Source organism: Enterovibrio sp. FF113, assembly GCF_041439165.1.
Classification (GTDB): domain Bacteria; phylum Pseudomonadota; class Gammaproteobacteria; order Enterobacterales; family Vibrionaceae; genus Enterovibrio; species Enterovibrio norvegicus_A.
On record NZ_JBGONO010000012.1, the window covers coordinates 57,672 to 114,823 of the forward strand.

Here is a 57,152-nt window from a genome sequence, read left to right on the forward strand (position 1 = left end):
TTGACAGCACCGTCAGGCAATATCTCACTGACTAACACAGAGACTTTTGATGTCCCAATGTCTAATCCAACAATCAGCGGTCTGTCAGTTGCTTGCTTCATTCCATTTACTCTTAGGCTTACTCTTCACTGGGTGCTTCATCAGGGGCTTTCCAACCCACGGCAGCACCCGTGTCATAGCGCAAATCTACGTATTGAATATTTCGCCCTGTTGCGTTCATGTCATCAAACAAGTCCACAAAGCGATGTAATCTCTCATTTCTCGACTCTCGCCCTAACTCGATACGGACGCCGCCTCGAGTGACGATTCGCCATGAACGACGTTCATTTAGCGCCAGTGCCGTGATGTGAAGCTTTGTTGGTAGCAGAATGTCACGCATTTCACGCCATGCTGCCAACACTTCCTTTTCGCTGCCCTCGGGCCCATGCAAAGAGACTAAGCCTCTCTCTTTAACATCATCGGGGCTTGCGCTGAACGCAATACCACCAACATCCAGTAGCTGCGACCCATTCCAGACTGCTTCAGGCTGGTATTCAGTCACATCCACTTTAATGGTATCTGGCCATTGCTTTCGAACCGCCACATTGGCGACCCAAGGCAAAACTGAAATCGCACCGTGGATATCATCCACATCTTGCAGCATAAAGCTGTTTAATGGACCAATCTGAAGCACCGCATTTCGCACTTCAAGGGTCGACAAGTGTGCCAATTCACCTTGTACAACTATCTGGGACAACGGCAACTGCTTTTCGTCACCCATCCACGTCAGAACACGGAGCAATAACCAAAGAATCGCAAGAATGACAAATACCAAAAACACCAGCCCCCCCCAATGCGCTTTTAACATTGAAGGTTGAGCCGGTATGTCATTCGCGGTCACATTAGTCATATCAGGCTATTGCCTCGCCTCTCTTGGGCAACCTGTCGCTTTGTTGCGTACAAAGTCGACCGGATTATAACGGTCAGTTTGACAGGTCACCAAGCCTTGTTGACGCATAAGTGATAAAGCTGAGATCAAATACATGCAAAACACGCAAAATCAGGTTAAAAGTTAGACACAACTCTTTTCTCGGCTCTGCAACGCCTCACATTACACTTATTTCTCTTTGCTCAACGCTTTTTTATCAAGTTTCAATTCAGCCAGTTTTTTAGCTACTTTGCCAACATCGCCCGCACCTTGGGTCAAAACCAAATCTCCCGCTTGCAGCACAGCTGCTAACGCGGCAGGTAATGAGTCCACGTCAGGAACAAAGATTGGATCGATTTTCCCACGACCACGAAGAGTACGACAAAGGCTACGCCCGTCTGCGCCTGCGATAGGTGCTTCACCCGCTGAATATACATCCAACATCAGCAGCACATCGACATTCTCTAGTACATTGGCAAAGTCATCATACAAATCGCGTGTACGGCTATATCGATGCGGTTGGAATACCATTACCAGACGGTTATCTGGCCAGCCTGCTCGTGCAGCCTGAATGGTCACATCAACTTCACTCGGGTGATGACCGTAATCATCCACCAGCAATACTTCGCCATCGTCCACAGGGAACAAGCCCAATTGGTCGAAGCGGCGACCTGTGCCTTCAAAATTCACTAACGCACGCCAAATCGCATCGTCTTCCACGCCATCTTCAGTCGCGACAGCAACCGCTGCTGCGGCATTGAGTGCATTGTGGCGTCCAGGAATATTCAGCTCAATATTCAGCGCAGGTTTGTCTTTACGCAAAATCGTGAAAATGCCCTTTTGGCCTTCTTGACGATAGTTCTCCAACTTCACATCAGCATCATCAGAAAAGCCGTACGTGATCACTTGGCGTCCAATGGACGGTATCACGTCTCGCACCACAGGATCGTCAATGCACATCACCGCCTGTCCGTAAAACGGCAACTGGTGCAGAAAATCAATGAAGGTCTGCTTTAAGACTTCAAAATCACCACCATAGGTGTCCATGTGATCCGCTTCGATGTTTGTCACAATCGCGACCATCGGCTGCAAATGCAGGAAGGAGGCATCACTTTCGTCAGCTTCAGCAATCAAGTAGCGGCTACAACCTAAACGCGCATTGGTGCCAGCACTTTTGACTAACCCACCATTCACAAATGTTGGGTCAAGGCCTGCCTCTTGATAAATCAGCGTGGTTAGTGCTGTGGTGGTGGTCTTTCCGTGCGTACCAGCCACTGCAATGCCATGGCGATAACGCATGAGTTCAGCCAGCATTTCTGCACGGCGAACCACGGGAATACGTGCCGCTTTTGCCGCAACCAGTTCCGGGTTATCTTGCTGAATGGCGGTAGACACTACCACCACGCTAGCGCCGTCCACATTGCTTTCAGCGTGACCGAAAAAGACCGTCGCACCTTTACTCACAAGGCGCTGAGTCACCGGGTTTTCTGACAAATCAGAACCCGATACTTCATAGCCTTCATTTAATAACACTTCGGCGATACCACACATTCCAGCGCCGCCAATACCGACAAAGTGAATGCGTTTTACACGGCGCATTTCTGGCACCATGGTTCGGATTTTTTCTAACTGATGACTATCAAACTTGCCCATCACTGTGTTCTCTTATTTCGCTACGTCTTTGATGACTGATGCAACTCGCGTGGCAGCATCGGTAATCGCTGCTTGTTTTGCCGAACGCGCCATCGTCATCAACGACTGTGAATCTAGGTTTTCCAATACCGTCGCCAGCTTTTCAGCGGTCAATTCCGGCTGCTCAATCATGATGGCTGCGCCACCTTGGACTAAATGCTCTGCGTTCAATGCTTGTTGGCGATCTTGGTGCTGAAACGGAACAAAAATCGCAGGGACACCGGCGGCGGCCACTTCTGAAACAGTTAACGCTCCAGAGCGGCAAATCAGGATGTCCGCCCAATGATAAGCTTCTGCAACGTCGTCAATAAACTCAGTAACGTCTGTGTTAGCGACGCTTGCGTGACTAAACCGCTCTGCGGTGTCCGCTTGATTACCTTTACCCGCTTGATGGCGAACAACCACATCGCGTTTGAGCAATGCTAATGCCGCTGGCGCAGTGTGGTTAAGAATACGCGCGCCTTGGCTACCGCCCATCACCAACACGTTAAGCGGCGTGCCATCCTGATAAGCCTCAGGGGCAGTCAACTCGCAAACATCTTTTCTTACTGGGTTTCCGACCACATCAGCATGAGGAAATGCGCCCGGAAAAGCCTGCAATACGCGCGTGGCAATCTTTGCCAGCCATTGGTTGGTTAATCCCGCCACGGCATTTTGCTCATGCAACACAACAGGAACACCGCTTAACCAAGCAGCCAAACCACCAGGTCCACTCACATATCCGCCCATGCCAAGAACAGCATCTGGTTGCCACTTCTTGATATGTTTTCGCGCTTGAATAACGGCATTCAGCACCATCCAGGGGGCAAGAAGTTTACGCGTAAAGCCTGAGCCACGCAGCCCTTTTACTTCAATAAAGTCGATCTCGATGCCATGTTTCGGCACCAGATCCGCTTCCATTCTATCCGCTGTACCTAACCAGCGGATTTCCCAACCTTGTTGCTGCAATTCACTGGCAACCGCAAGCCCTGGGAATACATGACCACCAGTCCCGCCGGCCATCACTAATAATCGTTTATGCTTTTGTTCGTTTTCGTTTTTCATGAGTCACAATTCGTTGGTGCGCTTGAGAGGTCTCTAACCGGTATTCATGATCAATGCGAAGAAGAATGGCTACCGCTGTCGACATAATAAATAAACTGGAACCGCCATAACTGACCAGCGGCAAGGTCAAACCTTTGGTGGGCATAATGCCAGCCGCTGCACCGACATTGACGAGAGCTTGAAACGCAAACCAGATCCCAATACCAAAGGCAAGGAACCCACCGAAAAGCTGGTTACTTTCAAGGCAGCGTTTACCAATAAACAAGGCGCGAAATACCAGCCCAAAAACCATCAAAAGTACAGCAACCACGCCGACCAAACCTAACTCTTCAGCCAAAACGGCAATAACAAAGTCGGTGTGCGCTTCAGGTAAATATTCGAGTTTTTGAATCGAATTACCCAACCCCTGGCCCCACCAATCTCCACGACCAAAGGCCATTAAAGATTGCGTCAACTGATAGCCGCTCCCAAAAGGGTCTTGCCATGGGTCTAGAAATGAAGTGACACGCGCAACACGGTATGGCTCTGCGATAATCAGTAGACCGACTAGCCCCAAACCGCTAAATAGCAGGACACCAAACTGCCATAGCTTGGCACCAGCGATAAACAACATGCCAACAGTAGTGACAAACATTACCACCACGGAGCCCAAATCAGGCTGAATCAGTAAGAGGCCGGCAATGATCACCAGCACTGCCAGTGGCTTCAAAAAGCCCATCACGCTCTCTCTCACCTCGCCATGGCGACGTACCAAGTAACCTGCCATAAACAGGAACAGTGACAGTTTCGCCACTTCTGCGGGTTGTAAGTTGATCACACCCAATGGCAACCAACGCACTGCGCCGTTAACAGAGCGGCCAACCACTAATACCGCGACCAGCAATACCAGTGAGATAAATAGCATTGGCACGCTGAATTGTTGCCAGCGAGTAAGCGGAATTTGCAAGGCGATCGCGGCAATGGCCAACGCACCGACTAAATAAATCCCTTGTCGCATAGCAAAGTAGAACGGCTGATCAACCAAACGTGTTGAAACTGGGATAGAGGCAGATGAGACCATGATCAGGCCCACCATCATTAAACCAAACGAGAGCCAAACGATATATCTGTCGTACAAAGCAGTGGGCGATGGTCGCGATAACCAGCGCAAGACATGCATGTCTTCCCACTTCATGCTCGTCATTCGGAAACCGTCTCCAAGGCGCTATGTGCAGTAATAGCTTGTGCATAGGCCGCGAACGTCTCTCCACGTACCATAAAATTAGTAAATTGATCGAAGCTAGCACACGCTGGCGATAGCAATACCATGTCTCCTGACTTCGCGGTTTGTACGGCAATATCCATGGCTTGCTGCATGGTGTCGACGACAACAGGTGTCTCGACTAACCCTGCAAATGCTTGTCCATCGCGGCCATAGCAATACAAGGTGACATCAAGCGCTGCTAGTACAGGTTGTAGTGATGAAAACTCTGCCCCTTTTCCATCGCCGCCAACAAGAAGATGCAGCTTACCTGGCAATTGCAGCCCATCTAATGCCGCTAGCGTGCTGGCTGGATTGGTAGCCTTTGAATCGTTGACCCACCAAATGCCGTTATGTTCCAACACTTGCTGACAACGGTGAGGCAAGCCACAGTATTCGCGCATCGCCTGACATTGTGCGTCTCGCGCAATACCAACAGAATCTGCCAACGCCATCGCAGCAAGGCAATTGGCAACGTTATGGCGCCCCACTAAGGCAATGTCAGACACGGCCATTACAGGTTCACCTTTTGCGGTTAACCACTCGTTACCCTCTTTCAAGGTGAGTGTGTAATCCCCTTGCGAGAAACCAAAGCTTTCAGAGTATTTATCTTCAGGTGCTTTGGTTTGCAGATCGTCTTGATTCCACAGTGCCAGTTGGGTTTGATCAAAAATGCGCAGCTTGGCCTGTCGGTAATCTTCCATGCCGTCATAGCGATCCATATGATCTTCTGACAGGTTCAAAAACACGGCAGAAGCCATATCTAACGACGACGTGGTTTCTAACTGGAAGCTTGATAATTCGAGTACGTAAAGCGCGTGGTCATATGCCAGCATATCGAGCGCAGCAAAACCGATGTTGCCACCCACACCGACGTTAACACCCGCGGCCTTGGCCATTTCACCCAAAAGACTCGTGACCGTGCTTTTTCCGTTTGAACCGGTAATACCGATCACTGGTGCGGCAACATCACGAGCAAACAGCTCGATATCACCGACAATCTCGATGCCTTTTTCTGCCGCTGCTTTGAGCTCAGGCGTTGCTAACGCAATGCCTGGGCTCGCAACGATAAGATCGGCATCAAGAAGCCATGCCATATTCCAACCACCAGCATGAAGATCCACGTTAGGTGGTAGCTTGTCAGCGCCCGGCGGATTATCTCGGGTATCTATGACACGAATGCTTGCGTTATCCGATTTCGCGACCAGATGGTTCACAACAGAGAGCCCGGTCATGCCAAGCCCTATCACCACAATGTGCTTGTTCGCGGCGTCTGTCTTCATTTAACGCACCTTCAAAGTTGCAAGGCCGATGAGTACCAGCATCAAGGTAATGATCCAAAAACGGACAATCACACGCGGTTCAGGCCAGCCTTTCAGCTCGTAGTGATGGTGGATAGGTGCCATGCGGAAAATACGCTGTCCGCGCAGTTTGTAAGAGCCGACCTGCAAAATCACAGACAAGGTCTCCATAACAAACACACCGCCCATGATCACCAGCAAGAACTCTTGACGCACCAATACAGCAATCGTGCCTAATGCACCACCCAACGCCAATGAGCCGACATCGCCCATGAAGACTTGTGCTGGGTAAGTGTTGAACCATAAAAAGCCAAGACCCGCCCCGACAATGGCGGCACACACCACCACCAACTCGCCCGCGTCTTTGATATAAGGAATATGCAGATATTCAGCGAAGTTGACGTTGCCCGTTGCCCAAGCGATGAATGCGAAACCACTTGCTACCATGACGGTCGGCATGATGGCCAAACCATCAAGACCATCCGTGAGGTTAACGGCGTTACTGGTACCAACAATCACGAAGTAAGTGAACACGACATAGAACAAGCCAAGCTGAGGCATGATGTCTTTGAAGAAAGGCACCACCAACTGCGTAGCGGCAGTATCTTTACCATGGGCATACAGCGCGAAAGCGACAATTAGCGCAATGGCGGATTGCCAAAAGTACTTCCAACGCGCAATAAGTCCGTCAGTGTTCTTGCGCACCACTTTACGGTAATCATCCACAAAGCCGATAGCACCGTAACCCAAGGTCACAAACAGCACGGCCCACACATACGGATTGGATAAATCGGCCCAAAGCAGCACAGTCACGGTAATGGCAGTTAAGATCATTAACCCGCCCATCGTCGGTGTGCCACGTTTACTGAAGTGAGATTCAGGGCCTTCGTTACGAACAACCTGACCGATTTGCAGCATCTGCAAACGGGCAATCAAGCGCGGCCCCATCCAAAGTGACATCACTAAGGCGGTTAACACGCTTAAGATGGCGCGAAACGTCAGGTAATCAAACAGTCGGAAAAACGGTATGTGCTGGGCAAGAATGTCCGATAGCCAATCTAGCATGACGCTGTCTCCTCGATAGCTGCGACGACTTCTGACATTTTCATTCCGTTGGCCCCTTTGACCAAAACAGATACTTCACGTTTTGTTTTCATGAGTTCTACTACATGCGCTATCAGTGCGCTTTTATTATCAAAATGCTGTCCACCACAACGCTCGCTAATCGCGGCGCTGGCGGGTCCATATGTGAGTAAGGTTTGAATCGACGCCTGACTGAGATGCTCTGCCACTTCCTGATGCACCGCATCAGAGTGCTCACCCATCTCACCCATATCTGCCAATACGATCACCTTGTCGCCGTCAAAACCATCCAGTAAATCAACGGCGGCTTTCATCGCAGCAAGGCTTGCGTTGTAGCTATCGTCAATGAGACGAAGTCCAGGGCGCGGGAAGCTTATCGCGCCACGTCCCTTGACAGGCGACACAGATGCGAGACCACGCGCCACATCATCCATGGTAATGCCATCAACATTCAGCGCTGTCATTGCCGCCAAGACTGCATTTGCGACATTATGCGCACCAGGCAAGTTAACAAATAGTGGAGAAACAACGCCTTGTGCGACTAAATCAAACTGATAACAACCGTTTTCAGCTTGTTGAATATTCTCTGCGCGATAGTCAGCATCTTTACCCGCCACTGTCATGGTAAGTACTTGCTTACTTTTCAGCACGGCGTCCCAAGAATGCCCACCACAACTATCAAGGTTCACGATAGCAAGAGCGCCATCGGCCAATCCTTCAAAAATTTCGCCTTTGGCTTGTGCCACGCCTTCCAACGAGCCAAACCCTTCAAGGTGAGCTGCAGCAAGGTTAGTCACCATGGCAATATCTGGTTGTGCCAGTTGCGTGGTGTAGGCAATTTCACCGATATGATTTGCCCCTAATTCCATGACAGCAAAATCGTCGGAAGGTGTTAAACGAAGCAAGGTTAATGGCACGCCGATATCATTGTTAAAATTGCCAGCGGTATACAGGGTTTGCCCCTTTTTCGACAAAATAGCCGCCAGCATTTCTTTGACCGTGGTTTTGCCACAGCTGCCTGTCAGTGCAATGGTTTTCACATCACATTGAGCTTTTACCCATGCACCGAGCTGACCTAAAGCCAACTTGGTGTCATTCACCACCAGCTGTGGCAACTCTGACGCAACAGGCGTGGAAACCAGCAGTGCTGAGGCACCATTGGCTTCTGCAGTATCAACAAAATCGTGTGCATCGAAACGCTCACCGACCAGCGCCACAAAAAGTGCGCCTTGACCCAATGTGCGCGTATCGGTTGATACGGCATTGATGACGACGTCTTCACCTTTTAGGTCAGCCTGTAAAACAGACTGCAATGTCTGAAGTGAAACCGGGATCATCCCTTTACCTCCAAAAGATCGCGAACCGTTTCACGATCAGAATAATGAACCGTTCCTGATGCCAAGACTTGATAGTCTTCATGGCCTTTTCCTGCCACTAATATCACATCATCTTTTGATGCATTTTCAAAGGCATAACGGCAAGCTTCTGCGCGATCATGGAGGATAACAGCTTTCTCTGGCGAGACCATGCCCCTGAGCATGTCTGCCACGATGATTTCTGGAGATTCTGATCGCGGGTTGTCGTCAGTTAAAATAGCGACATCGGCGAGACGTTCTGCAATTTCGGCCATCATTGGGCGCTTGCCCGTGTCTCTGTCTCCACCGCAACCGAATAAGCACCACAGCTTTCCTTCACAATGGCGGCGTAATGCATAAAGCGCTTTTTCAAGCGCATCGGGCGTGTGAGCATAATCAACCACTAACATAGGTTTGTCAGCGTGGTGAAAAACTTCCATACGGCCGATAACGGCTTGAAGTTGTGGGGCTTCGTCCAGAAGCGCGGCTTTGTCATACCCCAAACCGAGCAATGTTGCTAAGCTAAGCAACAGGTTCATCACGTTGAATTCACCAACCAGTGGTGCTGTGAATTCCCCTTCTCCCCACGATGAAGAGAATGCAATAGAGACACCGCTGGTCGCATAGCTCACGGAGGTCAACCAAAGCTTGCGTCCTTTGTGAGTGTTCACTGCGGCTTCGGACATGGACACCGCAATCGCTTCTGACATATTTGCCACCCAGCTCGCCCCCACAACATCATCGGCATTGATAACGGATACTGGCGTCCCATAGTGGGTAAACAGACGTAACTTGGCTTCGGCGTACGCTTCCATGGTGCCGTGGTAATCAAGGTGATCACGACTTAAATTAGTAAAAATCGCCGCGTCAAAGGAAACCGCTTTCACCCGATCTTGTACTAAACCATGAGAAGACACTTCCATGGCGACATGCGTCGCGCCTTGTTGCTTGAATTGCGCCAGTTGGTGCTGAATATCTAGCGCACTGCCCGTGGTGTTTAACGCGGGCTCAAGTGATGCCAGAAAGCCATTACCCGTGGTTCCCATGACGGCAGCTTTACCGCCAAGTAAGTCAATCCACTGCGCGATAAGCTGACTAATTGTCGTTTTACCGTTCGTTCCCGTGATGCCAATATTCGTCAGACCCTGACTAGGCGCTTGATAAAAACGCGCGGCGATATCGGAAAGCGTCGATTTCATGTGCGGAAATGCCACGACAGGCACATGACCGTTTAGCGTAATGCCAAACTGACCGCTGGTATCGCCATCATCTGCAATCACTGCAACGGCACCCGCTGCAATCGCGTTAGGAATATACTGACGTGCATCTAGGCTGTGGCCTTGAACAGCCACAAACACATCACCAGGTTGGATCTGGCGGTTATCCAGTTTCAAGCCGGTTATCTCAATGTCTGGCACAACATCAAACCACGGTGCCAAAAGTTCTTTAAAGCTGGTAATAGACATCAGTTTTGCTTGTCCGTTTTAGCAATATGTAACGAGGGTTGCTGAGCGTCCGGCGCAATGTTCAATATCTGCAGCGCGCTCTTCATTACGTCTGAAAACACAGGGGCCGCAACCTGACCACCGTAGTATTTATCGCCTTGTGGTTCGTTGATGACCACGACTAAGGCAATGCGGGGATCGCTGATTGGAGCAATCCCTGCGGTATATCCGATATATTCGTCGCCGTAGCCACCAGCAATCGCAACTTTTGCCGTACCCGTTTTGGCACCAACACGATACCCATTAACCGCCGCGCGTCGCGCACTGCCACCCTCTTGAGTCACCGACTCAAGCATATCAATGACCTTTCGTGTGTTTTCCCGAGACGCGACTTGTTTGCCAGGTACCACCGCTTCGGTTTTTAGAATCGATAATGGGCGATTAATACCTAAGCTACCAAGGACTGCATAAGCGCGCGCCAATTGAGCGGGCGTGATTGATAAGCCATAGCCAAATGACAAGGTGGCTCGCTCGAAATCAGACCAGCGACGGCGATTTGGAAATAGGCCATAGGATTCACCCACAAGGTTGACCCCAGTGGCATCACCCATGCCAAAGCTGCTGTAAATGCCCAATAAGGCTTCAACCGGCATAGAAAGGGATAATTTACTGACGCCGATATTACTGGATTTTTTCAGTATCTTACGAAGGTCGGCTTTGCCCGCTTTTGACACGTCACGCACTCGGGCTCCGCCAATGGACATGACACCATTGCCGGTATCGATAATGGTGCTCTCATCAGCCACACCATTTTCAAGGGCTGCTAATACCACCAGCGGTTTAATGGTTGAACCGGGTTCAAAAACATCCGTAATCGCACGGTTACGCATTTTGAAGCTTTTTAGGTCAGCGCGATTGTTGGGGTTGTATGATGGCGCATTGACCATCGCCAACACTTCTCCCGTTCGCACATCAACCATGACCAATGACCCTGATGTGGCTCGATAGTCAGCAACCGCTTGTTTTATTGCGCGATAAGAAATGGCTTGGAGACGTTGGTCGATACTCAACTGTAACGGCTTGCCTTCTTCTTTGGCTTCCAGTGAAATATTTTCAACCACGCGACCGTATCTGTCTTTGCGCACAGTTCGGCGCCCAGGCTCACCACTTAGCCAACCGTCATAACCTCGCTCAATACCTTCAAGACCGCGCCCATCGATACCCGTTACACCGACCAAATGGGCACTCACCTCTCCCGCAGGATAAAAGCGACGGGATTCATCATTCATACCGATGCCCGGCAATTTGAGTGCGGCAATGTAATTTGCCATGGCTGGGCCAACCTGACGCTGGAGATAGATAAATCGTTTTTTGCGGTTTTTCTCGATGCGGTCCAGCATCTTTTGACGATCAAGCCCCAGTACATCAGCAAGCGCAAACCAACGGTCTTTTTCAACTAGCCCACCATTTTTAAACACAGTAACAGGGTCAACATACACCGCTTCGACAGGCACACTCACCGCAAGTGACTCGTCGTTTCTGTCAGTGATCATACCGCGAGCAGAAGGGAGGGCTTTGACGCGAACTGAACGCAAATCGCCTTCATAACGAAGGCGATCGGGTTCAATAACTTGAATGTAAGCAGCGCGGGCAATGAGCGCGAATAAGGCAAGAGAAATACAGACGCAAACCGTAACGAAACGCCACTTAATCAGCGTAGGCGCTTGCTTCTTAGCTCGTTGGTTGCCTGGTTTGCTCTTTCCCTTAAACACTATTGGCTCACTATGATTTCACGTCGACTATCAGGACGGATCATGTCCTGATCATTGCGTGCCATCGACTCGACACGGCTGTGTTCAGATAATGCATGTTCTTCGAGGATTTGGTTTCGCCATTCAACCTCTAGCCTTTCTCGCTCCATCAACAACTGATCTTGATGTGCAATGGCAGTCCGAGTTTGTTGAGTGACAAACACCACGGATAACGCAGAAATCAGCACCAGCAATAGCAACACCAAAGGCACCTTACCGACAGAGGTAAGATCCTGAAAAATTTGTCTGCTAAGTCCTGGTGCTCGTTCCATTAGTCACCCAATTTTTCTGCAATTCGCAATACAGAACTGCGAGAGCGTGTATTGTCTGACACTTCTCCGTCTGTTGGCTTTAAGGCCTTACCGACAGGTTTCATGCTCGCACTGCCCAAGGCTCGAATTTGCTCTTCCGTCAGAGGCAAGCCATGAGGTACTGATGGCCCTTTGCTTTGTTTTCGGATGAATTGCTTCACCAAGCGATCTTCCAACGAATGGAAGCTGATAACGGATAAGCGCCCTTCTGGTGCAAGAACATTTAATGCACCTTGCAGAGCGGTTTCAATTTCATCCAACTCACTGTTGATATAGATGCGGATAGCTTGGAAGCTTCGCGTGGCTGGATGTTTTTTGCGGTCACGAGACGGCGCGACGTTAGCGATCAGTTTCGCCAGTTGCAATGTACGTGTCAGCGGCTCTTTTTCTTCGTCTTCGCGATGCTCAACAATGGCGCGAGCGATACGCTTTGCAAAACGCTCCTCACCAAACACTTTCAACACCCAAGCAATATCGTCTGCATCCGCTTCTTGAAGCCACTGTGCGGCTGAAACACCTGACGTTGGATCCATGCGCATGTCCAACGGGCCGTCACGCATAAAGCTGAAACCACGTTCAGCGTCATCGAGCTGCGGCGAGGACACACCAAGATCAAGCAGTACGCCATTGATCTGACCACTCAAACCAAGATCTTCAATATATTGTTGAATACCTGAAAAAGGACCTTGGATAATGTTAAAGCGAGGATCATCAATCTTGGCCGCTTCGGCGATAGCTTGTGGATCTCGATCAATACTGTAAAGGCGCGCATTCTCGCCCAAACGAGATAAAATCTCGCGAGTGTGTCCACCACGTCCAAATGTGCCGTCGACATAAATGCCGTCAGGCTTAAGGGCCAAACCCTCAATGGATTCGTGGAGAAGAACGGAAATGTGTGAAAATTGCTCTGACATAATCTTGGGTACCTAAAGCGAGAAATTGCTGAGCCTGTCACTCAACGCTTCCGCTGATTCGGCTTGAATTTGAATATCTTGGTCAATCTGTTGTTGCCATTTATCGCTGTTCCACAACTCAAACTTATTGAGCTGCCCAACCAGCATGGCTTTTCCATCTAACCCCGCATAGTCACGAAGTGTAGGGGCAATCAGTATTCGACCCTGTCCGTCCATCTCGCACTCAAACGCATGCCCGAGCAACAAACGTTGCAATCGACGCTCTGCGGGATTGAGGCTGGATAGACGGGAAAGTTTGGCTTCAATCCGCTCCCATTCCGGTAACGGGTAAAGCAGCAGGCATGGTAACTGATGATCAATGGTGCACACAAACACGCCATCACAAAGCGCATCAAGATCTTCTCGATATCGCTTCGGCAATGCTACTCGACCTTTTACGTCGAGAGATATGGCGCTCACCCCTCTCAACATGTCACTTAATTCCCTTTCTCACCAGAATAACCCACTTTACTCCACAATTTCCCACTTAGAAGTGTAAGTATCAGGCAAAAAGAAAGTCAAGCAACCCTGTAGGGCGACACGGATCACGGTTTCGTGAACTACATTCTATTTCAACAGCTTGCCATCCATTTCGATGGTGCTGTTTTTTTAACCGCATATCATGCCGACGACAATATGGCTACTTTAGCAGTCGCTAAATCAAATTCTCCGGCATTTAAAGCTATTATTCCGATCAAGAAAATGGTTTTCCGATCTTTAAAACTAAAGAAGGCGAGCTAATGCTCGCCTTCTGGGGTATTAAGTGAGTCGGCCTGTAAGCCGGGTTCTGTACCGTAAAAAACGGTGGTAACCATTCGTCTAGGCCTGCAATCGCTCACAGGCTCAAGCAACCTACCCGTCCCCAACGCGGGCCGCGCCAATAGGGACCTATTTGGTCTTGCTCCGGGTGGAGTTTACCGTGCCACGAACTGTTGCCAGCCGCGCGGTGCGCTCTTACCGCACCCTTTCACCCTTACCTGTGCACTTTATCTCCTTGCGGAATATAAAGGCCATCGGCGGTTTGCTCTCTGTTGCACTGGTCGTAGGCTTGCGCCCCCCAGGCGTTACCTGGCACCCTGCCCTGTGGAGCCCGGACTTTCCTCCCCCCCGTCAGTCTCCCAAAGGACATCAACGAAGCAGCGGTTACCCAGCCAACTCAGGCCGCGGATTATATAGAAGTCTCTATAGCCGAGCAACCTCAAGACGCGCTTATCCGCAAATTTAAAAGCCTCAGTAAGTACATTCACCTATAAACGGCGTTTTAAACACCATTTACAGGTACAGGACTCGGTATAGCGCCTCTTACTAATCGAGGTTTTCTAAGCCCCATTTGTACAAGGCATTCTTTTTCACGCTATAAAGTTCTGCTGCAATCGCAGCCGCTTTTTTCAACGGCAATTCCTTCGCGATCAATGCAACAGCATTGGTTGCTTCAACAGGCAGATCATCTTTCTCTGCACGGTGACCTGCAATCAAAAGAACCATTTCGCCACGGAGGCGATTTCTATCTTCATTCAACCACGCAATCAACTCGCCCAGTGGCGCGCCATGAATGGTTTCATACGTTTTTGTCAGTTCACGTGCCAAGACCACTTGGCGATCCGCACCCAGCACGGCAAGCATGTCATCCAAGGTATCGGTAATACGATGAGGTGACTCGTAGAATATTAAGGTACGCGGATCCTGCGCAATCTCAGTAAACTTATCACGTCGCCCTTTACTCTTTGGCGGCAAGAAGCCTTCAAAGCTAAAACGATCAGAAGGTAAACCCGACGCACTTAACGCCGTGATCACCGCACAAGGACCCGGTAAGGGCACAACTTTGACACCGGCCTGACGACAACGCGTGACCAAGTGGTAACCTGGATCAGAGATCAACGGCGTACCCGCATCAGAAACCAACGCAATGGTTTGTCCACTGACCAATTTTTCTATCAGAAAATCCGCTTTTTGTTGTTCATTATGGTCATGAAGAGCAAAAGTTCGGGTCGTGATACCAAAATGGGACAGTAGTCTGCCAGTATGGCGGGTATCCTCGGCAGCGATGATGTCAACCTGCTGCAAAATTTCGAGTGCACGCTGGGTGATATCTCCCAGGTTTCCGATCGGTGTCGGCACGATATACAAAGTTGAGACGTCAACCACGGTTGAAGTTTCATCAGTCATTTGTTTCACAACCCTTCGGCGATTAATATAGAGGGCAACAAGTTACGGACAGAAGATGTTCATGCGTAAAATAACCCATAAGTGCAAAAGTGTATCACGACTTCTCTCTCCAATCGCGCTGGCATTGGTGCTTTCGGCCTGTCAGACCACGCCTTCTGTTGAGCAAGGACCTCAATATGACATCACTGCGCCTGCGCGTGAGTCATCAACATTCTACTTGCTGAAAGCTGAAACCAGTGACGCAGGAGAAAAAGCGGATTGGTACCTGTTGGCATTAAAGGCACTGATTGAAGAAAAACAAGTCGCGCAAGCGGATGTTTTAGTCGGTAGATTGGCAAAAATGCCGCTTACCCCATTGCAGCTTTCTGAATGGCAACTTGGCCGAGCACACCTTCTTCAGCAAAAAGGAAACGCGCAAGCGGCGGTGGATAGCCTCAACTTTTTACCTGCATGGCAACTTCCTGCCATTCAGTATCAGCGCTATTACACGCTGAAAGGCGAACTGTATCAGCAATTGGGTAATCAACCTGGTGCTGCGTTGTCTTTTGCCGAAGCCTCTCCCTACCTGACTGATAGTTTCGATAAGCAACAAAATTGGAACCGCGTTTGGGATGCTTTGGTGAAAATGCCCCAATCAGAGCTAAACACGCTGTCCGCAAGCGGCAATCAAGTATTGGCTGGCTGGGTAGAACTCGTCAACGTTTTACGCCGCTATGCAGGCCGTCCAGCAGAGCAACAAGAGGCACTTAATCAGTGGCTTTCTGCCAATCCAGCACATCCTGCTAATCGATACCTGCCAGAGAATTTGGCAACACTGAAATCGATGGAAATCGTACGTCCTGAGCGTATTGGCGTCATGCTGCCGCTTAGCGACAAATTTGCAGTGCAAGGTGAAGCCATCAGAAATGGGTTAGTTCAGGCATTACTTGATGATGACTCAGAAAGTATCGCCCCTTCTGTTATGTTTTATGATACCAACGCCATGCCAATGACAGAGATTGTCAACGCCATGCGTAACGATGGTATTCAATTCGTTGTTGGGCCACTGCAAAAAGACAAGGTGGACGCCTTCCTGACAACAAGCCAAAACAGCTTCCCTACGCTGGCACTCAATATCCCTAAGAATGAAGATGGAGAAGCCAACACCTGCTTCTTTACTTTGTCGCCAGAACAGGAAGCAGAACAAGCTGCGCTGCACATTGCTCAAAACAAGCATAAGTTTCCGTTGGTGATTGCACCTAACAACGGTTTTGGTCGTCGTGTTAGCGAGGCTTTTTCTAAGCAGTGGGAAGCCGAGACTGGCGAACCAGCCGAAGTGGAATTCTTTAAAAACCGCGCTGCAATGCAGAAAACCGTTCAGCGCGTCTTTGGTTTGACCGAGAGTCAGGGCCGTATCCAGCAAATGAACCAATTGCTAGGTTTGGACATGGAATCTGAACAACGCAGTCGTCGCGACGTGGATGCTGTCTATCTGGTTGCCAACGCGGGTGAATTAACGCTGTTGAAACCTTTTATTGAAGTGGCTATCAACCCAGACGTGAAACCGCCGAAACTATATGCAAGTTCTCGCAGTAACAATCGCGTCAATGGTGTGGGTGAAATTGGCGAGTTGCGCGGCATTGAATTCAGTGATGTCCCTTTACTTGTTGATGCAAACAATCCAACAGCTGCAAGATTTAACCAGCTTTGGCCAGACCTCGATAATGGCATGACGCGCCTGTATGCACTGGGGATGGATGCCTACGCTCTGATTGAAGCACTGCCTCAGATGCAAGCATTGCCACAATATCGCTATGAGGGTCACTCAGGTGAGCTATCACTGGGTGATTACTGCACGGTAAACCGCTCCGTGTCTTGGGCGATGTTTGGGGACCAAGGGATTGTTTCAGTTAAATAAGAAGCAAACTGGCGACCATTATGAACAACAGGCTTGCCGCTTCTTGGAGCAGCAAGGCCTGATAGCTCTCGACAAAAATGCTCGCTTCAAAGTGGGTGAACTAGACCTTGTCATGCGACAAGGTAGCTGCATCGTGTTTGTTGAAGTCAAATTTCGAAAACAATCTGGTTTTGGTGGTGCAGCCGCCACAATCTCACGCCAAAAACAGCGCCGCTTACTGAAATCTGCCTACCTTTGGCTAGCCAAACAAGGGCTTTCCGCGACACATACTGAATTTCGCTTTGACGCTGTGGCTTTTGAAGGTGGTATAAACGCTGTAAACTGGATAAAGAATATATTTATTGAAGGGTAATCAATGCTAGACAGCATCAAAGATAGCTTCACTGAGAGCATCCAAACACAGATCGCAGCCGCTGAAGCATTGCCAGAGCCAATATCGAAAGCTGCTATGGTCATGGTTCAGTGCCTGCTAAACGGCAATAAGATTCTTTGTTGCGGTAACGGTGGGTCGGCAGCAAATGCCCAACACTTTGCATCGTGCTTGCTTAATCGCTTTGAAACTGAGCGCCCTAGCTTGCCTGCTTTAGCACTGACCGCTGATACCGTTACCCTCACAGCCGTCGCCAATGATTATCACCATGACGAGGTGTTCTCAAAACAAGTGCGCGCCTTTGGCCAAGCCGGCGATGTTTTATTAGCGCTATCGACCAGCGGTAACAGTAAAGACATTATCAAAGCCATGGAAGCGGCAGTAACACGTGATATGACTATCATTGCGTTTACAGGTAAAGATGGGGGCGAAATGGCTGGCTTACTGGGTGAACTGGATGTTGAAATCCGTGTTCCTTCACAACGCACAGCACGTATACAAGAAGTCCACCTTGTCACGCTTCATACACTTTGCGATTTAATCGACCAGTTTCTTTTCCCGACTCACGGAGAATAAGTCATGAAAAAGGCGCTTTTACTTGCAGCAGTCTTCGCGTTAAGTGCCTGTTCCGCCATTTATGAGCAGGACACACGAAACGCAAAAACAGAATGGACGGATACACAAATTTCAATGCAAGTGGCAGGGATCGCTAATAAAGCGCCTTATTTGGGCGAAACTCGAATCAATGCCGTGTCCTACGATGGGAAATTGTTGTTGATTGGTCAGGCCAAAACCGCTGCATTAAAGAAAACACTGGTGGCAAAAGCGCGTGAGCTGGATGGCGTTGAGACCGTTTACGATCAAATACGTGTAAAAGAGCCTCTATCTCTTACTGACGTGAGCAAAGACACCTGGCTAACCACCAAGGTGAAGTCGGCGTTGATTGGCAGCAAGAAGCTTAGAAGCGTCAATATCAAGGTGTTATCTGAAGATGGTGAAGTCTTTTTGCTCGGCTATGTCACTCGACAACAAGCAGAAGAAGCAACAGAGATTGCACGTAATCTTAGTGGCGTTAAACAGGTAGTAAAAGGCTTTCAATACTACGAGCCTCAAGCATCCACGGAAGAGTGAACTAAGGTTGGTGCTCTAGATAAGAAAAAAGCAGCCATTGGCTGCTTTTTTTATTTCACGACCGTGAGTGTAGGGCGGCCTTTGAATTTATTGTCTGATTCTGCATCAACAGAGGTATCGTCATCAGATGCGACGTTACCAGAGATGACGGAGATATCAGTATCTTTAGGCTCAACTTCTGGCTCAAGTTCAATTCTCTCCAATTCTGCTTCATAAGCAGGCTCTGGATCGAACATAGTACCAGCGCCATTCTCTCGCGCATAAATGGCGAGTACGGCGTAAAGCGGTACAGACACCAACATTGGACGACCACCAAATCGAGCATTAAAGCAAACTTCATCATTTCCAAGATCAAGATTACCTATAGCCCGTGGTGCAACGTTCAACACTATTTGGCCATCCTGAACATACTCAGTCGGTACATTCACGTATGGCAGTGTTGCGTCTACAACCAAATGGGGAGTCAGATCGTTGTCTATCAACCAGTCGTAAAACGCCCGCAATAAATACGGGCGACGAGGTTTTAGCGTAGCATCATCCATTACTGAGCCAGACGCATCTCACGCTCAGCTTCGGTCAATGAAGCCAAGAATGAATCACGTTCAAAAACGCGAGCCATGTAAGTCTTAACTTCTTTCGAACCTGGGCCGCTTAGCTCGATACCCATGACAGGCAAGCGCCATAGCAAAGGTGCTAGGTAGCAATCAACCAAGCTAAATTCTTCACTCATGAAGAACGGATATTCAGCAAACACTGGCGCCAGAGCCAGCAATTCTTCACGTAACTGACGACGAGCTTTATCAGCTTCTTCCGCATTGCCTTTTTCGACTTTCACAGCCAATGTGTACCAGTTACGTTCAATACGGTACATCATTAGGCGACTGTTACCACGGGCAACAGGATAAACCGGCATTAGCGGTGGGTGCGGGAAACGCTCATCCAGGTATTCCATGATGATGTTCGCGTTATACAAAGCCAATTCACGGTCAACCAAAGTCGGTACCGAGTTGTACGGATTTAGATCGAGTAAATCCTCTGGCAGGTTATTAGGATCAACAAGCTCAATCTCATAGGTCACACCTTTCTCAGCGAGAACGATGCGCACCTGATGGCTATACATGTCTGATGCGTCTGAATACAACGTCATCACCGAGCGTTTATTGGCAGCAACAGCCATTAACCCCTCCAGAATATTTCATCTATAGAAAAAACAATGGGAGCACCTGCCCCCATTGTGGATCAGCAACTCACTAGATTAACCGATCAGTGAACGTCACGCCAATACTCTTTCTTGAGCAGAATGGTCAAGATGAGCAAAATAACAAGGAAGCCAATCACCCAATAACCCATTTCTTGGCGTTCCAGTTTATTTGGCTCCCCCGAATACTCGAGAAAGTTAACCAAATCGCGGACGGCATCATCGTATTCTTCTGGGCTCAGTTCACCATTACCCAAAGATTCAATACCAACAAAGTCTTCCACTTGCTGACCATCAATCATCACAGATTTATACTGCTTGACTGGTGTGCCCTGAAGTTCTTCCAACACATGTGGCATCCCCACACTTGGGAATACGGTGTTGTTCACACCAAATGGACGTGATGGATCTGCATAGAAAGAACGCAGGTAGGTATAAATCCAATCTGTACCGCGAACACGTGCAACCAAGGTCAAGTCAGGAGCTGGGCCACCGAAGAAAGTGGCTGCATCATCAACAGTAATCGCATTGGTGACCAAGTCGCCAATCTTTGCATTCTCGTCAAAGACCAAATTTTCCATCATCAGTTCTTTGGGGATATCGAGATCTTCTGCGATACGCTCATAGCGCTGATACTGGGTAGCGTGACAGCCAAAGCAATAGTTCATGAAAAGCTTAGCGCCATTCTGTAATGAAGCTTTGTCTGACAAATCGTTATTCGCCGCTTCCAGCGGAACCTTCGCACCAGCTGCCATCGCGAGAGAAGGCAACAATGCGAACAAGATTACAATCCACTTCTTCATTAGTAGTTCACCCTCTCCGGTAATGGTTTCGTTGCCTCGTTTTTGCTGTAAACAAACAACAGAACAAAGAACATAAAGTAACCAAAGCTAAAGATCTGAGCCAACAGTGTGTAAAGGCTAGTCGCAGGTAAAGTACCTAAAACACCTAAAGCAATGAAGGAGATAACGAACTGAACAATGTTCGCCAGATGCAACTTGCTACGATAGCGATAAGAGCGCACTTTACAGCGATCTAGCCAAGGTAGTAGGAACAGCACAGCGATTGACAAGCCCATAAGTACAACGCCCGTCAATTTATCAGGGACCGCGCGCAAAATGGCGTAAAACGGCGTGAAGTACCATACCGGTGCAATGTGATCCGGTGTTTTTATCGGGTTCGCCGCTTCGAAGTTAGGTGGCTCAAGGAAATAGCCGCCCATTTCTGGATTGAAGAAAATAACGTAGGCAAACAAAATACCAAAACCTGCAACACCGATCAGATCCTTCACCGTTCCGTATGGGTGGAAAGGAACAGCATCAATGATGTCGTATTTCTTGGTGTAGTACTTGTGGAAAGCAAATTGGGTTTCGTACCCTTCGCCCTTCGCACCTTTTGGCAATTTGGTTTCAATGCCATCCGGATTATTCGAGCCAACTTCGTGCAGTGCAAGAATATGCAACACCACTAGCAATAGAATAACGATTGGCAACGCAACGACATGCAGCGCAAAGAAGCGATTTAGCGTTGCTCCCGAGAGGACAAAGTCACCACGGATCCACAACGTAAGATCATCACCAATAACAGGGATTGCGCCAAACAGCGAGATAATGACCTGAGCGCCCCAGTAAGACATTTGTCCCCAAGGTAGCAAGTAGCCCATGAACGCTTCTGCCATCAGCGCTAGGAAGATCAACATGCCGAACAGCCAAAGCAGTTCACGAGGCTTTTGATACGAACCATAAATCAGGCCGCGGAACATGTGCAGGTAGATAACGACAAAAAACGCTGACGCACCCGTAGAGTGCATGTAACGCAATAGCCAGCCGTACTCCACATCACGCATGATGTATTCAACCGAAGCAAACGCGCCTTCCGCAGAAGGGTTGTAACTCATAGTTAACCAAATACCGGTAAGCAGTTGGTTGACTAATACCAGCATGGCTAGCGAACCAAACAAGTACCAGAAGTTAAAGTTTTTCGGCATTGGGTATTCAGACAAATGCTTTTTGTAAGCATTCATCACAGGAAGGCGTTTCTCTATCCAGTTAAGAAAGTTTTCCATTACGCTGCTCCCTCATCGGCACCGACCAGAATACGTTTATCATTAAGATACGTATAAGGAGGTACCACTAGATTAAGTGGCGCCGGTACACTCTGGAATACACGACCCGCCATATCAAACTTCGAACCATGACACGGGCAGAAGAAACCGGACGTAACACCTTCAACTTGCTCACCAAAACTGTCTGGTAGATAGGTGGGCGAACAACCTAGATGCGTACACAATCCTACTGCGACAAAAAGCTCAGGCTTAATGGAACGGTAAGTATTGGTAATATATTCGGGCTGCTGTGGTTCAAGAGAGTCAGGATCGCGAAGCTTATCGCCAATCTCATTCAACGTCTCTAAGGTCTGTTCGCTACGACGAACAATCCATACAGGCTTGCCCTGCCAAATCACCCTGATTAACTGGCCTTCTTCAACTTTACTCACATCGACTTCAACCGGGGCACCGGCAGCCTTTGCTTTGGCGCTAGGGTTCCAAGACTTAATAAAAGGTACAGCGACTGCTGCTGCACCCACACCACCAACCACAGCGGTTGATAGAGTCAGGAAACGGCGTCGGCCGGAATTCACTGGCGCATTGCTCATCCAACATTCTCCCATGTGCTCCCGCATGGATTTTTAAAAACTGTCCTTATGCGTCCCTGGAGCGTACGGCTAACTCAAAAAAGTATATTTCTTACGTAAACAGCCTATTGATTATCTTAAGATAGCACAGGCATACGTGGGTTAAATGATAAGGAAAACCCCACTTTTTGACAAGATAAAGCTACTTTTTTGTAACAAATGTGAGGTATGCACCGTTTTTTTAACTAACTGCCAAAAAAGAAAAAAATCGGAAAAATATCAAAATGGAGAAGTGTAGAAAGAGAGAGGGATAGTGTGTCTTAAAAAAGCTATTGCGTTGAATTGGGACAATAAAAAGCCTGGCAATAAGCCAGGCTTTTTTTGACCATAATTCCCGAATAAATTCGGAAGCGAATTAACGCTTAGAGAATTGTGGACGACGACGTGCTTTACGTAGACCAACTTTCTTACGTTCAACTTTACGCGCGTCACGAGTAACGAAGCCAGCTGCACGAAGAGCAGGACGCAAAGTTTCATCGTATTCCATCAGTGCACGGGTAATACCGTGACGGATAGCGCCAGCTTGACCAGAGATACCACCACCAGAAACGGTGACGTATAGGTCTAGCTTGTCTAGCATTTCAACTAGTTCAAGCGGCTGACGAACAATCATACAAGCTGTTGGGCGACCGAAGTACTGCTCCAATTCACGCTTGTTGATTACGATGTTTCCGCTGCCCGGCTTGATGAATACACGAGCTGTGGAACTTTTGCGACGACCAGTGCCGTAGTATTGTTCTGCCATTGTTATATCCCCTTAGATGTCCAGTACTTGCGGCTGTTGTGCCGCGTGCTTGTGCTCAGCGCCCGCGTAAACTTTCAGTTTACGGAACATTGCACGACCTAGAGGACCACGTGGCAACATACCTTTAACGGCAAGTTCGATGATCATTTCTGGTTTCTTCACTTGCAGCTTATCAAAGCTGATTGACTTGATACCACCAATGTAGCCTGAGTGGCTGTAGTAGATCTTGTCAGTGAATTTCGCACCAGTTACGGTAACTTTGTCCGCGTTGATAACTACGATGTAGTCACCAGTGTCAACGTGCGGAGTGTATTCTGGCTTATGCTTACCACGCAGACGAGATGCGATCTCAGTTGCGATACGGCCCAGAGTTTTACCTTCTGCGTCTACAATATACCAGTCGCGTTTTACGCTTTCTGGTTTAGCAACGAAAGTTTTCATGCTAATAAATACCCGATAATTAAAAATTTCACTTAAGGAGCTTTCGCTCCCACTGTATAAGAGCCCATTCAACACCCCTTCGAGTGGTGTTCCCTCGGCCTTAGCCTTTCAACAGTAACGGTGGGTCGCAGGATTATAAGGAAGGGTGGAGAAAAAATCACCTTTTTTCCAAAAATAATCGCGACTTTTTCTTCTTCTCGACCCGAAAGATAATGCCAATAAATGGGATATCGCTAAGGAAGGTGTTCCAACGCCAGGTAATCATGGCTCTGCATCTCTTTTAAACGCGAACAACAGCGTTTAAATTCGAAAGACAACCTGTCGCCGACATACAGTGATGACAGGGCGACTTCCGCAGAAATGATCAGTTTCACGTGCCTTTCGTAAAATTCATCGATCATGGCAATAAATCGCCTCGCTGCATCATCTTTTTCCGCCCCCATTTGAGGAACATTGGCCAAAAGCACCGTGTGATAAAGCCGGGCAAGCTCAATATAGTCAGACTGGCTTCTTGGGCTGTCACACAAAGTGACAAAATCAAAATGCACCACCCCCTCCGCTTCCCTCACTGCATGCAATTGTCGATGATTGATCTCAATGTCATGAGCATCAAAGCAAGGCTCTGTCGCCAATTGATAAAAGTAGTCTTTCAAATTGGCATTGGCCGCATCGTCCAATGGGGAGTGATAGATTTCCGCCTGCTCCAATGTTCGTAAGCGATAATCTGTCCCCGCATCAACATTAACAACATCGCAGTGTTGATTAATTAACGCTATAGCAGGAAGAAAACGAGCACGCTGTAATCCATTACGATACAACTCATTTGGGATGATGTTTGATGTGGCAACTAAACAAATACCACGTTCAAATAGTGCTTCAAGCAACGTACCGAGGATCATGGCATCAGTGATGTCTGAAACAAAAAACTCATCGAAACAAAGGATATGCGCTTCGTCTGCTAACTTGTCTGCAATTTTCAGTAACGGGTCTTGCTCACCATCAAGGCCTCTTAATTCATCGTGTATGCGATGCATAAATCGATGAAAGTGCATCCGCTGCTTTTTCTCAAACGGCAAGCTTTCAAAAAACGTATCAACCAAATACGTTTTGCCTCGCCCAACACCCCCCCAAAAGTACAACCCACGCTCTGGGCGCGGTTTATTCTCTGTCTTTTTGAAAATAGACTGTAAAAGACTCGGCTTTTGTGCAGGCGCATTGGCACGCGCAATAAGGCGATGATACAAATCATCCAGCATCGTTACCGCTTGCTTTTGCGAAGCATCCTCGAAAAAATCTGGCCGCTGTAAATCGTGACTGTATTGCTCTAAAGGCGTCATTCCCTGAACCTAACCCTTACTGGTGACAATAATAATGTTCTCAAAATCAATAGTACCACGCGTAACTTTTGCCATGTATAGTAAAACCTGAACATTAAGGGGTATGCCACTTCCTAATTACTCCCCGCTAGACGGTGAGAATTGCATTACATTCAATTTGTTACGGAAAGCTAAGGAGCGCTTATGGCTTGGATAAACACACTTGTTTTTGTGATCATCGGTGTCGTGATTGGCTTCATCATCGCCCGTTTAACGATGCGCGATAACACACAACAAAAAGATTTAAAGAAAGAGCTCGAAAAATCACGTTACGAGCTTGAGCAGTATCGCCAAGAGTTGGTTGATCACTTTGCCCAAAGCGCTGAATTACTCGATAACATTTCCCGTGATTACAGTAAGCTTTATCAGCACATGGCGACCACTTCAGCGGAATTGATGCCTAACTTGCCAGAGCAAGACAATCCCTTTGCCAAGCGTATCAGTAACCTGTCAGAAGTCATTGACGATACGGCGTCAACACAAGAGCCACCTCGTGACTATTCAGATGGTGCTTCTGGTTTACTCAAAGATGCTGAAAAAACAAGCAAAGCGAGTTAAGTAGATCACAGATCTACCATACAAAGGCATTGAACTTTTTTGAACCATCCCCACTCTTAAAACGTACCTATAAGGGGAGTGTGGATATGAAGAAAACATCTTTGCTTACGCTAAGTGCAGTCGCGCTAGCGTTTAGTACAACTTTTACAGCCTTGCCAGCAACAGCAACATTACCTGTCGCTATTGCTGGCGAGAGCCTGCCAAGCCTTGCGCCTATGCTAGAAACTGTCAGCCCTGCTGTTGTCAGTATTTCTGTCGAAGGTAGCCATGTTTCAAAACAACGCATCCCTGAATCTTTTCGCTTTTTCTTTGGTCCTGAGTTCGATGCAGAGCAAACCAGAGAAAGACCTTTTCGCGGTTTAGGTTCGGGCGTCATTATAGATGCCGATAAAGGGTATGTGATCACTAACCATCACGTTATCGATGGTGCCAATAAGATTTTGGTGCAACTTCATGATGGCCGCGAATACGACGCAGAGCTGATTGGCAGCGACAGCATGTCAGATGTGGCACTGTTAAAGCTTGAAAAAGCGGACAACCTGACACAAATCAAACTGTCTGACTCCGACGGACTGCGTGTTGGCGATTTTGCGATTGCAATCGGCAACCCGTTTGGACTCGGCCAAACTGTCACTTCTGGCATTATTTCTGCGCTAGGTCGTAGTGGTTTAAACCTCGAGAACTTTGAGAACTTCATTCAAACTGACGCCGCTATCAATAGCGGTAACTCAGGCGGAGCACTGGTTAATCTCAACGGTGAATTGATTGGTATCAATACCGCTATCCTTGGCCCGAATGGTGGTAACGTCGGTATCGGTTTTGCCATTCCGGTCAATATGGTGAAAAACCTCTCTGATCAAATTCTTGAGTTTGGCGAAGTCAAACGCGGCGTACTTGGGGTTCAAGGTGGCGAACTGACGTCTGAACTTGCAGAAGCGTTTGGGTATGAAACCAATCACGGCGCATTTGTCAGCCAAGTGGTACCCGATTCAGCGGCAGAAAAAGCTGGCATTGAAGCCGGCGATATCATTGTATCGGTTAACGGTAAAGATATTCGCACCTTCGGTGAACTGCGCGCTAAAGTAGCGACACTGGGTGCGGGTAAAAAAGTAAAATTGGGTATCATTCGTGACGGCAAAGAGAAAACCGTCACTGCTGAGCTAAAAGAAGCCGCACTAGCCAAAACCAATGCAGAAACCCTTCATGAAGCGTTAAAAGGCGCCAAGCTTGAAAATTATTCAGAAGGAAAAATCAATGGTGTACGTGTTGCCAGTGTTGATAAAGATTCTGTTGCGGCGCGCTATGGCATGAAAGAAGGTGACATTATTGTTGGCCTAAATCGTGACAAAGTGAAAAACCTTGGTGATCTACGCAAACAGCTTGAAGACAAACCTAACGTCCTCGCGTTAAACATTGTGCGTGATGGCTCAACCATGTATTTAGTTATCCGTTAAGTAATTCATCGCAAAAACAGGAGCCTGTCCCGCTAAGGCTCCTGTTTCTTCCCGACCCAATCCCTACTCTTATTGCTGTTTCAATGGTATGCTCGTCGTTTTTCAATGATGGTCATTTAGGGAGTAGCATGCTGGCTTTTCTGGCACGTTCTGTAGTTTACGGCACCTTAGTCGCCGTCGTTTTGCTGCTTGCCCTTCCATCGTTACGAACCGGCCAATTGGTTTCTGATGTCGCCTTGGCACAGTTTGAAACCGATACTTCATTGCTTTCTTATAACTATGCCGTCCGCCGAGCCTCTCCTGCTGTCGTCAATATTTACACTCGCCGCTACAGCAGTGAAAACCGACTTCAGCTCAACGCTGAGGGTTTAGGCTCTGGCGTGATCATGAGTGACAAAGGCTATATCGTCACCAACTACCACGTTGTTGCACGCGCTGATCAAATTATCGTGGCCTTGCAAGACGGACGGATCAGCACGGCACAGCTCGTTGGTAAAGATCAACGCACCGATCTTGCCGTGGTGAAAATCGATCCAGATAGCTTACCCGTGATTCCCTTTAACGATAGTTATGAACCCGCGGTTGGCGACGTCGTGTTAGCAATAGGCAACCCTTATAACCTCGGACAAACCACCACCTTCGGGATTATTTCTGCTACGGGTCGCCCCGGTATGAGCTTTAATCGTCAGCAAGATTTTCTGCAAACAGATGCGGCTATCAACAAAGGAAACTCTGGTGGCGCATTGGTGAATAGCAGAGGGGAATTAGTCGGCATCAATACCGCCTCATTCCAACAAGCAACAGACACGGATACCTACGGCATTTCCTTTGCGATCCCCTATTCCCTGACAGTCAAGGTGATGCAAAAACTGATTGCTGATGGACGGGTGATCCGCGGCTATATCGGCGTTGAAGGACGAGAAGTGAATCCCGTGATGGCGCGACTATTAGACGCGGAGCAATTGCGTGGTGTGCTTATCGCAAGCACTGAGCCCAATGGCCCTGCAGATCGCTCTGGGCTTAAGGTAAATGATTTGATCATCGAGATTGATAATCTACCCATCAGCAGTTTTCGTAGTGCACTCGATGTTGTTGCTGACAACCGTCCCGGAACCAAGGTCCCGTTTAAGGTTATTCGAGAAGGCGAACCTCAAGAGATCATCGTCACTATCGGTGAAGAGCCGACGCAATAACCCTGTTATCTCTTTGATCTCTGGTTGGGCTTTTTTCAAATTAAGCATGATTTACAGCAACAAAAAAGGTCACCCCTGGGTGACCTTTTGCGTTTAGCCTGTTAGCAATTAGCCATTGATAATTAATGGTTAGTCGCTGAAGCGCTCAATCTGAACACCCAACTTCTGCAGTTTGTCTTCGATGTGCTCATAGCCACGATCGATATGGTAGATACGATCAACAACCGTCTCACCCGTTGCAATCGCACCGGCAAGCACCAAACTCGCTGATGCACGAAGATCAGTTGCCATCACTTGCGCACCACTTAAACCATCGCAATCACCGCAAACTACCGTGTTGCCTTCAATCTCAGCGTGTGCACCCATACGCTGTAATTCAGGTACGTGCATAAAGCGATTTTCGAAGATGGTTTCCGTAATAATGCCTGTTCCTTTTGCCATCAAATTGAGCAAAGTGAACTGTGCTTGCATATCGGTTGGGAAGCCAGGATGCGGCGCTGTGCGGATATTTACCGCTTTCAGTTCGCGATCCGTCATATCAAGCGAGATCCAATCATCACCCGTTTCTACTAGCGCACCCGATTCTTCGAGCTTAGCCAATACAGCTTCAAGCAATTTAGGTGACGTATTGCGGCACAATACTTTGCCACCCGATACTGCAGCACCAACAAGGAACGTGCCCGTTTCGATACGGTCAGCAACCACTTCGTGGTAACCACCACCTAGGCGTTCAACACCTTCGATAGTAATGGCATCAGTACCTGCCCCTGTAATTTTCGCACCTAAAGTGTTGAGGAATTTTGCACAATCAACAATTTCAGGCTCACGTGCTGCATTCTCGATAACCGTCGTACCTTCAGCAAGTGTTGCTGCTGACATAATAGTGACAGTTGCGCCAACGCTGACTTTATCCATCACAATATGGGCACCTTTAAGGCGACCATCAACGTGGGCTTTTACATAGCCTTCATCAAGCGTGATGGTTGCACCAAGTTGCTCTAAACCATGAATGTGTAAATCAACCGGACGCGCACCAATAGCGCAACCACCTGGCAAAGACACTTGGCCTTGACCAAATCGCGCGACCAGAGGGCCAAGCGCCCAAATAGATGCGCGCATGGTCTTAACCAGATCATACGGCGCGCAGTATTCAGTAATATTGCTAGCATCAACATGGACTGAACCATTGCGTGACACTTTCGCCCCTAGGCGGGATAGCAACTCCATCGAGGTATCGATATCGCGCAGTTTAGGGACGTTAGCAACTTCTACCGGCTCTTCAGCCAATAGAGCAGCAAATAAAATAGGCAATGCGGCGTTTTTAGCACCTGATATTGTGACTTCACCACGCAGTGGGCCACCACCGTGGACACGGAATTTTTGCATGCTGTTCCTCGTGGATTTATAGCGGTTGCATCAGTTTCTTGTCGCGAGCCCATTCAGTCGGGGTCAGCGCTTTGATGCTAAGAGCATGGATAGCATTTGTTCTAATGTGTTCCATCAACGGCCCATAGATGGTCTGTTGTTTTTTGACGCGTGACATACCGTCAAAGATGTCACCGACAGCAATAACTTCGAAGTGACTTCCGTCGCCTTTTACATGCAGTTCATCTAAAGATAAGGCGCCTTCGAGCATCGCTTTAATTTCTGTTGGTTCCACAATTATTCCTCGTGAACCGATGAGGTATCATCAGTAAAAAAACGTTCTACATTGCTCAGTTGTAACAGCACTTTCAATTGTGAAGGGATGTTACTTAATGCCAGCGTTTGCTGGTTAATCTTGAGCTGCTGTTGTAGGTGCAACAACATTGCCATTCCGGCCGAATCAACGCGCTTTACCGAAGACAAATCTAGGACGATATGCGAGTCTTTCGGCAACCAGTCGGTGCGGCGGCTCCAAAATGGAGGAACTGTGTCACGATCAAGCTCTCCTGACAAGCAGTAATCACCATTTATGCGCCTTTCAAACGCCAGTGATTCACTCACGATTCACTCTCGTCTTTGGTGATTGGAGCCTTGGCTCGCTCAGTCAGTTCTTTCGCAACAGCATCGATACCATTTCTGCGCAATTGACCACTCCATTCACTGGATTTAGTGTCCAACATGCTGACGCCTTCCACCTGCACATCAAAGCCCTGCCATTGCTCGGTTTTTCGATTCTTACGCAGCTTAAAATCCAAGCGAATAGGTGGGCGGGCAGCATCAACAATGTCTACGCGCACAGAAACCACCGTGCGATTCTCTGCAATGGATTTTGACGGCTCCACGTTCACGACTTGATCAGTATATTGGGTCAGTATTTGCGCATAAGATGCGACCAAATAATCGTAGAATGCATCCGTAAACTGATCGCGTTGTTCCTTACTCGCTTTTCTAGCCTGTGGCCCTAATACTTTCAGTGCCGCATAGCGCGCATTGATATAAGGCATTAACTCCTCTTCTACCACCACACGAAGCAACTCAGGATTTTCCTGATAGATCTCTTTATCTTTCTTTAACCGACTAAAAGCGTTCTCTGCTACGCCATCGATCAGTACATAGGGGTTTGTGGCATCTACTGTCGCTGCCACAGACAGCGACGGCAACATCATACTGATTGCTGCAAACACCAAAGCTATCCATTTTTTCATTATTGATTACTCCTTCGAGTCCCCGACGCTATACAAGAATTGACCAATCAAATCTTCTAACACCATTGCTGAACGGGTGTCTTCCAGTAAATCGCCGTCTTGAAGTAGCTCAATGTCTTCATCAAGAAAACCAGGACGGATACCGATGTATTGCTCTCCCAGCAGACCTGAGGTCAAAATTGCTGCGGAGCTTGTTTCTGGAAAAAAGCCGTATTGGCGATCAATTTCCATCGTCACCGACGGCACGTAATCTGGCACTGTCAGAGCAATATTACTAACACGACCGACCACAACGCCCCCCACTTTCACAGGAGAACGCACCTTTAAACCACCAATATTGTCGAAATGTGCTTCCAAACGATAGCTGTCGCCACGAGAAAAACTCTTCACATCAGCCACTTGAAAAATAAGCAGCATCACTGCGATGATCCCAACAATCACGAACGTGCCGACCCAAAATTCTGTTTTACGATTTTGTTGCATTTACTTAGCTCCCAAACATCAGTGCTGTAAGGATAAAATCCAACCCCAACACTGCTAAAGACGAATGCACGACAGTACGTGTCGTTGCTCGGCTGATCCCTTCTGAAGTGGGGATCGCATCGTAGCCGTTGAAAAGAGCAATCCAGGTGACCGTAATGGCAAACACCAAACTCTTAATGAAAGACTGGCCAATGTCATAGCCTAACTCGACTGAAGACTGCATGACGGACCAGTAGCTGCCGTAATCAATCCCTTTCCAATCAACACCGACAAGCTGACCACCCCAAATACCGACAATCATGAAGATCATGGTCAGTAGCGGCATAGAAATCACACCTGCCCAAAAACGCGGTGCAATGACACGGCGCAACGGATCCACTGCCATCATTTCCAAACTAGAAAGTTGTTCAGTGGTTTTCATCAAACCAATTTCAGCGGTCAACGCCGAACCGGCACGACCCGCAAACAAAAGCGCGGTGACAACAGGTCCTAATTCTCGCAATAAAGACAGTGCAACCATTTGTCCCAAAGAACTTTCAGCGCCAAAGCCGGCCAAAACCAGATAGCCTTGCAAGCTCAAAACCATGCCAATGAACAAACCAGACACCATAATGATCGCGAGTGAACGTACACCAACGGAATAGAGCTGAGTGATTAATAGCGGGAACATTTTCTTGGGTTGCGGCTTGCCAATTAACGCCCCCATTAAAACAAAGGTGGCACGCCCCATTGTCCGAGACACGGACATAACGCGGGCGCCAAGATCTTGGACCATATTAACGATCACGAAAACAGCTCCTGTGTGATGTCTTTGGCGGGATACCGAAATGGCACAGGGCCATCTGCATCGCCTTTAAGAAATTGACTAACCCTCGGGTCCGGATTGTCACGTAATGATTGCGGTGATCCTGATGCGATAATTTTGCCATCAGTGAGCAAATAGACATGATCAGCAATGCTCATTACCTCAGGTACATCATGCGACACCACTATCGCCGTAAGACCTAACGCTTGATTGAGATTGCGAATCAGAGAGACCAACACGCCCATAGTGATCGGATCTTGCCCAACAAAAGGCTCATCAAACATGATCATTTCTGGGTCAAGCGCAATCGCGCGCGCCAACGCGGCACGTCTCGCCATGCCGCCAGACAAACTGCTCGGCATCAAATCTGCCGCCCCTCGAAGCCCCACAGCCTCTAGCTTAAGTAAGACGATGGTTTTAATAAGCGCTTCAGATAGTTCTGTATGCTCTCGCAAAGGGAAAGCAACATTATCAAAAACGGTCATATCCGTGAACAGTGCGCCAGATTGAAACAGCATGCTCATGCGCTTTCGAACGTCATACAATTTGCGACGTGAAAGGGTCGGAATATCATGTCCAGCAAACTCGATAGTGCCGCGATCAGGCGGTAACTGGCCGCCAATCAAACGGAGTAATGTGGTTTTACCTATTCCGGATGGGCCCATGATTGCTGTGATTTTGCCGACGGGTACGGTCAAGCTCACATCATCAAATATCACCCGATCGCCACGGGAGAAGGACAGGCTATTGATTTCCACTAAGTTATTTGTACTCATCGACGGCCTTTGATAATAACGTCCTTGAATATTAAGTGCCCGATCATAGAGTTAACGGTATTGCAAAACAAGTAATTGAACAGTATTCATTTGTGATTTCTCAGTAAGAAAACTATCAATTTCCGCGCAAACACTGTCTTTTTATGTATGCATCACGTTGAATCAAGATCACTTCTTTAATCAGGCTAGAAAACTCCTCCCCACTACGCGCTGATAAAGACAGACTTTCCCCCAAGAATGTGACCTAACCTGCCTTAATTACTTGGCTCGTCACCCCTTCATTAGCCTTTAACACTTAAGCCTGTCGCAACTATCACGCCGTTTTCCTTCACATTTACTCAATTAGCAGTCAAAATTGCTTTTTGATTCATCCGCACTATTTCTGATCAAAGGTAATTAAATGTTTGAAGCGACCGCCATTCTCGTCGTTGGACTGTGTTTGTTAGTATGGAGTGCTGACAGGCTGGTCTACGGTGCAGCCGCTATAGCCCGTAATGTTGGGATTTCACCGCTAGTCATCGGTATGACTATTCTTGCGATGGGCAGCTCAGCCCCTGAAATGGTGGTGTCAGCAACTGCGGCTCTTAGTGGTAAAACCGACACGGCAGTGGGCAACGTTCTTGGTTCGAACATCGCTAATATTGCTTTGATTTTAGGCGTAACTGCGCTTATCAAGCCACTTGCTATCAGTTCGGGAATCCTTCGCCGCGAATTGCCATTGATGCTTGCCGTTACCTTGGTCGCCGGCGCCATGCTATGGGATAATTACCTTGGCTACTTTGAAGGCATCGCGCTCGCCGTTATGTTTGTCATTTTCCTACTTATCATGATGAAATTTGGTAAAGAGAGTGACAAAGAAGACCCTATGCTTACAGAACAAGAAGCAGAGATCCCTCAAGGGGTAAGCAATGTTTCCGCTGGTATATGGGTTGTTATCGGGCTGGCACTACTTATTTTCAGCGCCGACATGGTCGTAGGCTCAGCCGTGATTATCGCTAAGTCATTCGGTATGAGTGATCTGGTCATCGGTCTAACCATTGTCGCTGTAGGTACAAGCCTTCCTGAACTCGCCGCTTCTGTCGCTGGCGTATTGAAAGGTGAAGACGATCTGGCGGTGGGTAACATCATCGGCTCAAACATCTTCAATATTCTTGCCGTCATGGGCATCCCAGCGATTCTGGCACCATCATCCCTTAACCCACTTGCGATGGAACGTGACTTCTATGTCATGCTCGCCCTCTCTGTATTGCTATTTTTGTTTGCTGCAGGCAAAAACAGAATCATCAGACGCTGGGAAGGTATCGTGCTGTTGATTTGTTTCGTCGGCTATCAAGGCTACTTGCTCACTAACTTTGCATCCTGATCGGATTACCTATGACTGATTTTGATTTTTGCCAAGCAGGCATCACCACACTAAAAATCGAACTGGATGCCATTGCTCAATTGGAGCAATACATCAACCAAGATTTCGAACAAGCTTGTCAGCTGATTCAAAGTGCTACAGGTAAGGTCGTTGTCATGGGGATGGGCAAATCTGGTCACATTGGCAATAAAATCGCGGCGACGCTGGCAAGTACCGGTACGCCGTCCTTTTTTGTGCACCCTGGTGAAGCCAGTCATGGCGATCTTGGCATGATCGAAAAAGGCGATGTGGTGTTAGCAATATCAAACTCAGGGGAAGCAGCGGAGATCATTACGTTGCTGCCCGTCGTTAAACGTCGTGGCATTTCACTGATCACCATGACGGGCAACCCATCATCAACCATGGCGCGTTTGGCACAAGTTAACCTTTGTATCAAAGTACCAAAAGAAGCCTGCCCTATTGGCCTTGCACCAACCTCGAGCACCACGGCGACATTGGTGATGGGTGATGCACTCGCTATTGCGCTAATGCAAGCCAAAGGCTTTACTGCCGATGACTTTGCTCTGTCTCATCCCGGTGGCGCACTTGGTAGAAAACTGCTGCTGCGCATTTCTGATGTGATGCACTCCGGTGATGCGCTACCGACGGTCATACCCGATGCTACCGTTCGCGATGCCCTGCTCGAGATATCTGCCAAAGGGCTAGGTATGACAGCCATTGTGGAGCATGATGGTGCGCTATGCGGTATTTTCACTGACGGTGATTTACGCCGCTTACTCGACCAACGCTTGGATTTACACACCACACGCATTGGCGATGTGATGGGTCAAAACCCACAGTCTGTCAGTGCCGACTTACTGGCGGCTGAAGGCCTTAAGCAAATGGAAGAGAAAAAGATCAATGGTTTGCTGGTCACTGAAAACGGCAAGCTGATTGGCGCGCTAAATATGCACGACCTGCTTAAAGCTGGAGTCATGTAATGCATACTGAGACCGAAACGCTATACGGCCCCGTTCCCACCCGCATCGTCGAACGTGCGGCATCGATAAAGCTGCTGATCTGCGATGTGGATGGTGTGTTCTCTGATGGACGCATCTATATGGGTAACGACGGTGAGGAGCTTAAAACGTTCCACACCCGAGACGGCTACGGCATCAAAGCACTAATGAGCGCAGGTATCGACATCGCTATCATTACGGGCCGAAAGTCAGCCATCGTTGAACGACGCATGTCTGCCCTTGGTATCACCCACATTTATCAAGGCCAAGATGACAAGGCTTCGGCTTATCAAGATCTTGCGGCAAAGCTGGGTGTACCTGCCGAGCAAACGGCCTACATGGGTGACGATTTAATTGACTGGGCGGTCATGTCACAAGTGGGTCTGTCAGTCTGCGTCAATGACGGACACCCTTTGCTCGCACAACGTGCTGATTGGGTAACACGTATTCCAGGCGGCTACGGCGCGGTTCGTGAAGTGTGCGATCTTATCCTTGAAGCGCGAGGAGAGCTCGATGCGCATAAAGGACTGAGCATATGATGCTGCAACGTCTCGGTATGGTTGTACTGCTGGCGGTGTGCGGTTACACAGGCTATTACCTGTTGAACCAACACTACTGGCAAACCGAAGCACAAGTGGCTCCCGATGCTGAAAAACCCCTATTCACGGCGGAAGATGTGAAATCTACCTCCTACAACGAACAAGGTATTCGCAATTACACGCTGGACTCAACACATCTAGAGTATTATCAGCAAATTGACGAGACCCATTTTAATGAACCCGTCTTGTGGACTTATAAAGATGGCACTGCCGAAGAGTGGCGGATAAGCTCTGAGTTTGCTGTTCTTGAGAATAAGCACATTCTAGTGATGACAGGTCGCGTCAGGATCTTTAACCTGTTGCCAGACGCACAGATAAAAGTTGTCACCACAGAGAAACTCACCCTCAACCTTACCTCACATGATTTTTGGTCAGATACAGAAACCGAAATCACAGGAACAGGGCTTCAAACGAGTGGGCTCAGGGCGAAAGGCAATTTTGGCTCCCATCAGATGGAACTGATTGAACAAGTGAAGAGTAGGTATGAAGCAAAAACGAAATAAATTCTTTGCCGTCATTGTGATGCTAATTTCAAGCAGTGCTATGGCCTTGTCAACAGATGCTGAGCAGCCAATTTATATTGACTCCGACTCGCAAAACCTAGACATGACAACCAACACCGTGATTTTCACGGGCAATGTTTATCTCCGTCAAGGCTCTATTCGCCTGAACGCCGACAAAGTTGTGGTGACTCGTCCATCGGGTCAAGAAGGCGCTGAAATTATTGACGCTTATGGTAAGCCTGCGACCTTTGAACAAACGTTGGATGATGGCAAAAAGATAAACGGTGAAGCGCTCGATCTTCAGTACGAAACAGCAAAAAGCTTCCTGACGATGACCAACAGGGCCGTATTGACCCAAGAAGGTGGCAATCAGGTCGAAGGTCAAAAGATCACCTATAACATCGATAAACAGCTTTTGGTCGCAGAAAGTGATTCAAGCAGTCGCGTCACGACTGTACTGCAACCACAAACCAAACAAGATAAGAAATAAATCTGAATGGCCATACTCACCGCTAAAAATCTTGCGAAAAGCTATAACGGACGAAAAGTCGTTACTGATGTCAGCCTCGAAGTGAAATCTGGCGAAATTGTTGGCTTACTTGGCCCTAATGGCGCCGGTAAAACCACCTCTTTCTACATGATTGTTGGCCTAGTGGCCCGCGATGAAGGCACGATTCATATTGATGATCTCGACATCAGCATCCAGCCCATGCACAACCGCTCTCGCATGGGAATTGGCTATTTACCCCAAGAAGCCTCTATTTTTCGTAAGCTCAGTGTTTACGATAATTTGATGGCGGTATTGCAAACCCGTTCAGATTTATCAAAAGAAGAGAAACAAGACAAAGCTGAGGACTTACTCGATGAGTTCAACATCCAACATATCCGAAACAGCATGGGTATGGCATTGTCCGGTGGTGAACGTCGCCGTGTGGAAATCGCCCGAGCACTCGCGGCAAACCCAAAATTTATTCTTCTTGATGAACCATTTGCGGGTGTTGACCCCATTTCGGTTATTGATATCAAAAAAATCATTGAACATCTTCGAGACCGTGGCTTAGGTGTCTTAATTACGGACCACAACGTACGTGAAACGCTCAGTGTGTGTGAGCACGCCTATATTGTGAGTCAAGGACACTTGATTGCGCATGGTACTCCTGATGAAGTGCTCAACGATGAGCATGTAAAACGAGTCTATCTCGGAGACCAGTTCAGGCTATAGTTATAGAGTTCGGTTGGCGAACCGCTCCAAATATATGCACTAATAATAAAATTAGGAAAGGTGCCAGAATCAGTATGAAACCCTCGCTTCAGCTTAAGCTTGGCCAACAACTTGCGATGACGCCGCAGTTGCAACAGGCGATCCGCCTATTGCAGTTGTCGACGCTCGATCTGCAACAAGAAATCCAAGAAGCATTGGAAGCTAACCCTCTCCTAGAGCAGGACGAGTCGACGGATAGCGAAGACGGTGAGGGTGAAGAGACGTTTAACGGTGATGACAACACAAGCGCCACTGCCGACAGTCAACAAGACACGCTCGATAGCTCTGATGCCATGGAACAACAGGAAATGCCCGAAGATCTTCCTGTTGATACAACATGGGATGACATGTACAGCGCCAACACCGGCAGTACAGGTATTTCCCTCGGTGATGACATACCTGTCTATCAGGGAGAAACCACCGAAACCCTGCACGATTACCTCACTTGGCAAGTCCAGCTCACACCATTTTCTGAAGTCGACCTCGCAATCGCTACGGCTATCATTGATGCAGTCGATGATAAAGGCTACCTCACCGTAACTTGCGAAGACATCTTAGAGAGCATGGGCGCTGAAGATGACGACATTGAATTAGATGAAGTTGAAGCCGTTCTTAAACGCGTTCAGCAATTCGACCCTCTCGGTGTCGCATCCCGATCTTTGCAAGAGTGTCTGCTGCTCCAACTCGCCGCCTTTGCGGAAGATACGCCATGGCTTGCTGAAGCCCGTATGGTGCTAAAAGGCCACATGAACGCGTTGGCTAATCGCGATTTCCGGCTGATAATGAAAGAAAGTAAACTTCGCGAGCCCGAGCTCAAAGAAGTGATGCAACTCATTCACACGCTTGAGCCTCGCCCTGGCAACCTCATTGTGACCAATGAAGCGGAATATGTGATCCCAGATGTGTCTGTGATCAAAGATCGTGGCAAGTGGATGGTTAACATCAACCCTGACAGCGTGCCTCGTCTAAAGGTGAATCAGCAATACGCCGCGCTCACCAAAAATGGCTGTAGTGCAGCAGATAGCCAATTTATTCGCAGCCACTTACAAGATGCTAAGTGGTTGATAAAAAGCTTAGAAAGTCGAAATGAAACCTTGCTCAAAGTGGCACGATGCATCGTTGAGCATCAGCAAGATTTCTTTGAATTCGGCGAAGAAGCGATGAAGCCAATGGTACTAAACGATATCGCCATGGCAGTGGAAATGCATGAATCCACCATCTCTCGGGTGACGACCCAAAAATACATGCATACCCCTAGGGGCATTTTTGAACTGAAATACTTCTTCTCGAGCCATGTCAGTACTGACAATGGCGGTGAATGCAGCTCTACGGCAATTCGTGCATTGGTCAAAAAGTTGGTAGCCGCCGAAAATCAGGCAAAACCACTTAGCGACAGCAAGATTGCCACACTGCTGGCGGAGCAAGGGATCCAGGTCGCAAGGCGAACAATCGCCAAATATCGCGAGTCTCTGGGTATTGCCCCGTCAAATCAGCGTAAACGCCTTATCTAGGCGTCCAATCAAAAGGAAGATGTTTATGCAAATCAATCTCACCGGTCACCACGTAGAGATCACCGACGCCCTTAGGGAATATGTGACAACCAAGTTTGATAAGCTCGAACGATTTTTTGATCATATCAATAACGTTCATGTTGTGCTTAACGTCGAAAAACTCCAACAGATTGCCGAAGCGACCCTGCATGTAAACAACGGCGAGATTTTCGCAAAAGCAGATTCAGAGAACATGTACGCTGCCATCGATTCGCTGACAGACAAGCTAATTAAGCAGTTAAGTAAACACAAAGAAAAGATGAATCACCATTAATCATGGAACTTAAAGACGTACTTAAATTGGACTGCACGAAAAGTGCAGTCCTTTGTTCAAGTAAGAAACGCGCACTTGAAATGATCAGTGAATTCGCTGCCATCGAATTGGATCAAAACCCACAGAAACTCTTTGAGTGCATGTTGGGCAGAGAAAAAATGGGCAGTACGGGCATTGGGAATGGAATAGCCATTCCCCATGGCCGTATCTTCAACAGCGATCACGCCGTCGGTGTATTCATTCAATGTGCTGAACCTATTGAGTTTGATGCCATTGATAACCAACCCGTCGATCTCTTATTCGCGCTACTGGTTCCTGATGATCAATGCAAAGAGCACTTGAAGACCCTGTCTTTGATCGCGCAGAAACTCGGCGACAAACAAATTTGTCGGCAGCTGCGTCATGCAAACTCAGATCAAGAGCTTTACGACATCATTACCGGATAACGCCACCAGGAATACACCATGCAGTTGAAAATCGTCAGTGGCCGTTCGGGTTCAGGAAAGTCTGTTGCGCTCCGTGTTTTAGAAGATCTCGGCTACTACTGTGTCGATAACCTTCCTGTAGATTTGTTGCCTCAGTTTGTCGCGGCTCAAAATGACGACGACTCTCAAATTGCCGTCAGCATCGATATTCGCAACATGCCGGCCGACCCAGAAGAGATCACCCAGACCCTCGCCCAATTGCCTGATGACGTTGATGTCGATATCTTCTTTCTTGATGCTGATGACAACGAATTGGTGAAACGCTTTAGCGAAACCCGACGCCTACACCCGTTATCTCGCGACAACCTCTCGCTCGAACAAGCTATCGACAAAGAGAAGCAACTGCTGACGCCGTTGAAAGAGCGTGCCGATAAAGTTATCAACACCTCCAAACATTCCATCCATGATCTCAGTGAAGCGGTTCGTGCGTTAGTGTTAGGAAGAACCAACCGAGATCTGGTGATGGTGTTTGAATCTTTCGGCTTCAAGCATGGCTTGCCGTCTGACGCTGATTTTGTGTTTGATGTGCGTTTTTTGCCAAACCCACATTGGGAACCGGCACTACGCCCGCTCACTGGTCTCGATGAACCTGTCAAAATGTTCCTCGCCGCAGAGCAAGACGTTGCCATGTTGATCGCGCAAGTCAAAAGCTTTCTCGAGTCTTGGTTACCGGCACTTGAGAAAAATAACCGCAGCTACCTGACCGTCGCTATCGGTTGTACGGGTGGGCAACATCGCTCTGTATATATCGCGCAATTTTTAGCCGATTACTTCGCCGCGCACAACCATCAAGTCCAAATTAGACACCGCACACTCGAAGGGAAAATATGAATCATGTAAGCAAGGAAGTGCTGATTCAAAATCGACTTGGGTTACACGCTCGTGCAGCCGTCAAACTGGTAGAAATGGCACAAAGCTTTGAAGCCGAAGTGATGATTTCTAAAGACGACCAAACCGTCACTGCTGACAGCGTGATGGCTATCCTTTTGCTGGATTCTAGTCAGGGTGAGCAAATTACAATATCAGCCGAAGGGCAACAGGCACAGCAAGCCTTAGACGCGGTTACCGCGCTCATCGAAGCGGGCTTTGACGAAGAAAGCTGAGTAAATTCTCATCTGAGACGCAACCGCCCATTTCGTTCTGCTTGGGACAAAAAACGCATAAGACAGCCTGTTCAGATTACGTTAATATTCATACCATTGCGCCACTCGCCGTCACACGGACATTTCCATGGCAGAGAATTACGAAGTAGAAGCGTCAAGTCAGACGCATCAAACCTTGCAGGAAGTTAGCCGCGCCTTAGAAAACGGCATGTTTGTTCACGTCCGTCGTTTACTTGAGGACATGGAACCTGAGGACATTGCTCACCTTCTAGAAGCCTCCCCACCAAAGAGCCGCTTGGTTCTGTGGCAGCTTACCGATCCCGAAGAACAAGGTGAAATCCTCGAAGAGCTTTCCGAAGATGTAAAAGACGGCATCATGGTCCGTATGCAACCGGAGCAGCTTGCCGCTGCAACGGAAGGCATGGATACGGATGATGTCGCTTATCTACTTCGAAGCCTACCGAATAGCGTCTCTCAAGACGTTCTTGCCCAAATGGATGCACAAGATCGTGCACGGGTTGAGCAAGCTCTGGCATACCCAGAGGACACCGCAGGCGGGATGATGAACACCGACGTGGTGACCATTCGCTCTGATGTTACCGTGGATGTAGTACTGCGTTACCTGCGTATGAAAGGCGAGCTGCCTGAAGCCACTGATACCCTCTATGTGGTGGATGAAAACAGCCATCTTATCGGTTCATTACCTATCACGGCTCTGTTGACCACGCAGCCCGACACCGACATTCTCGACATCATGGAAGACGCAGACGAAGCGATTCCTGTTGATATGGATGATGGTGAAGTAGCGAGCCTTTTCGAACGCCGAAATTGGGTCTCCGCACCTGTCGTTGACGAAAATCAACACCTTGTGGGGCGTATCACCATCGATGACGTGGTCGATATTATTCGTGAAGACGCCGAGCATTCCATGATGAGCATGGCGGGTCTGGATGACGAAGAAGATACCTTTGCACCCGTACTCAAATCTGCGCGTAGCCGTAGCATTTGGCTCGGCGCCAACGTTCTCGCAGCCCTTGCCGCTGCATCCGTCTCTAATCTATTTGAAAACACACTCGAGCAAATGGCTGCTATTGCTGTTTTGATGACCATCGTACCCTCGATGGGTGGCGTTGCCGGTAACCAAACCGTGGCACTGGTTATTCGCGGCTTGGCCGTCGGACACATTGGTGATTCCAACACGCGTTGGTTGCTAAGAAAAGAAGCACTCGTTGGCTTACTCAACGGCGTTATTTGGGCGTGTATCATTGGTGGCGTGGTCGTTCTCTGGAAGGGTAGCCTCATGCTAGGGGCAATTATCGCGGCAGCGATGTTGACCAACTTAGTGGTGGCTGGTGTTGCTGGTGTGACTGTACCCATCATGCTCAAGAAGATGAAAATCGACCCTGCTCTTGCTGGCGGCATGGCACTGACCACGATTACAGATATGATTGGTTTGTCTGTTTTCCTCGGTCTTGCGACGGTTTTCTTAGTTTAACGAGATCTTAGATGCCAAATCTTAGATCTTAGGTCCTGAATAAAAGCTTAACTGAACTCGATACAAAAAAAGCGGCTTCTGAAAACAGAGCCGCTTTTTCTTTTCCTAGGACCGGCTATGCCTAGCCTCTAACCTATCACTCACCGCCAATTTTCAGTGATTCCACCAAAATCGATCCGGTTTGGATTTGGCTGCGATATTCTATATCAGCACCGACAGCAACAATCTGTTTGTAAATATCGGCAAGATTTCCTGCGATGGTAATTTCACTGACTGGATATTGAATTTCACCATTCTCTACCCAAAAGCCCGCGGCGCCACGCGAATAGTCGCCCGTAACAATATTCACGCCTTGGCCCATCACTTCAGTGACCAACAACCCAGTGCCTAGGGCTTTCAGCATTTGCTCAAAAGATTGCCCCGTGTTACCCACAAACCAGTTATGAATCCCACCCGCGTGACCTGTCGGTTGCATTCCCAACTTACGCGCTGCGTAGCTGGTCGCCAAGTAGGTTTGTAGCGTGCCATCTTTGATAATATCGAGATCTTTGGTGATCACCCCTTCGCTATCAAACGGAGAGCTGGCCATCCCTTTAAGGATATGTGGACGCTCATAGATAGAAAACCACTCAGGTAAAATCTGATGGCCTAGCTTATCCAACAAGAACGAAGACTTACGATACAAACTTGAACCGCTAATCGCGCCAACTAAGTGACCAAGCAGCCCTGTTGCTACATCAGCAGAGAACATCACAGGCACTTTGCGCGTGGTTAGGCGACGCGGCTCCATACGATCAATCGTGCGTTGTGCCGCTTCGATACCGACTTTTTCAGGAGCCCAAAGCTCGTTTTTATCACGAGAAACCGTGTAGCTATAATCTCGCTCCATGCCTTTGCTGTCTTCAGCAATCACGCTACAGCTAATGCTGTGACGGCTTGAAGCGTAGCTACCCAGCATGCCATGGCTGTTGCCATACACACGCACGCCGTAATGGCTGTCGTAACTCGCACCATCACTGAACTTGATACGCTTATCGTAATCCAGTGCCGCACGTTCGGCGGCAATCGCTTTTTCAGCGGCATGATCAGGCTCAGGTTCGTCAGGGTAGAACAAATCTAAATCGGGGTAATCGTAAGCCATCAATTCAGCTGGTGCGGGACCTGAAAACGGATCTTCTGACGTGTAGTTAGCAATATCTAACGCAGCAGCAACAGTTTGGGCAATGGCTTTTTCAGACAGATCAGACGTTGATGCGCTGCCTTTACGCTGGCCACGATATACCGTGATACCCAGAGCACCGTCGCTGTTAAATTCGACGCTTTCCACTTCGCACATACGAGTAGCAACGCTGATCCCCGTAGTTTTGGTGATCGCGACTTCAGCGGCATCTGCTTTTTTCCCAGCCAGCTCTAAAGCACGGGTGACCGCAGCTTCTAACTCAGCACGTTGCTGAGCAACCTGTTGTTTCACGTCCATAAAGTCTTAAATTGATGTGTGTTGCTAATAAGCATACCATTCGAAGCCATTACCGTGCTTATAAAACACCTGCAAAACTCCACATTCTTGACCATACCAACATGAATCAATCTCCCTAATTCACATCCCGCACTGTCCCAACATCCTGCCACAATGAAACAATCACAATGGGCGAGCAACCACAGAAGTGGCTGAACACGCTCATATCAATGCTCATCACATAATATTCGATGATTTTAAGCGCTAAGAATGAGCGAATATTTGTAGATATTGGTATAAACTAAGGCGCTAAAGTAAGCGATAACCTCGGGAAAGATTATGGGCCGTAAGAACAAACGTGAGCCTTGGGAAGAGGAAGAAGAGATCATCTGGGTCAGCAAATCCGAGATGAAGCGAGACATGGAAGCATTGCAAAAACTAGGTCAAGAGCTGGTCGAGCTTAGGCCGTCAGTACTGGCAAAGTTTCCACTGGACGACGATCTGCGTACCGCAGTGACGGATGCACAACGCTTTGAAAAAGAAGCACGACGTCGCCAGTTTCAGCTTATCGGCAAAATGATGCGTACCCGCGACATTGAGCCTATTCAAGCTGCAATAGATCTTCTACAGAACAAGCACAATCAGCAAACCATCGAGCTGCATAAGCTTGAAAAAATGCGTGACCGCATGATTGCTGATGGTGATGACGTCATTAATGAAGTCATGGATGCGCACCCTAATGCCGATCGTCAGAAGCTTCGTCAATTGGCTCGTCAGGCGAAAAAAGAGCAAGAAAGCAACAAGCCCCCTAAAGCGTCTCGTGAGATTTTCAAAATCCTACGAGCACTCAAAGCAGAAGCCGATAAATAGGTACTTCTGTTTTGCGACCAATCAGGGCGACATTGCTATCTATAAAAAAAACCGGGAGATCCCCGGTTTTTTTGTTTCTGCTTCAACGCACAATATCTGGCGGTTATTCTGTTCCACCGACGGTCATCGCATCGATTTTCAGCGTTGGCTGTCCAACCCCGACTGGAACACTTTGACCCGCTTTACCACACACGCCCACACCACGATCCAGTTTAAGATCGTTACCGACCATCGAAATCTGTTGCATCGCTTCAATGCCGCTGCCGATTAAGGTCGCCCCTTTCACTGGCGTTGTCACTTTACCGTTTTCAATCAGATACGCTTCACTGGTAGAGAACACAAATTTGCCAGATGTAATATCGACCTGACCACCGCCAAAGTTCGGTGCATAAAGGCCGTATTCAACACTGCTGATCATCTCTTCCGGTGTGCTTTCACCACCCAACATGTAGGTATTGGTCATGCGTGGCATGGGCAGGTGCGCATACGATTCACGACGGCCATTCCCTGTTGGCGCAACCCCCATCAGATGTGCATTATGCTTATCTTGCATATAGCCTTTCAAAATGCCGTTTTCAATCAGCACATTGTATTGGCCTGGAACACCCTCATCATCGATGTTTAACGAACCACGTCGATCTTGCAGCGTACCGTCATCAACAATAGTGCAAAGCGTTGATGTTACTTGCTCACCGATTTGTCCGGTAAACACAGAGGACTCTTTACGGTTAAAGTCACCTTCCAAACCATGGCCTACCGCTTCATGAAGCAGCACGCCTGGCCAACCTGCACCTAATACCACGGGCATAGTGCCTGCAGGTGCTGCTTTCGCATGAAGATTAACCAATGCTTGACGGACAGCTTCATCGGCATAATGCATCGCCACTGTTTTTCCGTCTTCATCTGACACGAAGTATTGATACCCAAATCGACCGCCACCACCTGCAGAGCCACGCTCACGACGTCCGTCTTTTTCTACTAGTACGCTAATAGATAAACGCACTAATGGGCGAGTATCTGCAGCATAAGTGCCATCTGTTGCTGCAATCAACACTTGTTCATACACGCCACTAATGCTGACCGAGACTTCCTGGATCAAAGGCTCTTTCGCGCGAATATACACATCCACTTCTTTTAGCAGCGCAATTTTATCTTGCTTTGACATGCTTTGAAGCGGGTCAATAGCTTGATAAATCATAGGATATGCGCGATTAGCAAAAGCAGAAACTTTGAGCTTACCGCCTTTATCTGCAATACCGCGCGCCGCCGTTGCGCTTTGCATCAAGGCATCAGCATTGATTTGGTCTGAATACGCAAAACCGGTTTTCTCACCGCTAATAGCACGAACGCCAACACCACGATCAATGTTGAAAGAACCATCTTTAATAATGCTGTCTTCCAAGACGAGCGACTCATGCCAGCAAGACTGGAAGTAAACGTCACCGTAATCGATGTTTCTTGCGGCCAGATGCTCCAGCGTTTGGCTGAGTTGACTTTTGCTCACACCCGACAGGTGCAGCATCGTTTCTTCGACGTGTTCCAGACTCATGGATAAATTGCTCTTTAGCGCTGAAAAAAGAAATGTCCCGTCACGGGTTTAGTCACGGGATTAATAATGAATTGAGGTTGCGCTATTTCATCACGCATTGCAACTGAGCATGCTGTAATAGCGGCATTTTGCTGCGTATCGCGCTGTTAGAAGCCAAATCCACATCGGCCCACGCAGTGCCAATATTGTTGTTTAGCTCGCACGCAACTTGCCCCCAAGGGTCAATAATCATTGAGTGCCCATAAGTTTCGCGTCCGCCTTGATGCTCACCGCATTGCGCTGCTGCAAGTACCCAACACTGGGTCTCAATGGCACGAGCACGAAGTAAAACTTCCCAATGCGCCGCACCCGTTACCTTGGTAAACGCCGCAGGCACAACAATGATGTCAGCGCCGCGCTGACGAAGTGCCGCGTAAAGTTGCGGGAAGCGAATGTCGTAACATATGGATAAGCCAAGCATGCCAAATGGCGTATCAACCAGTGCAAGATTTTCACCGGCACGGAAAGTATCTGACTCGCGATAACTGCGATGATTATCCGCAATATCAACATCAAACATGTGCAGCTTTTCGTAAGAAGCACGCAAATTGCCGGCAGCGTCATAGACTAAACACGTGGTACTCAATGTGCCGTCATGATTACGGATCGGAAACGAACCCATCACTAGCCAAATACCGAGTTCAAACGCTAACTCTGATAATCGCTTTTGAAGCGGACCATGGCCCAATTCTTCTGCATACTTCTCATAGTCTTCTTTGCGGCCGAAAACGAGTGCATTTTCAGGCGTCAAAATCAAACGGGCACCTTGTGCTTGTAAATGCTTGAGCTGACTTTCCAGCACATCAAGGTTATCTTCAGCATTTACACCCGAGTTCATTTGTACAACACCAAACTTGGTCATTACTATTTGCTCCCTTGCTGCTCGGTACGCAGGCGCTCTGTGGCCTGCTCCGGTAACGTCACTTCGCTTGAACTTCGCGACACTTCCCTGACTAATGGGTCATCAATTGCCCCAGTTACTTGATATCGGACTTGCGTAAACGCATCCACGACAGGCGAGAGAACGGTTGTCACCGCCAAGACATAGAGCGCAGTCTGAGGCGCCACAGCAAACGCGGTTAAGACCGGAATGCCCGACGTTATATCAGGGATGAAGCGCACCTCAGCATTTACCTGATTTTTCACCAGATTCGCTATCCCTTTAATAAACATATCACCTGCCAGCGCTTTCATCTGGATATTATCCGTGACAACGACCCCGTTAGTGATTGATGCGCTACCGCTGATCTCATCAAAAGCAAGACCATCCTCAAACACGCCGGTAAAGTCGAGCTGCATTTTTCGCAGAATAGAATCTAGGCTAAACAGACCAAGCAAGCGCCCTGCGCCACCCACACCGCTGACGTATCCATCTTCTATCTTGGTCTCTAACATACCGTTCAAACTGGCGATATCCATCGACCACGGCGCCCCCTCAAAGCGCAGATCGCCTTTGGTTTTTACGCTGGCATCTTGAATGCCCCCCGTCACCGCAAAGCGCCCCATCAAATCGCTGCTGTTTTCACCCTGAATATCAAAAGTTAACTGACTCTTGTTTATCCCTTGAGGGGTAATTTCCCAATCACCATTGGCCGTTAATTGGGTACTACCGCTGCCGAGGTTAAATTTGGATAACGTCAGTTTTTCACCCGATTTCAAAAGCTGTGATTCCACACGACCAATACGATAGCCTTGCAGCCACAATTCGTTGATCACGAGATCGGTCGAGGGGATTTTCGCCATCAACGCGCGATCCATATCAGTTGCGGTCGGGTTTTTCTTTGTCGAATCGCGCAGTTTTACGTCATCATCTAGATCAATATTGAGGAATAAATGCTCGATAGAGACGGTTAGGAATTTATCTTCATCCCACCACGCATCACCTGAGAGCTCCTCACTGCCCACAAGAATATGGAAGCCATCACTTTTCTCTCTAGCAGCCAGCGAGAAATGGTTAAACGTCAGCTCACCAGCTAGGACTTTTTCCGCTTTCACGTTCACTCGAGAAGGCGAAGGCACGTTAACTGGCATTTCCTGCTTCTTACCTACCAGGCTTTGCTGGTAACGGGCAAGTACTTCCTTCCATGCCAAAACATCCAGTAAGGGAACATCCACGCTCACAGCATTGCCAGAAAGCGGCTTTAACGAGAGCTCTCCTTCTCCCATGAGTATTCGGCTGCGCGTAATCGTGGGTTTCTCACCACTGATATCCACGTCCGCTTGGTATTTGAGTTGCGGTAGCTCGACTTGCCCGACCAAAGCTTGCCCATTCCCCGACGCTTTGAGGTAGCCATGGCCTTTAATAAATGACGACTTTTCAAGTGGTGCAGGCAGGTTCACATCCATTTGAGTGAGGTCTGCATCCAAAAGTACATCGTAGGTAAAACCAATGTCTCGCAATGCAATACCGACATCAAGATCCCATGATGAGCGTCCTTCAATGAAATCAAGATCCGGCAATTCCAGCGCAGCTTTTAGCTTATCGGCCTGCCATTTTCCTGCAATGTCGATATTGACCAAGTAATTATCCGCTTCACTTTCCCCTTTAAACCCAACGCTAATAGGCTGATTGAGCAAATTGGCTTTAAGGTTTTTTGCCCAAATCAAATCGTTATCAAACTCTAGTTTGCCTTTCACGTTGTTAAGGGTGATTGGCGGGCTAACAATCGCCACCTTGCTATCATTTAATGAAGCGGAACCCTTAACGCTGACATCATCTCCATTGAGCGGAATAGCCAACGAGATGTCGCCCATGACCTGGCCATCTACCTGTACATGGGTCAGTGCTGCGCCGACTGAATCAACCAATGGTGTTGCGAGCATATATTGGTGCAAATCTTTACCGCTAGAAGCGATTTTTGCATCAATAAACAATTTGCCATTCTCATTGCTGAGCGACGGAATTTCACCTTTCAGATCATAGCCTCGGGCACCCATCAGATCGACGTTACTGGCTTCCAAGAAAAGCGTGTCGTTTTGAAACAATAAATCGAGATCGAGACCTGTCAGCGTCGGCCATTGGGTATCGAAGCTAAATTTTGCATTTCTGATCGGCACAAATGCTTGAAAAACGCCTTGATGCTCTGGGTAAGGGAATGTACTGAAATCGCCGTACCACACCAATTTAGCAAGATCCGCTTGCCCGCCTCTAATAGCCGCAGAAAGAAAGTCCGTCAGATCATGACCGAGTGCCAAGGTCGGTAAATAGCGCCATGTTTCCCCAGCATCACTCAGACTCGCTTCGGCGTAAAAAGCCAGCCAACTGTTTCCTTCAAACGGAATATCGAGTTTAAACTCACCCACTACATCCAAATGCGGAGAGCGCACGGCAACACTGTCTGACCAAATCACAACGCGATCGTCGTTATAGTCCCAAAACGCCGTGACATCACCTTGCTTAATATCCAATGGCGCTTGGAAAAACTCGCCATAAGGTAAGGTGTCATCTTGCATTGCCAGCGTCACTTTGCCGTTGGTCCCTTCGCCAACCAACGCCAATTGAAGCTTGTGCACTTCTGGTAAATAGCTCCAGTGTTTAAATGCTAGATCCTCAAACGTCGCCGAGTAAGCAATATCTGATGTTGTTGGCTTAGTAATACGAATGTCTTTTGCTTGTCCTGATGGTGCGAGGGAGGTGATGGCCTGCTCTACGCCGGAAGGAATATCGAACACTTCCCTCAGTGGCAGCAATAAAGGCAGGTCTAGCATCGCCAGATTCATCTTCCATTCATTGTCAGAAAATTCAGCACGCAGCCCCGGATCGGGCCAAAGCTCCTTTCCGGTTTTAATCGCTAGATTATCTGTCGCCACTCGCCAGCCCGCATCGTCTGACCGTTCCAGGAGGATATGGCCGTTCTCAATCGAGACCGACTGCAACGTATCATGCGCTTGCAACGAGGGCGTCTTTGAATGCCACGCCATGGCGCTGTTGGTTAGGCTCACTAGCGCAGTTTTTGGCATACCATCTGCAACCGTTAACCACGCCTCACCCGCCACTTTCGCATGCGATAAAGTGATCTTTGGATTAATGAATTTGGCAATCCAAGCCCGTAAAGATACGTCCTCAGCATGAAGGTAAAAATCACCATCGAGTGAGCCAAGCCCATTGCTTTCCGTGAAGACACCACGAATATCGACCTGATTGAGCGATGTTCCAACCACACTCACCACGCCTTGAACATGATGTTGACCGGATTGGTTATCCCAACGCAGTGACTCAATGTTGATGGTTTTACGCTCGTCAGACGGTGACATCACAGTGACGCGAGCATTGTGAACCGCAAACTGTCCCAGTCCTACTAAGAACAAGCGCTCTAGCTGTGTTTTTAAGCTGCCATCAGGGGTGTTTTTTCGTTCAGGTATTTGCGTAACGTCAACATTCAACCCATCAATACTGATATTGGAAAACGTTGGCTCTCGACGCTGCAAGCTGGCAAACAGGTCGAATTGCATGTCGATGCTGTCAGCCGTAAGAATTTTTTGCCCGCCCTCTGTCGAAGAAAGCGAGAAATCATGGAGGGATAACGAGGGCACCAGATAGCGCCAATGCCCTTTAAATGTGCTGAATTCGACGTGAAAACCACTGGCATCACTTGCCCAACGCTGGATAGGCGCCTTGGCCGTATCCAAATTGGGTAAAACAAGCCGCATGGCAGCAGTCAAAATAGCGATAGCCACCAGCAGAACAACTACCAGCCAAGTGACAATTGCGCCTAAACGCCTGGCAAATCTCACCATGTTACTCTATTCACCGTGCCACTATTCATCACGCTAAATCTGCGCCCATCACTACATCATGACCACATCAAACTGCTCTTGGGTATACAGCGGCTCAACATGGACTTTGACTTGCTTACCGATAAAGACTTCTAGCTCAGCGACAGCATGAGACTCTTCACCTTCCAGTGCCTCACCGACAGCAGGTGATGCATACACAACAAATTTGTCGGCATCGTAAGCGCGATTAACGCGGGTAATTTCACGCAGCACTTCATAACACACGGTTTCTACCGTTTTAACCGAACCACGTCCGACACAGGTTGGGCACTGTCCACACAGCACGTGTTCTATGCTTTCGCGGGTACGCTTACGTGTCATTTCCACCAAACCAAGTTGAGTGAAACCATTGATGTTGGTTTTAACGCGGTCTTTTTGCAGCGCTTGCTCAAGCGATTGAACCACACGCTGACGGTGCTCATCAGAAATCATATCAATGAAATCGATAATGATAATGCCACCGAGGTTACGCAAACGAAGCTGACGGGCGATGGCCTTTGTCGCTTCAGTATTGGTGTTGAAAATTGTCTCTTCGAGGTTTCGACGACCAACAAACGCACCCGTATTAATGTCGATAGTTGTCATCGCCTCGGTCTGATCGATGATGATGTAGCCGCCAGATTTCAATTCAACTTTACGATCCAATGAGCGCTGAATTTCATTTTCTGTGTCATACATGTCGAAGATAGGCTGCTCGCCAGTATAAAGCTCTAGCTTATCCGTCAGCTCAGGAACGAACTCTTCCGTAAACTCACGCAGTGCTTCCATACCCGTGCGGGAATCAACACGAATAATGCTCAGTTCCGTTCCAACAAAGTCACGCAGAATACGCTGAGCCAAACCCAGTTCGCCATATAACATAGATTTTGACGGGCGCTTCGAGCGACGTTCAATCACTTTGTTCCACAAGCGCTTGAGGAAAGCCGCATCTTGATTCATCTCTTCATCAGAGGCACCTTCTGCTGCGGTTCGGATAATAAAACCACCCAAATCATCACAGTAACGCGACACGATTTTTTTCAGACGATCGCGCTCTTTCTCGCTCTCAATACGCTGTGAAACCCCAACATGGGATGCCCCTGGCATAAAGACTAAATAACGGGAGGGTAAGGTGATATCCGTAGTCAGGCGCGCGCCTTTGGTTCCTAGCGGGTCTTTAACCACTTGCACCACGATGTCTTGTCCTTGACGGACCAACTCAGAAATGTCGCGAACCTGAAATTGCTGCTTTTCGTTTTCTGACACACATTCGGTATGAGGAACAATGTCTGACGCATGAAGAAAGGCGGCCTTATCAAGACCAATATCCACGAATGCGGCCTGCATGCCAGGAAGTACTCGACTGACTTTACCTTTGTAAATATTGCCGACAATACCGCGCTTCGCTTCACGCTCAATATGAATTTCCTGAAGGCTACCACCCTCAATCATGGCAACTCGGGTTTCCGTAGGCGTAACGTTGATCAATAACTCTGCGTTCATAGGGATTCACCACATAATTTTTGGAATTCTTTCAACAGAGCATCTGTCTCGTAAAGTGGCAAGCCCACCACAGCATGGTAACTGCCGTCGATACGTATGACGAAACGGCCACCCAGCCCTTGAATTGCGTAACTGCCAGCTTTATCGCAAGGCTCGCCACTTTGCCAATAGGCATCAATTTCCTCGACGCACAATGGCTTAAACCATACCTGAGTTGTGACAAGCGTCGTGAGTGATTGGTTCCTGTCGGCCAAAGTGACTGCCGTCATAACTTGATGCTGACGCCCAGAGAGCATACTCAGCATACGGCGAGAATCATTAAGATCTCTGGGTTTTTCCAACACATCGCCATCACACACCACGATGGTGTCCGAACCCAAAACAGGATGTGGAGATGGCGCAACCAGCACGCCAGCCTTTGCTTTATCAAGTGACAAACGGCGGACATAGTCCGCCGCTTCTTCATGGGGTTGTCGTTGCTCTTCTACGTCAACGCTCAGCACAGAGAAGGATACGGAGAGCTGTTCAAGCAACGCCTTCCTGCGAGGTGAAGCAGACGCGAGGTAAAGCTGAATATCTGCCATTGCTTCTCCAGATTATCGGATAGAAAACTGACGGCGAACCCGTCGCAGCAATAAAAATAGCCAAGGCCACAATAAGAAGTTAAGCACACCCGCCCAAAGCTGTGTTGGATCAAACTGCACGTTGGACACCAAGTATTCTGCCCAAAACTCTAACACCTTCCCGGCTAAAGTCAGCAAGGCCAAAATGGCGGCTTGTTGCCACAAAGACATGTTGCGTAGCATCTGGAAGTTCAGCGCGACAATGTAGACTAGAACAGACATCATCAAACCGCGCACGCCCAGTGTTGAACCGAGCATGAGGTCCCACAGTAAGCCAACCACAAGAGCTGTACCCACATTCACACGATGTGGCAAGGCGAGTACCCAGTAGAAAGCCACCAATAGCACCCAAGAAGGACGAAAAGGCGCGAGCTCTCCAGGCCAAGGAGCCGCTTGCAAAATCAAAGCAACAACAAACGAGAGCCAGATGAACACATGACCGCGAAACGTAGAATTAGCCATTGGTTATCTCTTTTTGTGCATCTGCTGCAGGTGCTTGTTGTTCGGCTTCTGGCCTTTGGCCTTCAGGCATTTTCTTATCGGTCTCTGGCGCTAAATCGCCTTCGGCGTTAAGCGACATATTCGCTTCGGCTGCCGGAGCATGACCTTTTTCAACATTGCTTGGCCATACCAACAACAGATAACGCAGACGATCAAACTGCACTTCAGGCTTAGAATCTACCTGTGCAAACGGACGACGATTGTCAAAAGAAAACGACGTCACTTTCGCCACTGGGTAGCCTTCAGGAAACACGCCACCCAAGCCAGACGTCACTAACATATCGCCAGGTTCAATATCCGCACTGCTTGGAATGTTCTCAAGCTGAATATTGTCAGTTTGCCCACGACCTGCTGCGATAACACGTACGTCGTTACGCACGACTTGAACAGGAATAGCGTGGGTTGGGTCGGTGATCAACAGCACTCGGCTATTGTGAGCACCAACGTAAGAAATTTGCCCAACAATCCCGCGTTCATTAATCACGGGTTGTCCTTCGTATACGCCGTTTGTTCGCCCTTTATCGATCATGACCTGATGCTTGTAAGGGTCAGAATCGACTGCCATCACCTCTGCCACCATTTTGCGTTCATCACGCACAAACGGAGAACCAAGAAGTTCGCGCAATCGTTGATTCTCCTGCTCCATCTGATCAAACAGCAATTGGCTGCTGCGAAGCATCAAGACTTCTTCTTTCAACTGGGTGTTATCAATCAAAAGTTGTTGATGAGACGAAAATTGACGGAACAGGTTATCAAGGAGGTCTCGCGGCATATTCGACGCGTATTGCAGCGGAGCGACCACTGAATTAAGCAGATAGCGAAAATTAGTGAAGGCACCAAGACGACTATCAGCCAGCATAAGGCTGGCTGATATCAAAAGAGCAAACAACAGGCGTAATTGTAAAGATGGCCCACGGCCAAACATTGGTTTCATTCAGTTACAACCTGTTAAACCGATTAGTTGATCGAAGAGGTTTAATCTTCGCTGAATAGATCGCCACCATGCATGTCGATCATTTCCAGTGCCTTACCACCACCACGAGCAACACAAGTGAGGGGGTCTTCAGCCACAACAACAGGAATACCGGTTTCTTCTGTCAGCAAGCGATCTAGGTCGCGCAGTAATGCACCACCGCCCGTCAATACCATGCCGCGCTCAGAAATATCTGACGCTAGCTCTGGTGGACACTGCTCAAGGGCTACCATCACAGCTGAAACGATACCGGATAGCGGCTCTTGCAGCGCTTCCAAAATTTCATTTGAGTTCAACGTAAAGCTACGCGGCACACCTTCAGCAAGGTTACGACCACGCACTTCAATTTCAAGCACTTCATCACCTGGGTAAGCAGAGCCGATTTCGTGTTTGATGCGTTCAGCGGTTGCTTCACCAATCAAGCTACCGTAGTTACGACGCACATAGTTGATCACAGACTCATCAAAACGGTCACCACCAATACGAACAGACGAAGAGTAAACCACACCGTTCAGTGAGATAACGGCCACTTCTGTCGTACCGCCACCGATATCGACAACCATAGAACCGGTTGCTTCTGATACAGGTAAGCCAGCACCAATCGCCGCGGCCATTGGCTCATCAATCAAATACACTTCACGTGCGCCAGCACCCAGTGCCGATTCACGAATCGCACGACGCTCAACTTGTGTAGAACCACAAGGAACGGCAACCAACACGCGAGGGCTTGGGCGCATGAAGCTGTTGTCATGCACGGTTTTGATGAAGTGCTGCAGCATTTTTTCAGTCACGTAGAAGTCAGCGATAACGCCGTCTTTCATTGGACGAATGGCTGCAATGTTTCCTGGCGTACGGCCCAGCATTTGTTTTGCTTCATGACCGACTGCCGCAACGCTTTTTGGTGAGCCTGCACGATCTTGACGGATAGCAACAACGGAAGGTTCATCAAGAACAATTCCTTGTCCTTTAACATAGATAAGGGTGTTAGCGGTTCCCAGATCGATAGACAGATCGTTGGAGAACATACCACGAAGTTTCTTAAACATAGTCTTCGGTTAATCCTGCAAGCGTTAAAATTCTTCAAATTGCGCTAAATGTACCAACGCAGACGGGGCGCGGCAAGGTGATGATCTACAAACCTGAATGAGATCAGTCTTTTTTTTCATTCCCCTGTCAAAGTGATGTTTTTTTCACCTTTATAGATAACCCGATCACTTCCTCGATAAAAACCGAATGTTCCTATTGCAGAAGGATCATCATCAAACTGGGTTCCTTGCCAATTATGCTGTAACCAAGTTTGCGGCACCACACCACTGACAGCCTTATCCAGTTGCTGCCAGTAACGGAACTGCTCGCGGTTTAATCCTGAACTTTGGTCGGGTGCGATCACGTGAAAATCGGCACGGCCCTCTTTAACGTTTTTTGTAGCCACGACGTTTTTTGCATCGTCACGCAGCTCTATCTTAGCCTGTAAAGCGGCGTTATCACTGAACAACACGTCTTTCTTACCAATGTCCGTAGAAACAATTGTCGCGTTGTCTCGTGTATTGGTAACAAAGTGCGTGCCGTTAAAGACTTCGACTGCAACAGGCTGGGTTTGTTCATTCGTTAAATCTTGAGTTTCAGCGAAACCTTCAATGCGCATACGGCCAAAGAAGAAGTCGCCTTTGCCGAATTTGGCGCCGTCGCTTCCCCCTTTGGGGTTTGGAACATTTTCTACGCACTGAGCACCGACATTTTCATCGCAGAACGTAAATCCCGTTCCGTCCCGATCCGGCGATTTAACCCCAACAGCAAAACGTAGCGATTCAAAAGGCCCATCCGGCAAAGCGCTTTTTTGCATCATCATGCTTCCATCAATCGCGACCTCGCTCGCTCGGCCAGCACCGGCTTTCCATTGCTGCGCAGCCTGCGAAGGCAATGCGGGATGCTCCCATCGAGAGGTCAAATCAGTCGTATTGTGGAGCGCCCAGTCTTCAAACGCGGCTTTGTCGTTGGCACCCGAGAACAAGTGGTAATTTTTAACGGGCTTATTGTCCGTCGTCATCGCATTAATGACATAATTGCCACTAAACGGCTGCTCGAGATAGGTAAATCCTTTGCTCTCAGCATCGTAAGCTGGCTCAATACCGGGGCTTATTTTCGCACTGAGCCCAAAATGGGAGGGATAAAAACGGCCAATTTCGCGTTCGC

General features: G+C 48.4%; 59 protein-coding genes and 1 other RNA gene (2 of these 60 cut by a window edge). 20 read left to right on the forward strand and 40 right to left on the reverse strand.

What is annotated here, in order from left to right; genetic code table 11:
* From ftsA to rsmI, 15 genes are all read right to left on the reverse strand, one after another.
* Positions 1-101 carry the beginning of a cell division protein FtsA gene (gene ftsA / locus ACED36_RS11320; protein ID WP_016960746.1) on the reverse strand. 1,156 nt of this gene lie to the left of the window's left edge, so 101 of the gene's 1,257 nt are visible here — the first part of the coding sequence; it begins with the start codon at positions 99-101; its stop codon lies beyond the left edge, outside the window.
* A gap of 17 nt (positions 102-118) precedes the next feature.
* The gene (locus ACED36_RS11325; protein ID WP_016960747.1) at positions 119-889 is read right to left on the reverse strand and encodes a cell division protein FtsQ/DivIB; all 771 of its coding nucleotides are present in this window, start codon (positions 887-889) and stop codon (positions 119-121) included.
* Between the two features lie 207 nt (positions 890-1,096).
* Positions 1,097-2,560: a UDP-N-acetylmuramate--L-alanine ligase gene (gene murC, locus ACED36_RS11330; RefSeq protein WP_016960748.1), complete on the reverse strand. Its 1,464-nt coding sequence runs from the start codon at positions 2,558-2,560 to the stop codon at positions 1,097-1,099.
* Positions 2,561-2,572: 12 nt separating this feature from the next.
* Complete coding sequence (gene murG, locus ACED36_RS11335) at positions 2,573-3,643, reverse strand: undecaprenyldiphospho-muramoylpentapeptide beta-N-acetylglucosaminyltransferase (RefSeq protein WP_016960749.1); 1,071 nt, start codon at positions 3,641-3,643, stop codon at positions 2,573-2,575.
* Positions 3,615-4,826 (reverse strand): cell division protein FtsW, encoded by a 1,212-nt coding sequence (gene ftsW / locus ACED36_RS11340; protein ID WP_016960750.1) that lies wholly within the window; start codon positions 4,824-4,826, stop codon positions 3,615-3,617. Before ftsW ends, murG begins: the two co-directional genes overlap by 29 nt.
* Entirely contained in the window at positions 4,823-6,166 is a 1,344-nt protein-coding gene (gene murD, locus ACED36_RS11345; RefSeq protein WP_371733283.1) for a UDP-N-acetylmuramoyl-L-alanine--D-glutamate ligase, read from the reverse strand. Before murD ends, ftsW begins: the two co-directional genes overlap by 4 nt.
* Positions 6,167-7,249, reverse strand: a complete 1,083-nt coding sequence (gene mraY, locus ACED36_RS11350; protein WP_016960752.1) for a phospho-N-acetylmuramoyl-pentapeptide-transferase — start codon at positions 7,247-7,249, stop codon at positions 6,167-6,169. It abuts the gene before it with no gap.
* The gene (gene murF, locus ACED36_RS11355) at positions 7,243-8,604 is read right to left on the reverse strand and encodes a UDP-N-acetylmuramoyl-tripeptide--D-alanyl-D-alanine ligase (RefSeq protein WP_371733284.1); all 1,362 of its coding nucleotides are present in this window, start codon (positions 8,602-8,604) and stop codon (positions 7,243-7,245) included. The genes mraY and murF overlap by 7 nt, the downstream gene beginning before the upstream one ends.
* Positions 8,601-10,088 carry a UDP-N-acetylmuramoyl-L-alanyl-D-glutamate--2,6-diaminopimelate ligase gene (gene murE, locus ACED36_RS11360; protein ID WP_371733285.1) on the reverse strand — a complete coding sequence of 496 codons (1,488 nt, stop codon included), beginning with the start codon at positions 10,086-10,088 and terminating at the stop codon, positions 8,601-8,603. Before murE ends, murF begins: the two co-directional genes overlap by 4 nt.
* The gene (ftsI, locus tag ACED36_RS11365) at positions 10,088-11,839 is read right to left on the reverse strand and encodes a peptidoglycan glycosyltransferase FtsI (protein WP_016960755.1); all 1,752 of its coding nucleotides are present in this window, start codon (positions 11,837-11,839) and stop codon (positions 10,088-10,090) included. The genes murE and ftsI overlap by 1 nt, the downstream gene beginning before the upstream one ends.
* Positions 11,839-12,150, reverse strand: coding sequence for a cell division protein FtsL (gene ftsL, locus ACED36_RS11370; RefSeq protein WP_016960756.1), 312 nt, complete (start codon positions 12,148-12,150; stop codon positions 11,839-11,841). The genes ftsI and ftsL overlap by 1 nt, the downstream gene beginning before the upstream one ends.
* Positions 12,150-13,103, reverse strand: a complete 954-nt coding sequence (gene rsmH, locus ACED36_RS11375; protein WP_016960757.1) for a 16S rRNA (cytosine(1402)-N(4))-methyltransferase RsmH — start codon at positions 13,101-13,103, stop codon at positions 12,150-12,152. The genes ftsL and rsmH overlap by 1 nt, the downstream gene beginning before the upstream one ends.
* Before the next feature lie 12 nt (positions 13,104-13,115).
* Positions 13,116-13,574: a division/cell wall cluster transcriptional repressor MraZ gene (gene mraZ / locus ACED36_RS11380; protein WP_016960758.1), complete on the reverse strand. Its 459-nt coding sequence runs from the start codon at positions 13,572-13,574 to the stop codon at positions 13,116-13,118.
* A 328-nt stretch (positions 13,575-13,902) separates the two neighbouring features.
* Positions 13,903-14,301, reverse strand: an RNA gene (rnpB, locus tag ACED36_RS11385) — RNase P RNA component class A.
* A 146-nt stretch (positions 14,302-14,447) separates the two neighbouring features.
* Positions 14,448-15,308, reverse strand: a complete 861-nt coding sequence (rsmI, locus tag ACED36_RS11390; protein ID WP_016960760.1) for a 16S rRNA (cytidine(1402)-2'-O)-methyltransferase — start codon at positions 15,306-15,308, stop codon at positions 14,448-14,450.
* Positions 15,309-15,363: 55 nt separating this feature from the next.
* Between rsmI and ACED36_RS11395 the strand changes: the two genes are divergently transcribed.
* The 4 genes from ACED36_RS11395 to ACED36_RS11410 are packed head-to-tail and all read left to right on the forward strand — an operon-like array spanning position 15,364 to position 18,706.
* The gene (locus tag ACED36_RS11395; RefSeq protein ID WP_371733286.1) at positions 15,364-17,205 is read left to right on the forward strand and encodes a penicillin-binding protein activator; all 1,842 of its coding nucleotides are present in this window, start codon (positions 15,364-15,366) and stop codon (positions 17,203-17,205) included.
* On the forward strand, positions 17,189-17,557 hold the full coding sequence (locus ACED36_RS11400; protein WP_017005092.1) for a YraN family protein: 369 nt from the start codon (positions 17,189-17,191) through the stop codon (positions 17,555-17,557). Before ACED36_RS11395 ends, ACED36_RS11400 begins: the two co-directional genes overlap by 17 nt.
* Before the next feature lie 3 nt (positions 17,558-17,560).
* Complete coding sequence (locus ACED36_RS11405; RefSeq protein WP_016960763.1) at positions 17,561-18,151, forward strand: phosphoheptose isomerase; 591 nt, start codon at positions 17,561-17,563, stop codon at positions 18,149-18,151.
* Between the two features lie 3 nt (positions 18,152-18,154).
* A complete protein-coding gene (locus ACED36_RS11410; protein ID WP_017005093.1) occupies positions 18,155-18,706 on the forward strand; it encodes a BON domain-containing protein in 552 nt (183 codons plus the stop codon).
* A 50-nt stretch (positions 18,707-18,756) separates the two neighbouring features.
* Here ACED36_RS11410 and sspB read toward each other — a convergent pair whose 3' ends face one another.
* From sspB to zapE, 8 genes are all read right to left on the reverse strand, one after another.
* Entirely contained in the window at positions 18,757-19,248 is a 492-nt protein-coding gene (gene sspB / locus ACED36_RS11415) for a ClpXP protease specificity-enhancing factor (RefSeq protein ID WP_016960765.1), read from the reverse strand.
* The gene (gene sspA / locus ACED36_RS11420; RefSeq protein WP_016960766.1) at positions 19,248-19,883 is read right to left on the reverse strand and encodes a stringent starvation protein SspA; all 636 of its coding nucleotides are present in this window, start codon (positions 19,881-19,883) and stop codon (positions 19,248-19,250) included. The genes sspB and sspA overlap by 1 nt, the downstream gene beginning before the upstream one ends.
* Before the next feature lie 86 nt (positions 19,884-19,969).
* Positions 19,970-20,707, reverse strand: a complete 738-nt coding sequence (locus tag ACED36_RS11425; RefSeq protein WP_371733287.1) for a cytochrome c1 — start codon at positions 20,705-20,707, stop codon at positions 19,970-19,972.
* On the reverse strand, positions 20,707-21,969 hold the full coding sequence (locus ACED36_RS11430; RefSeq protein ID WP_016960768.1) for a cytochrome bc complex cytochrome b subunit: 1,263 nt from the start codon (positions 21,967-21,969) through the stop codon (positions 20,707-20,709). Before ACED36_RS11430 ends, ACED36_RS11425 begins: the two co-directional genes overlap by 1 nt.
* On the reverse strand, positions 21,969-22,559 hold the full coding sequence (gene petA, locus ACED36_RS11435; protein ID WP_016960769.1) for a ubiquinol-cytochrome c reductase iron-sulfur subunit: 591 nt from the start codon (positions 22,557-22,559) through the stop codon (positions 21,969-21,971). The genes ACED36_RS11430 and petA overlap by 1 nt, the downstream gene beginning before the upstream one ends.
* A 394-nt stretch (positions 22,560-22,953) precedes the next feature.
* Positions 22,954-23,343 carry a 30S ribosomal protein S9 gene (gene rpsI, locus ACED36_RS11440; protein WP_016960770.1) on the reverse strand — a complete coding sequence of 130 codons (390 nt, stop codon included), beginning with the start codon at positions 23,341-23,343 and terminating at the stop codon, positions 22,954-22,956.
* Between the two features lie 12 nt (positions 23,344-23,355).
* Entirely contained in the window at positions 23,356-23,784 is a 429-nt protein-coding gene (gene rplM, locus ACED36_RS11445; protein WP_016960771.1) for a 50S ribosomal protein L13, read from the reverse strand.
* A 233-nt stretch (positions 23,785-24,017) separates the two neighbouring features.
* A complete protein-coding gene (gene zapE / locus ACED36_RS11450) occupies positions 24,018-25,121 on the reverse strand; it encodes a cell division protein ZapE (RefSeq protein ID WP_016960772.1) in 1,104 nt (367 codons plus the stop codon).
* 183 nt (positions 25,122-25,304) lie between these two features.
* On the opposite strand from zapE, the gene zapG reads away from it, so the two are divergent.
* The 3 genes from zapG (at position 25,305) to degS (ending at position 28,365) form a co-directional block, all read left to right on the forward strand.
* A complete protein-coding gene (zapG, locus tag ACED36_RS11455; RefSeq protein WP_016960773.1) occupies positions 25,305-25,718 on the forward strand; it encodes a Z-ring associated protein ZapG in 414 nt (137 codons plus the stop codon).
* An 86-nt stretch (positions 25,719-25,804) separates the two neighbouring features.
* Entirely contained in the window at positions 25,805-27,172 is a 1,368-nt protein-coding gene (locus ACED36_RS11460) for a Do family serine endopeptidase (RefSeq protein ID WP_016960774.1), read from the forward strand.
* 128 nt (positions 27,173-27,300) lie between these two features.
* Positions 27,301-28,365 carry an outer membrane-stress sensor serine endopeptidase DegS gene (degS, locus tag ACED36_RS11465; protein WP_016960775.1) on the forward strand — a complete coding sequence of 355 codons (1,065 nt, stop codon included), beginning with the start codon at positions 27,301-27,303 and terminating at the stop codon, positions 28,363-28,365.
* Positions 28,366-28,494: 129 nt separating this feature from the next.
* On the opposite strand, the gene murA is transcribed toward degS, so the two are convergent.
* The 7 genes from murA to mlaF are packed head-to-tail and all read right to left on the reverse strand — an operon-like array spanning position 28,495 to position 33,059.
* Positions 28,495-29,751: a UDP-N-acetylglucosamine 1-carboxyvinyltransferase gene (gene murA, locus ACED36_RS11470; RefSeq protein WP_016960776.1), complete on the reverse strand. Its 1,257-nt coding sequence runs from the start codon at positions 29,749-29,751 to the stop codon at positions 28,495-28,497.
* Positions 29,752-29,767: 16 nt separating this feature from the next.
* Positions 29,768-30,001, reverse strand: a complete 234-nt coding sequence (locus ACED36_RS11475; protein WP_371733296.1) for a BolA family protein — start codon at positions 29,999-30,001, stop codon at positions 29,768-29,770.
* 26 nt (positions 30,002-30,027) lie between these two features.
* A complete protein-coding gene (locus ACED36_RS11480) occupies positions 30,028-30,351 on the reverse strand; it encodes a lipid asymmetry maintenance protein MlaB (protein ID WP_016960778.1) in 324 nt (107 codons plus the stop codon).
* On the reverse strand, positions 30,348-30,995 hold the full coding sequence (gene mlaC, locus ACED36_RS11485; protein ID WP_016960779.1) for a phospholipid-binding protein MlaC: 648 nt from the start codon (positions 30,993-30,995) through the stop codon (positions 30,348-30,350). Before mlaC ends, ACED36_RS11480 begins: the two co-directional genes overlap by 4 nt.
* Positions 30,996-31,001: 6 nt before the next feature.
* Complete coding sequence (gene mlaD, locus ACED36_RS11490; protein WP_016960780.1) at positions 31,002-31,478, reverse strand: outer membrane lipid asymmetry maintenance protein MlaD; 477 nt, start codon at positions 31,476-31,478, stop codon at positions 31,002-31,004.
* A 4-nt stretch (positions 31,479-31,482) separates the two neighbouring features.
* Entirely contained in the window at positions 31,483-32,253 is a 771-nt protein-coding gene (mlaE, locus tag ACED36_RS11495) for a lipid asymmetry maintenance ABC transporter permease subunit MlaE (protein WP_198928352.1), read from the reverse strand.
* Positions 32,254-32,261: 8 nt separating this feature from the next.
* Positions 32,262-33,059 (reverse strand): phospholipid ABC transporter ATP-binding protein MlaF, encoded by a 798-nt coding sequence (gene mlaF, locus ACED36_RS11500; RefSeq protein WP_017005097.1) that lies wholly within the window; start codon positions 33,057-33,059, stop codon positions 32,262-32,264.
* Between the two features lie 400 nt (positions 33,060-33,459).
* On the opposite strand from mlaF, the gene ACED36_RS11505 reads away from it, so the two are divergent.
* The 12 genes from ACED36_RS11505 to mgtE all read left to right on the forward strand — a co-directional run bounded on the left by ACED36_RS11505 (position 33,460) and on the right by mgtE (position 42,690).
* A complete protein-coding gene (locus ACED36_RS11505; protein WP_016960783.1) occupies positions 33,460-34,422 on the forward strand; it encodes a calcium/sodium antiporter in 963 nt (320 codons plus the stop codon).
* A gap of 11 nt (positions 34,423-34,433) precedes the next feature.
* Positions 34,434-35,402, forward strand: coding sequence for a KpsF/GutQ family sugar-phosphate isomerase (locus tag ACED36_RS11510; RefSeq protein WP_016960784.1), 969 nt, complete (start codon positions 34,434-34,436; stop codon positions 35,400-35,402).
* Positions 35,402-35,959, forward strand: coding sequence for a 3-deoxy-manno-octulosonate-8-phosphatase KdsC (kdsC, locus tag ACED36_RS11515; protein ID WP_016960785.1), 558 nt, complete (start codon positions 35,402-35,404; stop codon positions 35,957-35,959). Before ACED36_RS11510 ends, kdsC begins: the two co-directional genes overlap by 1 nt.
* Positions 35,956-36,522: an LPS export ABC transporter periplasmic protein LptC gene (lptC, locus tag ACED36_RS11520; RefSeq protein WP_016960786.1), complete on the forward strand. Its 567-nt coding sequence runs from the start codon at positions 35,956-35,958 to the stop codon at positions 36,520-36,522. Before kdsC ends, lptC begins: the two co-directional genes overlap by 4 nt.
* Positions 36,503-37,012, forward strand: a complete 510-nt coding sequence (lptA, locus tag ACED36_RS11525; protein WP_016960787.1) for a lipopolysaccharide transport periplasmic protein LptA — start codon at positions 36,503-36,505, stop codon at positions 37,010-37,012. Before lptC ends, lptA begins: the two co-directional genes overlap by 20 nt.
* A gap of 6 nt (positions 37,013-37,018) precedes the next feature.
* Entirely contained in the window at positions 37,019-37,744 is a 726-nt protein-coding gene (gene lptB / locus ACED36_RS11530) for an LPS export ABC transporter ATP-binding protein (protein WP_016960788.1), read from the forward strand.
* 74 nt (positions 37,745-37,818) lie between these two features.
* Positions 37,819-39,294, forward strand: coding sequence for an RNA polymerase factor sigma-54 (locus ACED36_RS11535; protein WP_016960789.1), 1,476 nt, complete (start codon positions 37,819-37,821; stop codon positions 39,292-39,294).
* A 25-nt stretch (positions 39,295-39,319) separates the two neighbouring features.
* Positions 39,320-39,607: a ribosome hibernation promoting factor gene (hpf, locus tag ACED36_RS11540; protein WP_016960790.1), complete on the forward strand. Its 288-nt coding sequence runs from the start codon at positions 39,320-39,322 to the stop codon at positions 39,605-39,607.
* A 2-nt stretch (positions 39,608-39,609) separates the two neighbouring features.
* Positions 39,610-40,053, forward strand: coding sequence for a PTS IIA-like nitrogen regulatory protein PtsN (gene ptsN / locus ACED36_RS11545; protein WP_016960791.1), 444 nt, complete (start codon positions 39,610-39,612; stop codon positions 40,051-40,053).
* A gap of 18 nt (positions 40,054-40,071) precedes the next feature.
* Complete coding sequence (rapZ, locus tag ACED36_RS11550; protein ID WP_016960792.1) at positions 40,072-40,923, forward strand: RNase adapter RapZ; 852 nt, start codon at positions 40,072-40,074, stop codon at positions 40,921-40,923.
* The gene (locus tag ACED36_RS11555; protein ID WP_016960793.1) at positions 40,920-41,195 is read left to right on the forward strand and encodes an HPr family phosphocarrier protein; all 276 of its coding nucleotides are present in this window, start codon (positions 40,920-40,922) and stop codon (positions 41,193-41,195) included. Before rapZ ends, ACED36_RS11555 begins: the two co-directional genes overlap by 4 nt.
* 127 nt (positions 41,196-41,322) lie before the next feature.
* Positions 41,323-42,690 (forward strand): magnesium transporter, encoded by a 1,368-nt coding sequence (gene mgtE / locus ACED36_RS11560; protein WP_016960794.1) that lies wholly within the window; start codon positions 41,323-41,325, stop codon positions 42,688-42,690.
* Positions 42,691-42,826: 136 nt separating this feature from the next.
* Here mgtE and pmbA read toward each other — a convergent pair whose 3' ends face one another.
* On the reverse strand, positions 42,827-44,167 hold the full coding sequence (gene pmbA, locus ACED36_RS11565) for a metalloprotease PmbA (protein ID WP_016960795.1): 1,341 nt from the start codon (positions 44,165-44,167) through the stop codon (positions 42,827-42,829).
* 318 nt (positions 44,168-44,485) lie between these two features.
* On the opposite strand from pmbA, the gene yjgA reads away from it, so the two are divergent.
* Positions 44,486-45,016 (forward strand): ribosome biogenesis factor YjgA, encoded by a 531-nt coding sequence (gene yjgA / locus ACED36_RS11570; RefSeq protein ID WP_016960796.1) that lies wholly within the window; start codon positions 44,486-44,488, stop codon positions 45,014-45,016.
* 103 nt (positions 45,017-45,119) lie between these two features.
* Here yjgA and tldD read toward each other — a convergent pair whose 3' ends face one another.
* The 9 genes from tldD to ACED36_RS11615 form a co-directional block, all read right to left on the reverse strand.
* Complete coding sequence (gene tldD, locus ACED36_RS11575; protein WP_016960797.1) at positions 45,120-46,565, reverse strand: metalloprotease TldD; 1,446 nt, start codon at positions 46,563-46,565, stop codon at positions 45,120-45,122.
* Positions 46,566-46,647: 82 nt separating this feature from the next.
* Positions 46,648-47,466: a carbon-nitrogen hydrolase family protein gene (locus tag ACED36_RS11580; RefSeq protein ID WP_016960798.1), complete on the reverse strand. Its 819-nt coding sequence runs from the start codon at positions 47,464-47,466 to the stop codon at positions 46,648-46,650.
* Between the two features lie 2 nt (positions 47,467-47,468).
* Positions 47,469-51,341, reverse strand: coding sequence for a YhdP family protein (locus tag ACED36_RS11585; RefSeq protein ID WP_016960799.1), 3,873 nt, complete (start codon positions 51,339-51,341; stop codon positions 47,469-47,471).
* 51 nt (positions 51,342-51,392) lie between these two features.
* Positions 51,393-52,862 (reverse strand): ribonuclease G, encoded by a 1,470-nt coding sequence (rng, locus tag ACED36_RS11590; RefSeq protein ID WP_016960800.1) that lies wholly within the window; start codon positions 52,860-52,862, stop codon positions 51,393-51,395.
* On the reverse strand, positions 52,859-53,446 hold the full coding sequence (locus ACED36_RS11595; RefSeq protein ID WP_016960801.1) for a nucleoside triphosphate pyrophosphatase: 588 nt from the start codon (positions 53,444-53,446) through the stop codon (positions 52,859-52,861). Before ACED36_RS11595 ends, rng begins: the two co-directional genes overlap by 4 nt.
* A gap of 12 nt (positions 53,447-53,458) precedes the next feature.
* Positions 53,459-53,947 carry a rod shape-determining protein MreD gene (mreD, locus tag ACED36_RS11600; protein WP_016960802.1) on the reverse strand — a complete coding sequence of 163 codons (489 nt, stop codon included), beginning with the start codon at positions 53,945-53,947 and terminating at the stop codon, positions 53,459-53,461.
* Positions 53,940-54,920, reverse strand: coding sequence for a rod shape-determining protein MreC (mreC, locus tag ACED36_RS11605; RefSeq protein ID WP_026024087.1), 981 nt, complete (start codon positions 54,918-54,920; stop codon positions 53,940-53,942). Before mreC ends, mreD begins: the two co-directional genes overlap by 8 nt.
* Positions 54,921-54,961: 41 nt before the next feature.
* Positions 54,962-56,005 (reverse strand): rod shape-determining protein, encoded by a 1,044-nt coding sequence (locus ACED36_RS11610; RefSeq protein ID WP_016960804.1) that lies wholly within the window; start codon positions 56,003-56,005, stop codon positions 54,962-54,964.
* 116 nt (positions 56,006-56,121) lie between these two features.
* Positions 56,122-57,152: the final stretch of a DUF6701 domain-containing protein gene (locus tag ACED36_RS11615; protein WP_017007141.1), read on the reverse strand. Its footprint extends 1,996 nt past the window's final position; the window shows 1,031 of its 3,027 coding nt (coding positions 1,997-3,027); the start codon falls outside the window, past its right edge; the stop codon is at positions 56,122-56,124.

Excerpts from the sequence above, each read along its gene's own strand:
- ACED36_RS11505 (WP_016960783.1), top strand. The coding sequence starts at position 33,460 with ATGTTTGAAGCGACCGCCATTCTCGTCGTTGGACTGTGTTTGTTAGTA.
- ACED36_RS11585 (WP_016960799.1), bottom strand. The coding sequence starts at position 51,341 with ATGGTGAGATTTGCCAGGCGTTTAGGCGCAATTGTCACTTGGCTGGTA.
- ACED36_RS11405 (WP_016960763.1), top strand. The coding sequence starts at position 17,561 with ATGCTAGACAGCATCAAAGATAGCTTCACTGAGAGCATCCAAACACAG.
- petA (WP_016960769.1), bottom strand. The coding sequence starts at position 22,559 with ATGAGCAATGCGCCAGTGAATTCCGGCCGACGCCGTTTCCTGACTCTA.
- murF (WP_371733284.1), bottom strand. The coding sequence starts at position 8,604 with ATGATCCCGGTTTCACTTCAGACATTGCAGTCTGTTTTACAGGCTGAC.
- ACED36_RS11430 (WP_016960768.1), bottom strand. The coding sequence starts at position 21,969 with ATGGAAAACTTTCTTAACTGGATAGAGAAACGCCTTCCTGTGATGAAT.
- ACED36_RS11535 (WP_016960789.1), top strand. The coding sequence starts at position 37,819 with ATGAAACCCTCGCTTCAGCTTAAGCTTGGCCAACAACTTGCGATGACG.
- rapZ (WP_016960792.1), top strand. The coding sequence starts at position 40,072 with ATGCAGTTGAAAATCGTCAGTGGCCGTTCGGGTTCAGGAAAGTCTGTT.
- murG (WP_016960749.1), bottom strand. The coding sequence starts at position 3,643 with ATGAAAAACGAAAACGAACAAAAGCATAAACGATTATTAGTGATGGCC.
- rng (WP_016960800.1), bottom strand. The coding sequence starts at position 52,862 with ATGAACGCAGAGTTATTGATCAACGTTACGCCTACGGAAACCCGAGTT.
- ACED36_RS11610 (WP_016960804.1), bottom strand. The coding sequence starts at position 56,005 with ATGTTTAAGAAACTTCGTGGTATGTTCTCCAACGATCTGTCTATCGAT.
- lptB (WP_016960788.1), top strand. The coding sequence starts at position 37,019 with ATGGCCATACTCACCGCTAAAAATCTTGCGAAAAGCTATAACGGACGA.
- ACED36_RS11325 (WP_016960747.1), bottom strand. The coding sequence starts at position 889 with ATGACTAATGTGACCGCGAATGACATACCGGCTCAACCTTCAATGTTA.
- mraY (WP_016960752.1), bottom strand. The coding sequence starts at position 7,249 with ATGCTAGATTGGCTATCGGACATTCTTGCCCAGCACATACCGTTTTTC.
- mreD (WP_016960802.1), bottom strand. The coding sequence starts at position 53,947 with ATGGCTAATTCTACGTTTCGCGGTCATGTGTTCATCTGGCTCTCGTTT.
- mreC (WP_026024087.1), bottom strand. The coding sequence starts at position 54,920 with ATGAAACCAATGTTTGGCCGTGGGCCATCTTTACAATTACGCCTGTTG.
- ftsL (WP_016960756.1), bottom strand. The coding sequence starts at position 12,150 with ATGGAACGAGCACCAGGACTTAGCAGACAAATTTTTCAGGATCTTACC.
- sspA (WP_016960766.1), bottom strand. The coding sequence starts at position 19,883 with ATGGCTGTTGCTGCCAATAAACGCTCGGTGATGACGTTGTATTCAGAC.
- murD (WP_371733283.1), bottom strand. The coding sequence starts at position 6,166 with ATGAAGACAGACGCCGCGAACAAGCACATTGTGGTGATAGGGCTTGGC.
- rplM (WP_016960771.1), bottom strand. The coding sequence starts at position 23,784 with ATGAAAACTTTCGTTGCTAAACCAGAAAGCGTAAAACGCGACTGGTAT.
- rsmI (WP_016960760.1), bottom strand. The coding sequence starts at position 15,308 with ATGACTGATGAAACTTCAACCGTGGTTGACGTCTCAACTTTGTATATC.
- ACED36_RS11395 (WP_371733286.1), top strand. The coding sequence starts at position 15,364 with ATGTTCATGCGTAAAATAACCCATAAGTGCAAAAGTGTATCACGACTT.
- ACED36_RS11580 (WP_016960798.1), bottom strand. The coding sequence starts at position 47,466 with ATGACCAAGTTTGGTGTTGTACAAATGAACTCGGGTGTAAATGCTGAA.
- rsmH (WP_016960757.1), bottom strand. The coding sequence starts at position 13,103 with ATGTCAGAGCAATTTTCACACATTTCCGTTCTTCTCCACGAATCCATT.
- sspB (WP_016960765.1), bottom strand. The coding sequence starts at position 19,248 with ATGGATGATGCTACGCTAAAACCTCGTCGCCCGTATTTATTGCGGGCG.
- murA (WP_016960776.1), bottom strand. The coding sequence starts at position 29,751 with ATGCAAAAATTCCGTGTCCACGGTGGTGGCCCACTGCGTGGTGAAGTC.
- mlaD (WP_016960780.1), bottom strand. The coding sequence starts at position 31,478 with ATGCAACAAAATCGTAAAACAGAATTTTGGGTCGGCACGTTCGTGATT.
- ACED36_RS11410 (WP_017005093.1), top strand. The coding sequence starts at position 18,155 with ATGAAAAAGGCGCTTTTACTTGCAGCAGTCTTCGCGTTAAGTGCCTGT.
- ACED36_RS11425 (WP_371733287.1), bottom strand. The coding sequence starts at position 20,707 with ATGAAGAAGTGGATTGTAATCTTGTTCGCATTGTTGCCTTCTCTCGCG.
- ACED36_RS11595 (WP_016960801.1), bottom strand. The coding sequence starts at position 53,446 with ATGGCAGATATTCAGCTTTACCTCGCGTCTGCTTCACCTCGCAGGAAG.
- rpsI (WP_016960770.1), bottom strand. The coding sequence starts at position 23,343 with ATGGCAGAACAATACTACGGCACTGGTCGTCGCAAAAGTTCCACAGCT.
- murC (WP_016960748.1), bottom strand. The coding sequence starts at position 2,560 with ATGGGCAAGTTTGATAGTCATCAGTTAGAAAAAATCCGAACCATGGTG.
- ftsW (WP_016960750.1), bottom strand. The coding sequence starts at position 4,826 with ATGACGAGCATGAAGTGGGAAGACATGCATGTCTTGCGCTGGTTATCG.
- degS (WP_016960775.1), top strand. The coding sequence starts at position 27,301 with ATGCTGGCTTTTCTGGCACGTTCTGTAGTTTACGGCACCTTAGTCGCC.
- ACED36_RS11460 (WP_016960774.1), top strand. The coding sequence starts at position 25,805 with ATGAAGAAAACATCTTTGCTTACGCTAAGTGCAGTCGCGCTAGCGTTT.
- tldD (WP_016960797.1), bottom strand. The coding sequence starts at position 46,565 with ATGAGTCTGGAACACGTCGAAGAAACGATGCTGCACCTGTCGGGTGTG.
- mlaC (WP_016960779.1), bottom strand. The coding sequence starts at position 30,995 with ATGAAAAAATGGATAGCTTTGGTGTTTGCAGCAATCAGTATGATGTTG.
- ACED36_RS11475 (WP_371733296.1), bottom strand. The coding sequence starts at position 30,001 with ATGCTCGAAGGCGCCTTATCTTTAGATGAACTGCATGTAAAAGGCGAC.
- pmbA (WP_016960795.1), bottom strand. The coding sequence starts at position 44,167 with ATGGACGTGAAACAACAGGTTGCTCAGCAACGTGCTGAGTTAGAAGCT.
- ACED36_RS11510 (WP_016960784.1), top strand. The coding sequence starts at position 34,434 with ATGACTGATTTTGATTTTTGCCAAGCAGGCATCACCACACTAAAAATC.
- lptC (WP_016960786.1), top strand. The coding sequence starts at position 35,956 with ATGATGCTGCAACGTCTCGGTATGGTTGTACTGCTGGCGGTGTGCGGT.
- mlaF (WP_017005097.1), bottom strand. The coding sequence starts at position 33,059 with ATGAGTACAAATAACTTAGTGGAAATCAATAGCCTGTCCTTCTCCCGT.
- zapG (WP_016960773.1), top strand. The coding sequence starts at position 25,305 with ATGGCTTGGATAAACACACTTGTTTTTGTGATCATCGGTGTCGTGATT.
- mgtE (WP_016960794.1), top strand. The coding sequence starts at position 41,323 with ATGGCAGAGAATTACGAAGTAGAAGCGTCAAGTCAGACGCATCAAACC.
- mlaE (WP_198928352.1), bottom strand. The coding sequence starts at position 32,253 with ATGGTCCAAGATCTTGGCGCCCGCGTTATGTCCGTGTCTCGGACAATG.
- ptsN (WP_016960791.1), top strand. The coding sequence starts at position 39,610 with ATGGAACTTAAAGACGTACTTAAATTGGACTGCACGAAAAGTGCAGTC.
- zapE (WP_016960772.1), bottom strand. The coding sequence starts at position 25,121 with ATGACGCCTTTAGAGCAATACAGTCACGATTTACAGCGGCCAGATTTT.
- murE (WP_371733285.1), bottom strand. The coding sequence starts at position 10,088 with ATGTCTATTACCAGCTTTAAAGAACTTTTGGCACCGTGGTTTGATGTT.
- lptA (WP_016960787.1), top strand. The coding sequence starts at position 36,503 with ATGAAGCAAAAACGAAATAAATTCTTTGCCGTCATTGTGATGCTAATT.
- mraZ (WP_016960758.1), bottom strand. The coding sequence starts at position 13,574 with ATGTTGAGAGGGGTGAGCGCCATATCTCTCGACGTAAAAGGTCGAGTA.
- kdsC (WP_016960785.1), top strand. The coding sequence starts at position 35,402 with ATGCATACTGAGACCGAAACGCTATACGGCCCCGTTCCCACCCGCATC.
- ACED36_RS11555 (WP_016960793.1), top strand. The coding sequence starts at position 40,920 with ATGAATCATGTAAGCAAGGAAGTGCTGATTCAAAATCGACTTGGGTTA.
- yjgA (WP_016960796.1), top strand. The coding sequence starts at position 44,486 with ATGGGCCGTAAGAACAAACGTGAGCCTTGGGAAGAGGAAGAAGAGATC.
- hpf (WP_016960790.1), top strand. The coding sequence starts at position 39,320 with ATGCAAATCAATCTCACCGGTCACCACGTAGAGATCACCGACGCCCTT.